General features: G+C 58.1%; 64 protein-coding genes and 2 pseudogenes (2 of these 66 running past the window's edge). 24 read left to right on the forward strand and 42 right to left on the reverse strand.

The window, feature by feature from the left end; translation table 11 throughout:
* The 23 genes and pseudogenes from AACV31_RS10990 to AACV31_RS11100 form a co-directional block, all read right to left on the reverse strand.
* Positions 1-385, reverse strand: the 5' portion of a protein-coding gene (locus AACV31_RS10990; RefSeq protein WP_165154118.1) for a hypothetical protein. The gene continues 53 nt to the left of window position 1, outside the view; the window shows 385 of its 438 coding nt (coding positions 1-385); its start codon is at positions 383-385; its stop codon lies off the left edge, out of view.
* Between the two features lie 10 nt (positions 386-395).
* Entirely contained in the window at positions 396-836 is a 441-nt protein-coding gene (locus AACV31_RS10995) for a Bbp16 family capsid cement protein (RefSeq protein ID WP_165154120.1), read from the reverse strand.
* A gap of 50 nt (positions 837-886) precedes the next feature.
* On the reverse strand, positions 887-1,873 hold the full coding sequence (locus AACV31_RS11000) for a major capsid protein (protein ID WP_165154122.1): 987 nt from the start codon (positions 1,871-1,873) through the stop codon (positions 887-889).
* Positions 1,874-1,886: 13 nt separating this feature from the next.
* Positions 1,887-2,609 (reverse strand): peptidase, encoded by a 723-nt coding sequence (locus tag AACV31_RS11005; protein ID WP_165154124.1) that lies wholly within the window; start codon positions 2,607-2,609, stop codon positions 1,887-1,889.
* Between the two features lie 2 nt (positions 2,610-2,611).
* Positions 2,612-2,911 (reverse strand): Bbp19 family protein, encoded by a 300-nt coding sequence (locus tag AACV31_RS11010; protein WP_110779089.1) that lies wholly within the window; start codon positions 2,909-2,911, stop codon positions 2,612-2,614.
* Positions 2,908-4,581 carry a portal protein gene (locus AACV31_RS11015; protein ID WP_165154341.1) on the reverse strand — a complete coding sequence of 558 codons (1,674 nt, stop codon included), beginning with the start codon at positions 4,579-4,581 and terminating at the stop codon, positions 2,908-2,910. The genes AACV31_RS11010 and AACV31_RS11015 overlap by 4 nt, the downstream gene beginning before the upstream one ends.
* Positions 4,582-4,601: 20 nt before the next feature.
* The gene (locus AACV31_RS11020) at positions 4,602-4,808 is read right to left on the reverse strand and encodes a hypothetical protein (RefSeq protein ID WP_032806541.1); all 207 of its coding nucleotides are present in this window, start codon (positions 4,806-4,808) and stop codon (positions 4,602-4,604) included.
* An 858-nt stretch (positions 4,809-5,666) separates the two neighbouring features.
* Positions 5,667-7,133 carry a terminase gene (locus AACV31_RS11025; RefSeq protein WP_165154126.1) on the reverse strand — a complete coding sequence of 489 codons (1,467 nt, stop codon included), beginning with the start codon at positions 7,131-7,133 and terminating at the stop codon, positions 5,667-5,669.
* Positions 7,126-7,731, reverse strand: coding sequence for a terminase small subunit (locus AACV31_RS11030; protein WP_165154128.1), 606 nt, complete (start codon positions 7,729-7,731; stop codon positions 7,126-7,128). The genes AACV31_RS11025 and AACV31_RS11030 overlap by 8 nt, the downstream gene beginning before the upstream one ends.
* Before the next feature lie 102 nt (positions 7,732-7,833).
* Positions 7,834-8,172 (reverse strand): hypothetical protein, encoded by a 339-nt coding sequence (locus AACV31_RS11035; RefSeq protein ID WP_165154130.1) that lies wholly within the window; start codon positions 8,170-8,172, stop codon positions 7,834-7,836.
* The gene (locus tag AACV31_RS11040; protein WP_165154132.1) at positions 8,165-8,449 is read right to left on the reverse strand and encodes a DUF4752 family protein; all 285 of its coding nucleotides are present in this window, start codon (positions 8,447-8,449) and stop codon (positions 8,165-8,167) included. Before AACV31_RS11040 ends, AACV31_RS11035 begins: the two co-directional genes overlap by 8 nt.
* Positions 8,449-8,721, reverse strand: a complete 273-nt coding sequence (locus tag AACV31_RS11045; RefSeq protein WP_165154134.1) for a hypothetical protein — start codon at positions 8,719-8,721, stop codon at positions 8,449-8,451. The genes AACV31_RS11040 and AACV31_RS11045 overlap by 1 nt, the downstream gene beginning before the upstream one ends.
* The gene (locus AACV31_RS11050) at positions 8,721-9,956 is read right to left on the reverse strand and encodes a DUF551 domain-containing protein (protein WP_165154136.1); all 1,236 of its coding nucleotides are present in this window, start codon (positions 9,954-9,956) and stop codon (positions 8,721-8,723) included. The genes AACV31_RS11045 and AACV31_RS11050 overlap by 1 nt, the downstream gene beginning before the upstream one ends.
* Positions 9,953-10,171, reverse strand: coding sequence for a hypothetical protein (locus AACV31_RS11055; protein ID WP_165154138.1), 219 nt, complete (start codon positions 10,169-10,171; stop codon positions 9,953-9,955). The genes AACV31_RS11050 and AACV31_RS11055 overlap by 4 nt, the downstream gene beginning before the upstream one ends.
* A complete protein-coding gene (locus tag AACV31_RS11060; protein ID WP_165154140.1) occupies positions 10,168-10,467 on the reverse strand; it encodes a hypothetical protein in 300 nt (99 codons plus the stop codon). Before AACV31_RS11060 ends, AACV31_RS11055 begins: the two co-directional genes overlap by 4 nt.
* Positions 10,468-10,791, reverse strand: coding sequence for a hypothetical protein (locus AACV31_RS11065; protein WP_165154142.1), 324 nt, complete (start codon positions 10,789-10,791; stop codon positions 10,468-10,470). It lies immediately after the preceding gene.
* A complete protein-coding gene (locus tag AACV31_RS11070; RefSeq protein WP_165154144.1) occupies positions 10,788-11,435 on the reverse strand; it encodes a hypothetical protein in 648 nt (215 codons plus the stop codon). The genes AACV31_RS11065 and AACV31_RS11070 overlap by 4 nt, the downstream gene beginning before the upstream one ends.
* Positions 11,432-11,860: a hypothetical protein gene (locus tag AACV31_RS11075; RefSeq protein ID WP_165154146.1), complete on the reverse strand. Its 429-nt coding sequence runs from the start codon at positions 11,858-11,860 to the stop codon at positions 11,432-11,434. Before AACV31_RS11075 ends, AACV31_RS11070 begins: the two co-directional genes overlap by 4 nt.
* 36 nt (positions 11,861-11,896) lie before the next feature.
* Positions 11,897-12,364 carry a crossover junction endodeoxyribonuclease RuvC gene (locus tag AACV31_RS11080; RefSeq protein ID WP_165154148.1) on the reverse strand — a complete coding sequence of 156 codons (468 nt, stop codon included), beginning with the start codon at positions 12,362-12,364 and terminating at the stop codon, positions 11,897-11,899.
* A gap of 115 nt (positions 12,365-12,479) precedes the next feature.
* Positions 12,480-12,767: pseudogene (locus tag AACV31_RS23185) on the reverse strand (DnaT-like ssDNA-binding domain-containing protein); the annotation flags it as partial.
* A gap of 517 nt (positions 12,768-13,284) precedes the next feature.
* Entirely contained in the window at positions 13,285-14,376 is a 1,092-nt protein-coding gene (locus AACV31_RS11090) for a DNA cytosine methyltransferase (RefSeq protein WP_165154152.1), read from the reverse strand.
* Positions 14,373-14,576, reverse strand: a complete 204-nt coding sequence (locus AACV31_RS11095; protein WP_007901938.1) for a hypothetical protein — start codon at positions 14,574-14,576, stop codon at positions 14,373-14,375. Before AACV31_RS11095 ends, AACV31_RS11090 begins: the two co-directional genes overlap by 4 nt.
* Positions 14,577-14,724: 148 nt before the next feature.
* Entirely contained in the window at positions 14,725-14,955 is a 231-nt protein-coding gene (locus AACV31_RS11100) for a hypothetical protein (RefSeq protein ID WP_007761568.1), read from the reverse strand.
* Positions 14,956-15,109: 154 nt separating this feature from the next.
* On the opposite strand from AACV31_RS11100, the gene AACV31_RS11105 reads away from it, so the two are divergent.
* The 11 genes from AACV31_RS11105 (at position 15,110) to AACV31_RS11155 (ending at position 20,756) form a co-directional block, all read left to right on the forward strand.
* Positions 15,110-15,700 (forward strand): helix-turn-helix transcriptional regulator, encoded by a 591-nt coding sequence (locus tag AACV31_RS11105; protein WP_165154154.1) that lies wholly within the window; start codon positions 15,110-15,112, stop codon positions 15,698-15,700.
* Positions 15,701-16,066: 366 nt separating this feature from the next.
* Entirely contained in the window at positions 16,067-16,255 is a 189-nt protein-coding gene (locus AACV31_RS11110) for a hypothetical protein (RefSeq protein ID WP_023898669.1), read from the forward strand.
* Positions 16,252-16,554, forward strand: a complete 303-nt coding sequence (locus tag AACV31_RS11115; RefSeq protein WP_165154156.1) for a hypothetical protein — start codon at positions 16,252-16,254, stop codon at positions 16,552-16,554. Before AACV31_RS11110 ends, AACV31_RS11115 begins: the two co-directional genes overlap by 4 nt.
* Positions 16,551-17,372, forward strand: coding sequence for a PD-(D/E)XK nuclease-like domain-containing protein (locus tag AACV31_RS11120; RefSeq protein ID WP_165154158.1), 822 nt, complete (start codon positions 16,551-16,553; stop codon positions 17,370-17,372). The genes AACV31_RS11115 and AACV31_RS11120 overlap by 4 nt, the downstream gene beginning before the upstream one ends.
* Positions 17,369-18,250 carry a RecT family recombinase gene (locus AACV31_RS11125; RefSeq protein WP_165154160.1) on the forward strand — a complete coding sequence of 294 codons (882 nt, stop codon included), beginning with the start codon at positions 17,369-17,371 and terminating at the stop codon, positions 18,248-18,250. The genes AACV31_RS11120 and AACV31_RS11125 overlap by 4 nt, the downstream gene beginning before the upstream one ends.
* Before the next feature lie 51 nt (positions 18,251-18,301).
* Complete coding sequence (locus tag AACV31_RS11130; RefSeq protein ID WP_007761581.1) at positions 18,302-18,550, forward strand: helix-turn-helix transcriptional regulator; 249 nt, start codon at positions 18,302-18,304, stop codon at positions 18,548-18,550.
* A gap of 112 nt (positions 18,551-18,662) precedes the next feature.
* Positions 18,663-18,968 carry a PerC family transcriptional regulator gene (locus tag AACV31_RS11135; RefSeq protein ID WP_165154162.1) on the forward strand — a complete coding sequence of 102 codons (306 nt, stop codon included), beginning with the start codon at positions 18,663-18,665 and terminating at the stop codon, positions 18,966-18,968.
* A complete protein-coding gene (locus AACV31_RS11140) occupies positions 18,965-19,129 on the forward strand; it encodes a DUF1317 family protein (protein ID WP_165154164.1) in 165 nt (54 codons plus the stop codon). The genes AACV31_RS11135 and AACV31_RS11140 overlap by 4 nt, the downstream gene beginning before the upstream one ends.
* Positions 19,126-19,722, forward strand: a complete 597-nt coding sequence (locus tag AACV31_RS11145; protein ID WP_165154165.1) for an MT-A70 family methyltransferase — start codon at positions 19,126-19,128, stop codon at positions 19,720-19,722. Before AACV31_RS11140 ends, AACV31_RS11145 begins: the two co-directional genes overlap by 4 nt.
* Before the next feature lie 154 nt (positions 19,723-19,876).
* Positions 19,877-20,185 (forward strand): DUF7740 domain-containing protein, encoded by a 309-nt coding sequence (locus AACV31_RS11150; protein WP_165154166.1) that lies wholly within the window; start codon positions 19,877-19,879, stop codon positions 20,183-20,185.
* 409 nt (positions 20,186-20,594) lie between these two features.
* Positions 20,595-20,756, forward strand: coding sequence for a hypothetical protein (locus AACV31_RS11155; RefSeq protein ID WP_165154168.1), 162 nt, complete (start codon positions 20,595-20,597; stop codon positions 20,754-20,756).
* A 21-nt stretch (positions 20,757-20,777) separates the two neighbouring features.
* On the opposite strand, the gene AACV31_RS11160 is transcribed toward AACV31_RS11155, so the two are convergent.
* From AACV31_RS11160 to tehB, 3 genes and pseudogenes are all read right to left on the reverse strand, one after another.
* Positions 20,778-22,028, reverse strand: a complete 1,251-nt coding sequence (locus AACV31_RS11160; RefSeq protein ID WP_165154169.1) for a tyrosine-type recombinase/integrase — start codon at positions 22,026-22,028, stop codon at positions 20,778-20,780.
* 194 nt (positions 22,029-22,222) lie between these two features.
* Positions 22,223-22,426 (reverse strand): annotated as a pseudogene (locus tag AACV31_RS11165) (DUF3313 family protein); the annotation flags it as partial.
* Positions 22,427-22,642: 216 nt separating this feature from the next.
* Positions 22,643-23,236, reverse strand: coding sequence for a tellurite resistance methyltransferase TehB (gene tehB / locus AACV31_RS11170; protein ID WP_105539340.1), 594 nt, complete (start codon positions 23,234-23,236; stop codon positions 22,643-22,645).
* A gap of 159 nt (positions 23,237-23,395) precedes the next feature.
* Between tehB and ydcK the strand changes: the two genes are divergently transcribed.
* A complete protein-coding gene (gene ydcK / locus AACV31_RS11175) occupies positions 23,396-24,376 on the forward strand; it encodes a YdcK family protein (protein WP_165154170.1) in 981 nt (326 codons plus the stop codon).
* Here ydcK and rimL read toward each other — a convergent pair.
* From rimL to hglS, 4 genes are all read right to left on the reverse strand, one after another.
* Complete coding sequence (gene rimL / locus AACV31_RS11180; RefSeq protein ID WP_165154171.1) at positions 24,373-24,942, reverse strand: 50S ribosomal protein L7/L12-serine acetyltransferase; 570 nt, start codon at positions 24,940-24,942, stop codon at positions 24,373-24,375. The two genes, ydcK and rimL, sit on opposite strands and share 4 nt — an antisense overlap.
* 164 nt (positions 24,943-25,106) lie before the next feature.
* Positions 25,107-26,762 carry a glucan biosynthesis protein D gene (locus tag AACV31_RS11185; protein WP_165154173.1) on the reverse strand — a complete coding sequence of 552 codons (1,656 nt, stop codon included), beginning with the start codon at positions 26,760-26,762 and terminating at the stop codon, positions 25,107-25,109.
* A 559-nt stretch (positions 26,763-27,321) separates the two neighbouring features.
* Entirely contained in the window at positions 27,322-28,833 is a 1,512-nt protein-coding gene (locus AACV31_RS11190) for a carboxylesterase/lipase family protein (RefSeq protein ID WP_165154175.1), read from the reverse strand.
* 43 nt (positions 28,834-28,876) lie between these two features.
* Entirely contained in the window at positions 28,877-30,220 is a 1,344-nt protein-coding gene (gene hglS, locus AACV31_RS11195; RefSeq protein WP_041923591.1) for a 2-oxoadipate dioxygenase/decarboxylase HglS, read from the reverse strand.
* Positions 30,221-30,574: 354 nt separating this feature from the next.
* Between hglS and AACV31_RS11200 the strand changes: the two genes are divergently transcribed.
* On the forward strand, positions 30,575-31,498 hold the full coding sequence (locus AACV31_RS11200) for a LysR substrate-binding domain-containing protein (RefSeq protein WP_007761614.1): 924 nt from the start codon (positions 30,575-30,577) through the stop codon (positions 31,496-31,498).
* 118 nt (positions 31,499-31,616) lie between these two features.
* A complete protein-coding gene (locus AACV31_RS11205; RefSeq protein WP_165154177.1) occupies positions 31,617-32,684 on the forward strand; it encodes an alkene reductase in 1,068 nt (355 codons plus the stop codon).
* Positions 32,685-32,806: 122 nt separating this feature from the next.
* On the opposite strand, the gene AACV31_RS11210 is transcribed toward AACV31_RS11205, so the two are convergent.
* From AACV31_RS11210 to AACV31_RS11225, 4 genes are all read right to left on the reverse strand, one after another.
* The gene (locus tag AACV31_RS11210; protein WP_007761620.1) at positions 32,807-33,307 is read right to left on the reverse strand and encodes a YciE/YciF ferroxidase family protein; all 501 of its coding nucleotides are present in this window, start codon (positions 33,305-33,307) and stop codon (positions 32,807-32,809) included.
* Between the two features lie 196 nt (positions 33,308-33,503).
* The gene (locus AACV31_RS11215) at positions 33,504-35,201 is read right to left on the reverse strand and encodes a methyl-accepting chemotaxis protein (protein ID WP_165154179.1); all 1,698 of its coding nucleotides are present in this window, start codon (positions 35,199-35,201) and stop codon (positions 33,504-33,506) included.
* Positions 35,202-35,374: 173 nt separating this feature from the next.
* Positions 35,375-36,493 (reverse strand): S-(hydroxymethyl)glutathione dehydrogenase/class III alcohol dehydrogenase, encoded by a 1,119-nt coding sequence (locus tag AACV31_RS11220; protein WP_015741362.1) that lies wholly within the window; start codon positions 36,491-36,493, stop codon positions 35,375-35,377.
* A gap of 31 nt (positions 36,494-36,524) precedes the next feature.
* Entirely contained in the window at positions 36,525-36,800 is a 276-nt protein-coding gene (locus AACV31_RS11225; protein WP_165154181.1) for a metal/formaldehyde-sensitive transcriptional repressor, read from the reverse strand.
* A 299-nt stretch (positions 36,801-37,099) separates the two neighbouring features.
* Here AACV31_RS11225 and AACV31_RS11230 point away from each other — a divergent pair, with 299 nt between their 5' ends.
* Positions 37,100-37,327: a hypothetical protein gene (locus AACV31_RS11230; protein WP_165154183.1), complete on the forward strand. Its 228-nt coding sequence runs from the start codon at positions 37,100-37,102 to the stop codon at positions 37,325-37,327.
* Between the two features lie 159 nt (positions 37,328-37,486).
* Positions 37,487-37,846: a hypothetical protein gene (locus tag AACV31_RS11235; RefSeq protein ID WP_165154185.1), complete on the forward strand. Its 360-nt coding sequence runs from the start codon at positions 37,487-37,489 to the stop codon at positions 37,844-37,846.
* 21 nt (positions 37,847-37,867) lie between these two features.
* Here AACV31_RS11235 and AACV31_RS11240 read toward each other — a convergent pair whose 3' ends face one another.
* Both AACV31_RS11240 and cybB read right to left on the reverse strand, forming a co-directional pair.
* The gene (locus AACV31_RS11240) at positions 37,868-39,193 is read right to left on the reverse strand and encodes an MFS transporter (protein ID WP_165154186.1); all 1,326 of its coding nucleotides are present in this window, start codon (positions 39,191-39,193) and stop codon (positions 37,868-37,870) included.
* A 164-nt stretch (positions 39,194-39,357) separates the two neighbouring features.
* Entirely contained in the window at positions 39,358-39,888 is a 531-nt protein-coding gene (gene cybB, locus AACV31_RS11245; protein WP_165154187.1) for a cytochrome b561, read from the reverse strand.
* A gap of 102 nt (positions 39,889-39,990) precedes the next feature.
* Here cybB and AACV31_RS11250 point away from each other — a divergent pair, with 102 nt between their 5' ends.
* Positions 39,991-40,911 carry an alpha/beta hydrolase gene (locus tag AACV31_RS11250; protein WP_165154188.1) on the forward strand — a complete coding sequence of 307 codons (921 nt, stop codon included), beginning with the start codon at positions 39,991-39,993 and terminating at the stop codon, positions 40,909-40,911.
* A gap of 33 nt (positions 40,912-40,944) precedes the next feature.
* On the opposite strand, the gene aldA is transcribed toward AACV31_RS11250, so the two are convergent.
* Both aldA and AACV31_RS11260 read right to left on the reverse strand, forming a co-directional pair.
* Positions 40,945-42,384, reverse strand: coding sequence for an aldehyde dehydrogenase (gene aldA / locus AACV31_RS11255; RefSeq protein ID WP_165154189.1), 1,440 nt, complete (start codon positions 42,382-42,384; stop codon positions 40,945-40,947).
* A gap of 205 nt (positions 42,385-42,589) precedes the next feature.
* A complete protein-coding gene (locus AACV31_RS11260) occupies positions 42,590-43,393 on the reverse strand; it encodes a YdcF family protein (protein ID WP_165154190.1) in 804 nt (267 codons plus the stop codon).
* Between the two features lie 376 nt (positions 43,394-43,769).
* Between AACV31_RS11260 and AACV31_RS11265 the strand changes: the two genes are divergently transcribed.
* Together AACV31_RS11265 and AACV31_RS11270 are read left to right on the forward strand one after the other, a co-directional pair.
* Complete coding sequence (locus AACV31_RS11265) at positions 43,770-44,705, forward strand: peptidoglycan-binding protein (protein WP_165154191.1); 936 nt, start codon at positions 43,770-43,772, stop codon at positions 44,703-44,705.
* Positions 44,702-45,157: a lysozyme inhibitor LprI family protein gene (locus AACV31_RS11270; RefSeq protein WP_165154192.1), complete on the forward strand. Its 456-nt coding sequence runs from the start codon at positions 44,702-44,704 to the stop codon at positions 45,155-45,157. Before AACV31_RS11265 ends, AACV31_RS11270 begins: the two co-directional genes overlap by 4 nt.
* Here the strand turns inward: AACV31_RS11270 and fos are convergent.
* Together fos and AACV31_RS11280 are read right to left on the reverse strand one after the other, a co-directional pair.
* Complete coding sequence (gene fos, locus AACV31_RS11275) at positions 45,154-45,564, reverse strand: FosA family fosfomycin resistance glutathione transferase (RefSeq protein WP_165154194.1); 411 nt, start codon at positions 45,562-45,564, stop codon at positions 45,154-45,156. The two genes, AACV31_RS11270 and fos, sit on opposite strands and share 4 nt — an antisense overlap.
* Positions 45,548-46,036 carry a GNAT family N-acetyltransferase gene (locus AACV31_RS11280; RefSeq protein WP_165154196.1) on the reverse strand — a complete coding sequence of 163 codons (489 nt, stop codon included), beginning with the start codon at positions 46,034-46,036 and terminating at the stop codon, positions 45,548-45,550. Before AACV31_RS11280 ends, fos begins: the two co-directional genes overlap by 17 nt.
* Before the next feature lie 188 nt (positions 46,037-46,224).
* Here AACV31_RS11280 and AACV31_RS11285 point away from each other — a divergent pair, with 188 nt between their 5' ends.
* The 5 genes from AACV31_RS11285 to AACV31_RS11305 are packed head-to-tail and all read left to right on the forward strand — an operon-like array spanning position 46,225 to position 51,554.
* Positions 46,225-46,656 carry a MarR family winged helix-turn-helix transcriptional regulator gene (locus tag AACV31_RS11285; protein ID WP_165154198.1) on the forward strand — a complete coding sequence of 144 codons (432 nt, stop codon included), beginning with the start codon at positions 46,225-46,227 and terminating at the stop codon, positions 46,654-46,656.
* Positions 46,656-48,311, forward strand: a complete 1,656-nt coding sequence (locus tag AACV31_RS11290; RefSeq protein WP_165154200.1) for an MFS transporter — start codon at positions 46,656-46,658, stop codon at positions 48,309-48,311. The genes AACV31_RS11285 and AACV31_RS11290 overlap by 1 nt, the downstream gene beginning before the upstream one ends.
* Positions 48,312-48,349: 38 nt before the next feature.
* Positions 48,350-49,432, forward strand: a complete 1,083-nt coding sequence (locus AACV31_RS11295; protein WP_007761666.1) for an HlyD family secretion protein — start codon at positions 48,350-48,352, stop codon at positions 49,430-49,432.
* The gene (locus AACV31_RS11300; protein WP_165154202.1) at positions 49,432-50,841 is read left to right on the forward strand and encodes an efflux transporter outer membrane subunit; all 1,410 of its coding nucleotides are present in this window, start codon (positions 49,432-49,434) and stop codon (positions 50,839-50,841) included. Before AACV31_RS11295 ends, AACV31_RS11300 begins: the two co-directional genes overlap by 1 nt.
* A 56-nt stretch (positions 50,842-50,897) precedes the next feature.
* Positions 50,898-51,554, forward strand: a complete 657-nt coding sequence (locus tag AACV31_RS11305) for an O-methyltransferase (protein WP_075198691.1) — start codon at positions 50,898-50,900, stop codon at positions 51,552-51,554.
* Between the two features lie 128 nt (positions 51,555-51,682).
* Here the strand turns inward: AACV31_RS11305 and AACV31_RS11310 are convergent, their stop codons facing one another.
* Both AACV31_RS11310 and hrpA read right to left on the reverse strand, forming a co-directional pair.
* On the reverse strand, positions 51,683-52,189 hold the full coding sequence (locus AACV31_RS11310) for an REP-associated tyrosine transposase (RefSeq protein ID WP_105539280.1): 507 nt from the start codon (positions 52,187-52,189) through the stop codon (positions 51,683-51,685).
* 297 nt (positions 52,190-52,486) lie between these two features.
* On the reverse strand, positions 52,487-54,064 hold the 3' end of the coding sequence (hrpA, locus tag AACV31_RS11315) for an ATP-dependent RNA helicase HrpA (RefSeq protein ID WP_165154204.1). 2,328 nt of this gene lie beyond the right edge of the window; 1,578 of the gene's 3,906 nt are visible here — the last part of the coding sequence; its start codon lies off the right edge, out of view; it ends in the stop codon at positions 52,487-52,489.

Below are 54,064 nucleotides of genomic sequence, written 5' to 3' on the forward strand. Positions count from 1 at the left end.
CCTTCATATTGCCGGGCTTCTCGTTGAACAGATCTTCGTATTGCTTGCGCAGCGCGGCGAGATCATCACTGATAGCACCAGTGCCATCACCAACTTCACCATCGTCGCCTTCGCCTTCACCACCTTCGCCCGGGCCTTCCGGGTTCTGCACAACAGGGTTCAGAACACTGGCGACCGGCGCCGGGCCGTCAGCAGCGGTGGATTTACCGCGTTTCTGTTCGGCCTTCTGCTCAGCTTTTTTCTTCGCAGATTTCGCCGCGTCGTTGAGCGGCTCCAGTGCGCTGCCCGGCTCGCCGTCATATTCAATTTCCGCGCCTTCATCCAGCAGCTGATTGCCGATAAAGGACAGACGCAGAATGCGGTACTTCGCTTTTTCCTGTGCCATCTTCTAACCCTTAACCAGTGATTCGTGAGCGGGTGGCGTAGTAGGTGTTGTTACCGTCTACGTCGAGGTTGATGCCGGAGGTGAACGCGCCAGCGGTAAGCGGCCCGGTCCCCACGGTGTAGTTAACGCGCAGGTAACGCTGCACGCCCTGCGGCACCTTCTGCGAAACGATGCGCTTGCCAGCGATCAAGGCGGAAAGCGCCAGATCGCCAGAGCTCGCGATGGTCGTCCAGGTGGAGTTATCCGTGCTGGTTTGCAGGTTGGCGTTGACCGTGGCAGCGCCTGCTGCGGTCGCCGTGGTGTTAACGTTAACGAACCACTCCAGCGGCTCACCGACGCCGATATCGCGGCGGGTGCCGTCAATCGGGCCGAGGTCGATAACATCAGTGGAAGCTGCCGACGCGGTAACCGCCTGCGCTTCGGAGAACATCAACAGTTTGTCGAGGATCATCTCTTTATCTCCTTCTGGCGGGCGCGCGGCCCGCCGGTTAATGACAGGCGTTAAACAACGCGGGATTCGGTTTCCAGAATCGCGTCGGTTTCACGAATCGGCACGCCGCGGAAAGCGGTCCACCACTCGCCTTCGGTCTCTTTGACGGTCAGAGCCAGAGAGGCTTTATCCAGAGACTGAGTATCGAGAGCCTGGGCAACGGTGCGGTTCATGTAGAACACAGGTTTACCCATGCCACGGTTCGGAATGCGGTGCAGCGCGCGGATCATCAGGCTGACGATATTGGCTGCAGAACCAGGCACGGACAGGTCGCTTACGTCGATGTTTGCGATGCGAACAACGTAGCGCCAGTCACGCAGCGTCAGGCCAGCATCCCATTTGTAATGGGTGCGATAGCCTTCATACGGGTTGCCGTTGGCATCAAGCAGCGTCTGCTGACCTTTGTTTTCCATCTGCAAGCCGGCTTTCTGACCTTTCGGGAAGATGCCATGAACGGTGTTTTCGCCCCACACCACCAGCCAGATAGAGGTGTTGTCGGTGCCGGTGCCGCCAGCATCGATAATGTTCTGACCGTTTCCTGCGGATTTGCTGGAATAACGCGGCGCCAGACCCATGAACTGCTGCGGGTTAACGCTGGTGTCGCCATAGAAAAGCGTCTGCGCCATTCGCTGGTTCATGCCTTCCAGGAATGCGCGGTCTTCCGACAAACGGAATTCAGCGGTGTTACCGTTCAGATCGGCCAGAGACTTGTCGATTTCGGCGTAGGTTTCGAGCATCCCCATGGTATCGGTGATCTGAACCGTAGTGGATTTACCCTTCGGCACACCGGAGTTGATCATGCGCCAGTAGGCATCCGGCAAACCGGTGCGAATAGTGGTGCGGTGACCGGTCGGAGAGTTACTCTCTACGAACGGCATATCTTCCAGGATGGGGTTGCTCTGGGAGAGAAGCTCGATAATTTTATCGGTCTTCCCGCCGTTATCTACGCGCTTACCCCAGTCCGCCAGCGTCAGCGCATTTAAGCCTTTAACAGCCATGGTTTATTTCCTCTTAGTTGCCATAGAGCACTTCGGCCGCACTACGCTGGCCTTGATTTCCGCCGGTCACCATGTTGTCTTCCGACATGGCTTTACCGACCTGTACGCAGAAACGCACCAGCGCGGGGTTATTCCCGAGCCCGGACGCTTCCAGGTATTCTTTCAGCTCGGGAGTTCCGAACTGATCGATCGCGCGCTGCGCAGCGCTGATGCTGGACGTCAGCTTGTCGCCGCCGATTTCTTTGTCGGCCTTGATGGCCGCCTGCCACTCTTCGCCCTGCTTCTGCCATGCAGCGAGCTGCTGCTGATTAACCAGCGGCAGGATTTTTGAGGCATAAACGTCCACCAGCTTCTGCGCCTGCTCGTTGCTGAGGTTCAGCTCACGCGCGATCGGCTCAAACTCTTTCACTGCCGCGGCATCCAGCTCGACGCCATCGCCCGCAGTCAGCTCATATTTCTCCGGCGCGCCTTCGGGCTTTTTGGTTTCGTCTTTCTTTTCGCCCGGCTTCTCTTCGTCCTTTTTCGGCTGCTCTGCGCCGTCATCGGTTTTCTGTTCTGCCGGATCCTGAGACTGGCCTTCTGCCTGCGCGCCAGGCTGCTGGTCTGCATTGCCCTGACTCTGATCGGTTGCAGTTGCGCCAGCGGCATCAGATGGTGCGCCACCGCCGCCAGCGCCGCCGTCGGCAGGCTGCTCATTGCAAAGGCGGCGAAATAAGAGACGTTGAAACAGATTCATGGTTACTCCTGTTTGGCGGCCTCATCGGCCATCGTCAGATACAGATCCGGGCAGCTGGTCATGACGCGCTGAAATAGCGCCAGCGCCATGTTTCTCTGCCCTTCGTTAAATGCAGTTACGTGCGGATCGCCAGCAAAGGTCGTGGCAAAGGTCTTGCCCTGCGAGAGCACGCGCCAGATGACACGGCGGCCGGCCTCTGTGCCCATCACGGCACGGATATCAGCGGCGTCTCGTTCCTCAAGGCGTTTCTGCTGGGCAATTTGTTCGGCTGTCGGCTGGTCTTCGTCGTAGATATCAGTCATTGCGGCTGGCCTCCGGCGGCACCGGCCAGAGCCGTGAGAAGATTCGGATCGGCGGTTTTGGCTTCGCTGAGGGTTTTAGCGACCTGCGCGGCAGCCAAGCCGGTTTGCAGGGCCATTGCCTGCTGTTGCTGCTGAGCACGGTCGCTGCGGGTTTGCTGCGCCTGCTCTTGCGGCACAACAACAGTCGGTGATACGCCAGACATGACGGCGTAGTTGTCGATGGCCTGGTCGACATCGAGCTTGTCCAGCGCTTCCTGTTTGGCGTTCGCAAGGTTGCCGACGAAACCAACGAAACGCTCAAGGCTGCTGAGCCCGATCGCTTTCTGCGCCTGCGCCATCACGGAGATATATTCGATACGCAGCGGCATACCCTGCATTTCTTCCGGCGGCTCCGGCAGCATGTTTTTGCGCGCCATCATGGAGAAAGCGCGATCGATGAGCGGGTCGAGAAACTCGTCGTTGAGGCGTTCGAGCACCGGCCCGAGCATCAGCAGCTTCTCTTCTTTCATCTCGATAACGGCTTCAACCGGCATAGAGCGGGTATTGACGTTCTGGAGCATCATGAAGAGATCGACGAAATAGGCGCTGTTGATGAGCTGGCGCGTGTCCTGAATGTCGCCCAGCAGATCGCCCAGGTTCGGGTTAACCACGTAAGCCGGGCGCAGACCTTCGGCACCCGTCACCTGGTCGACATAGGTGATATCGCCCGGAAGAAGGGAGACACGCTGCGTTTTCAGAGATGTCGGGCCAATCATCGGCGGGTTAGTCTGCTTGTCGATCTGCTGCGCCTTGCGGCGCTGTTCGAGCTGCAACGCTTTAACCTGGCCGAGCGCAATCATGCCCGGACAGGAGGCGCCGTAAACATCCTCGCCGTTGACTTCCCAGCGCGGCGCCATGATGGGGAATTCGTCATAGCCCGATTCACGCAGAACTTTGTCGTTATCGCCGCCAACTTCAAAATAGACAGAGCGGAACGCCTTGTTTTTGGCATTCATCTTGCCCGTTTCGCGGTTCATATTCGGGTAGACGGCATGCACCACATCCACCCACTTTTCATAGCTGCCGTTCTCAAACAAGCTTTTAGTACTGCTGCTGACGCTATTCAGCCCGAACTCGCGCACCAGCTGGCGCACGGTCATGGAGAATTTACGGAAGCAGGTATCGACGCTGAGGCGCGGGCTGTTCGCAATGTAGTAACTGCCGACCGGGAACGGCATCGTGCGAATAACGTCTTCGTCATCTTCAAGCACGGCGAGCGCGCCGGTGCCGAATGTTCCCAGGCTTGAGTAAATGATCGGCAATGACTGGTACAGGTTCGACTTATTGAACATGTCGTTCATGCGGTTCTGCACAGTCTCCAGCCACAGCTTGACCGGGCCGTAATCCATCATTTCGGGATCAGGTGTCGCCAGCTTGAACCACGGGCGGGCCGGGCTTGTGATGCCCGACATCATGCCGCTCGACAGCGTGCGGTTTGCCATCGTTGCGGTAGGGTCGACAATCTTGTTATTGCGGCGATCGCCGCGGTTAGCTTCGCTTGTCAGGAAGCGGGAGCCGCGCGGGATAATGAAATCGCTCAGTTCGCGCCAGTGAGGTTCGAAAGTCTCGCGCTCCTGCTCCAGCTGCGCCAGCTGCTTCGTCAGTTGCTCTTTCAGGGTTTCGTTCGTCATTGGCATCGACCAGCGCTCCGTTATTGACCGAGCAGCGTTTTGCCGCTGGTAGACGCGGCAGAGGTATCGCCCTGCGCGCCAGTCAGCATGGTTGAGCTGCGACCGGCGGCGGCGCGGCGGCGGCGGGTTTCTTCGTCGCGCGCGTCAATCACTGCCTGATCCTGCTCCTGCGGTGCCTGCACGACCGGCGCTGCTTTGGGTACTGACGGAGAGCTGCCCATGCACATTTTCACTACCTCGGAATGCCAGTTAAATTATTACCAATTTAACCACATAAGAATTATTTGCTGTAGTGTATTGACATTAAGCGCGTTAATTATTACCTTTTTGGTAAATATCATTGCCATGTACAACCCGGAGTCGGAGGTTTGTATGTAACGGTTAGCGGTGTTTTATTACGGCGTATGGCACATGCGTCGCAGCGGTCCGGGCGGTCCTTGATTTTGCGCCGTAGCGGGTAGCCGGAATGTGCAAGCCATCTGCACGGACAGGGGAATCACCATCCTGGCGATACGGTGTGACACCTCGGAAGAGACGAGGATGCAACGATGAGAGCATTAAATGTTGACCTTCCAGGAATAACGATGTGGTGCTGGGTAGTGCTCTCAATGTTGTGGCGATCAGGTGTTTGGCGGGCTCCCTACCCGCTATCCGGTTCGAATCCGGACGCCGCTACAGTCGTTGGTCGGTATCGCTAACGTTTTGAGCAGATACCCAGCCGGGGGAAGTGCCCGGCACCTAACCATACGTTGCCAGGTACATTCGGCCATTAATGTCGGACTCATCACCCGATACCACCTAAATAGCGGTCGAAAGACGCCGGACGCGTAACCGGCACAGCCCAGACGATATCTGAGTGGCTTTAAAAACTGATGGGAGCCGGTGGCACCCCGCCACCACAACCCAATCACGCCTCAGGACCGTGATATCCCGTAGCAAGCTGTGTGTAGTCGTTGGCGGTGGCAGTTGTGATAGTCCTTACTGACCACCGCCCTTTTTACACCAGGACGCCATCGCGATGGTTTCCCGCTGTAACAAGCCAACCCTCATTGCTTCCAGTTAGCCCGCCCCGTGCGGGCATTTTTTTATGCATATGGGTCATAGTCGCTGATCGTGCGACCCTGCTGCTGCCCTGGCAGGTTCATCCGCTTTGATACGGGGAATGCGAACGTCAGCGCCAGAGCATCGCCGCAGCCGGGCGAGCGCCCCAGGCGGTCTTTGATATCTTCTTTGGGCTCCAGCACTATTTTGCCGTCGACGCGCACCTTGTACTCTACCGCCGACAAATCCTCCGCCGTTTCGCGCTCATCCAGCGTGCCGCCCAGCTTGAGCCAGGTTTTCACGTTGTTGTACATCTCGCCGCGCTTATTCAGCATCTGCGGATCAGTCGACTTGCCGCCGAACGGGATCAGCGTCCACGCACGCCCCCAGCCGTCGCCAATGGATTTAAGGCCGGTGCCGTAGCCAAAGTCGATAAACACGGCGTCGGCGCGATACTGGTCCTCATAGTCGGCGATACGCTTCGCCATAATCAGGTCGTCGGTGGTCTTGCTGCCGCGCCAGAGCAGTTTGCTGTGCAGCCCCTGTCGAAGATAGATAACCGCGTCGTCAGCGCCGGAGTATGCCGGGTCGACACCGATAATAACCGGCGCGTGTGCCACCTGCGCCTCGGTGACGATGCGAGTCAGCGCCTCTTCGGTCATGCCGGTCGGGATGAACTGTGTTTCTGACGCGTCCGGGAAGATGCCACGCACGCGCACTTTGAAAAAGTCACTGTCTTCGCCGTAGTCGGCGGCCCACTTCTCGATCTGAGATTTGTTGGTGCCTTCGACGGTGCGGGAGTCGATCTGCTTGCACTTCCAGCGGTGCCGGTATTTGCGGAAACATTCGCGGAATCGCCCGGTGTTTCGCGTCGGGTTACCGAACGCCACCCAGATAATTTCGGTGTCTTCGTCCGTCAGCGCACCCTCGGCCACCTCCCACACCAGATCCGCGATATTGGACGCTTCATCGAATACCAGGATGATGCGCTTGCCCTTGTTGTGCAGGCCCGCGAAAGCCTCGGTGTTGTTCTCGCTCCACGGGATAGCGTCGGCGCGCCAGGCTTTGGTGTGGCTCGGGTCATTGGAGTAAATCGCGGTGGCGGTGGCGGTGAACCAGTCGCGGGTGATGCTGAGGCGCTGCCACTTTGCTATTTCCGGCCAGGTCTTCGTGCGCAGCTGATTCTCGGTGTTGGCCGTCACCACGATTTTACAGTCTTCGCAGGTGTCCATGCCCCACTTGATCAGCATTGAGATGAAAGCAGATTTGCCGATACCGTGGCCGGACGCGCGGGCAATCATGAGCGGCTCGAACCTCGTCGCCGGGTCGGATAGGTGCTGCCCTATTTCGTCGAACGCTTCCGCCTGCCAGTCGCGCGGCCCCTCTGAATCTTCCAGCTCGGAGCCGGTCTCGCCCCACGGAAACGCGTAGAGCGCATACCCTAGCGGATCGTGCGTGAAGCTGGCGATATCTTCCACCAGCTGCGACTGGATATCGACAGCATCACTCATCGCCTTTCACCTTCTTCGTGCCTTTCCCGCTGTTCGCGGCGCGCTGGCGGGCTTTAGCCATCTGGTCAGCCAGTGACAGGTTCACGTTGTGCTCATGAACCTCTTTGAACGCGTTGACGTCAACGTGCTTGCCGATGAGTTCGAGGTTCTTCACCTTGTCTGGCCACTTCACTTTCTGCAGGGTGGACTCGATATCGTCCTCTCCATCCTTGCCTGCCATGCGGAGCCGGTTGATATCCATCGCGCTGAGCGAGGTCCGCCATACCTTCGGCCAGTCGCGGATCGGCTTGAGGCTGCCGTCGTCATTCAGGATATCCAGCACGTCCATCTGGTCGATTTCCACCAGGCGAATCAGCACGTAATCAGCGCTGACGCGCAGGCGCTTGTTGCGCTCTTCCATCAGCTCGGCGATGCGGTCGCGAATACGGTCGTCTTTCATCATGCGCATTGCGGCGTTGTCATACGACGAAAACCCGGCGCGCTTTGCGGCCTGGCCCTGAGCGTCCGGTGTCTTCACGTATTCCTGGCAGTAACGCTCCTGCATATCCGTTAACGGTTTAAATTTGGTGGATTTTCGCTTTCCCGCGCCTTCGGCCATGGCTATAACCTCAAAACTATTACCATTTTGGTAATACTATCACACAAAAAGAAACCGCCGTAGAGGCGGTTAATTCGTTTGCGGATTGCACTTCGTGACATGTCACAACGCTAATTTAATCTCATGCCACCCGCCGGTAACCCAGCACTGCGAATCCCCCTGACACGGGCAGCTGTCGACCGGCAGCGCGTCGCCGCATTTACCGCACTGGCGGGCGCCGAGCTCGGCGATTTGCTCCTGCAATCGGGCGTCATCCTGGCGTATCAGCATCGCGATGTACTCGTTGAGCTCGTACGCCTCTTTGCCGGGGCGGCGGGCGGCGCAGTTACGCGCCACCATATCCAGTTCCTGCTGGTCGAGCACCAGCTCAAGTTTGCGGCCACCAGCGGCAGCCTGGCGGGCGCGCTGCGCTGCTTTGCGCTCTGCTGCGGATTTAGGCATCTTTAACCACCTTTGGCCTGTGAGCCTGGATTACCAGTCCGCTTTCCGTTTTAGCGGTCAGCGTCTCGCCTGGCTCAAGCTTATCGAGCCTGAAAGCTTCATAGAATGAGTCCATTGCCAGCGCTTTTTCATCCTTCCGTTTCCACCACCTCCAGCGCCGGCGAAGCATCGTACAGCCAATGGTGCGAAACACTTTCGTGATCACGTATAACCACGAAAGCATGATTGTTGCGAGAAGAAACCAGTCAGCGATGCTGAAATTTTTAAACGCTTCCATCACTCCCCCTTAACCTTGAGACCGGCGGCCTTTAGCGCTCGCCTCACCCATATAATTGCAAGGTTAAATCCCTGTTCAGGCCATATCTCCGCAGCAAGGCGGGAGTCTTTATCAACCGCTAAATCTGGTAACTCAATCCTCACCGCCGCGCGGGATGCCTGCCATGACGCCCACTGATTAGCTGACAAAAGCACCCTTTCAACCGGCTTCATAGAAATGCTGTCGTATCTATCGTGAAACCAAGCTTCAAACTGCTCTCTGCTCTTATCCATCACCCCTCCTTTCCCGGCGCTGCCGGTAGCGGCATCCAGTGGGTGACGCCATACACAATGCCCCTTAAGTCTTCAAATCTTGGAGCTCTACCTCTTTCCGTTTTCGCTCCATCCCATTGCGTATACGAAGCACAGCGGACGTATTTGCCCTCGATGGTCACAATGACTCGATTCCCAATTTCAGGCATCCTTTCGCTGCATGGTATCCAGCCGCTAATGACCGGCGCTGAGCTATCGCGCTTGCGCCCCTGACTATCCGAAGGCGCGAGCGGAGCGTTGCGTAGCGCGCCAGCAAGGGTCTCTAACGATAGCGGTTGCCTGCCCGGCGCCGCGGCGAGCATGGCTTCGTAAATTTTTTTCGCTCCATCACCATTAAAAGTGAAGCAGGCGCGGCCCAATACGGCATCGCACATCTCCTGCGTTGGCTCAATCGGCACAAGCTTCCAGCCTTCAGGTATTTCGCACTCATTCAGAGCATCCCGCTCTGCAATTATTTTCTCCGCATCGATTCCGCCAAGTTCACGAAGAGCATTAATACCTTCGCGCAGCGATGATGGTTTTGCCGGCGCTGCGAGCATGGCGGCGCGGCATTCTTCCGGGACATTGCGGTCGTAGTCCGTAGTTACCCAACCGTGATGCCACATAAAAGCGCAATATGCCGCTACGTCTCGTGGGTCGCCTTTTTCGATGTGCTCCCACAGTGATTGCAGGCATTCGTTATACCAGTCCGGGCTCATCCATCCGTTAGAGTAACCGTACTTCTGTTCGGCCTTATGAAGTTTTTCGGCCAGGGCGGATGCAAATCTTGTCACCAGGTCGGCGGTGTCAGGATGAATCCCTTCCGGCACCGCGACGGGCTGCGCTTGTTTAACAGCAAGCGCGATGCGTGCAAGCGCTCGAACTTCCGGGTTGCAGCGCGCATCTACATTGACAATCTCTTCCAGCCGCTCGACGCTAAATTCCACCGGCACCGCGACGGGCTGCGCGGGCGGGAGAGAGTAGAGGGCAACAACTTCATCACCCCACTGCTCACTTGCATAGTTCTCATCTGTTGTGAACCTCGACATGAACGATGTTGAGCTTGTGCTCCGCATCCACGCCACCGGCTCCGCCCGCTCCCTCAGCGCCAGCAGTGCAAGACCGGCCAGCGCTTTGACTTCACTCGGTTTTACGTCGTGACATTCGAGAATATTCGAGGCCAGTGCCTCTACTCGTTTTTCGCTTATTTCGCTCATAAGACCACCGCCTTTTCGATATCGTTCTGATGGACGTAAAGTTCGCAACCGACGCGCCGGCAGCGTATCCCAGCACTGCGCAGCTTTTCACTAACCAACTCTGCGTCACACGACGTGAAATGCTCGTAGAGTTGCCCGTTGAACGTGCGCCACGTATCGCACGACGATTTGACGCCATGCTGGTTGCGTCTCAAAGACTTTACAAATTCGCTCATGCTTCACCCCCTGCCTCATCAACCTCAACGCCACTTTTGAGCGTTATTCCGTGCCAGTCGTCGGCAAAACTGGTAAAGCCTGGCGCGTCTACGCTGGGCATAAATACGCTCTGCGTGTGATAACCAACGTCGTTATCAATACGTGCGACATGCTCGCCGTTATAGCCGCTGATAGTGTCGAGAACGCTGTAAAATTTGCCGCCAGAGGCGCGGAAATCTCTGACAGCACGCTCAAACCGCTTCCAGGCGCGCGCCTGTTCCGGGGTTAAATCAATTAATTCCTGAAGTGTTGCCACTCACTCACCCCCTGTCTCAACATTGATGCCTGCTGATTTCAGCAGGTCGATAACCTGTTTCTCGCTATACGCGGGATAGCTGTGGTCTGCGTAAGTGCACGCTGGCCGGGGCAGAGTGACGGCGCGCGCCTCAAGCTCGGCTACGCGCTTCTCTGCGGCTTCCAGCGCTGCTATCAGCTCCAAAATATTCGAGGGGCTAGAAAGGCTAATGAGGCATATCTTTGATTTGTGAACCGTGCAAATCTGACGGCCAGCCTCAAACCATTCATCGCCATACGCGTCAACAACGCGTTCAGCCGCCGCTTTCAGTTTTGCTGTGTTCATTGCGGTCTCCATCCTTCGCACGAATAGTCTCGGCAGCCGTCGAAATCATACGGATTGAACTGCCAACTGATTTTTCCGCAATGCGGGCAATTCCAGCGAACTTTTCCGCTGCGTGATTTCTTTCTACGATTTTGCTTTTTTAGCCAGTCAGGCATCACCAGACCAGCAGCCTGGACCATAGTGCGCCTATTGAAATGATCGATATTGAATGTACGGCGCTTTACCGCGTCAGCCATCGTAAACGGCAGCCAGACAATCCCCGGCTCATTGGTGTTTGCAGTTTCAAAGACGGCGGCCTTACTGAAATCATCAGTAGGCAGGCCAGCAGCCTGAAGCCAGTAAACATCATTTCCATTCCATGAGCCTTTCTTGTACGCAACGTAAGCCTCACATCCGGCCTTGATAACGTTTTCTGTAGGAATGTACTGGCAATCGACATGCCACACTGCCAAAGCATCAACGCTGTCAGCGCAGACGGGCTGGTCTATTTCTCGGCCAAGCTCCCAGCTATTCTGAGCCTCTGCCAGCGTGTATACGTGGGCGCGATCAATGTTGGAGCTGTAACCATTTCCGTTATGGCAATGGAAAGACGCGTTGTTACCGACGGTTTCTCGCAGGCAGAGCATGTAAAATCTGTTACTCATGCGGCACCGCCTTGACGCAGCTCTGCTGCGAACTCATGAGCGCCAGACTGGCTTTCCTCCTGGCAATATTTGCTGTCGGCAAACGCTTCAACCCCTTGAGCCCGCACTTCGCGCAGGAATGCGTCGGTGGCAGGAGCTTCATTCAGGGCACGACAGACATCATCATTCCCTGATACGTTTTCCTCTCCGCATGCTTCGCAGACGGTAAATCCAGCAGCGTGCTGGCTGATGGCACCTTTTAGCCCCGCGTTCTCCTCCGCCAACTGCTCGCACTGCTTCGTCTTTTCTCGCAGCGCCGCGGTGGTCACTTCGAGCTTATCCGACAGGCGGACAATCATCTTCGCGATATCCAGCAGCGGCTCGTTGTCGAGGCACTTCGCCAGCTCATGGCCTGCTCTCACTAACTCATTGTTTTCACTGTGCATAATTCACCCGTATTGATTTTTTAATCATCTGACAAATCAGGACTTAAGCATTAAGCCGTATCGTGCGATCAGCAGCGCGTCGGCTATGGCCTGCCCTTTGGCTTTTGCATCCAGCGCGCGGAGTGCCGGATAGAGCTGAATCGCCCGGCTCCGCGCCGCGTCTTTGTCGCTGCCGATGAGTCCGGCGGCCTTTTTCCATGCCTGCGGCGTCACAAGCGTGTAGGGGATGTGCGCCCCCTGCAGGATGCCTTCGGCGATACCTGCTGCATGCCCGAACGTGAACATGCTGGCCGTCCCTTGCCCTGGCATGGCGCCGACCTGCTCCAGATACGCATGACTGATCGCGTGCTGCTGAAGCCAGGCCGCCAGCTGCGCGCCGTTAACCCTCGCCTTACTGCCGACCTTCAACGTCGGCATGTTCAGGTGCGCCACGTATTCGCCGGTTTCGTCTACTGCCACCAGCGCCCCGCTACAGCCGGGGTCAATCCCGATAATCACGCCCATGTTGGTTTCCTTGAGCCTTTACCTTAAAGGTAATATTGATACTTTTACGAATAGATTTCAAGCGATACAGATAAATAAAATTACCATTTTGGTAAACATGTCACGTAACAAAAAATCATCCCCTGAATCCGGGAGGGATCTCGTCTTCCGGCTCTGGTATCGCGTTTACGTCTCGACCGGTCCTGCCGTTAACTCGGTTCCGGCTCTGCTGCACACTGCGCGCCAGCTTCTGCTGCCACTGGGTGTGGTGGAATGCCTTACCCTCTGCCTGCCAGTAGTCGATGAACGATGCCAGCTCCTGTGGGGTTACCTCTTTCGTCAGCGGGATGCCCCATATCGCGGCCTGCTTCCTGAAATCGGGATCGGGCTTCCAGTCCGGCGATATCGCGAATTTACCCATCGGCCCGGATCCGCCCGGTGGCACGTAGCCATCCATCACAAAGTTTCCGGAGCCGGGGTCAGGCTCTGGCGATGTGTTTTTGCCTTGAAAGTTATCCACAGCTGAAAATTCTTCGCGCGCTATATGGGGGTTTTCCTTTCCCTGTTCCTTTCCATTCCTTTCCATTCCAGGCGGTAGCTGTACCGTACAATTACCGTACTCATACGGTATCGTGCATAAGTCTTTGATTACACTCTTCTTTGCTTTGTTTATGACCTGATGCTTCAGAAAGTTATTCACAAGCCCGTAGATCTTGCCGTCGGCACCAGAAAAAAGGCTGATATACCCCACGCTGGAAAGCTCCTGTAGCAGTACCGGAATGCTACCGGACTGCTCCCGTATCGGGAAAACAGCAGCCTTAACCAGCTTCGGATTTGCGTTGAAATAGCCTTCATCGTCGGCGTAATTGAGAAGCCCGATAGCCAGCAGACAGGCTGCCTCTGACACCTCTGACAGATCTTCATCAGTCCAGAACTCTGGCTTAATTGTGCGGATGCGCGCCATTTGCTACCCCCATGTAAGCACGAATAAATTCAGCAGCGGCTTGCGCGTTTATGGCGTTACCGTAGCCCTTGAGACGACCTCTTCTATTGCGGCTAGCCATTCTTGCCAGTCCTGCCACGATGGGCTGTTTTCGCACCAGGCGGGAGGAAGTCCCATTAACCAGCGGGAATGTGCCGGGTTCAACTGGACGCCATTTTCCATCGCGACAAAAGAGCCAGTCCGCATCTCGCCAAAAACCGTTAACCTCAAGGGCCCGGTAATCCCCGCGAAGTCCTGCAGACGCTGCTGGGTCTTGCTCCCATCCTGTCGATACATATTCATTGCCGATTCCACTGATGGCGATCGAGTGTTGCTCGTTGTGGGCGTTGGCCATCCCGTCATGAATGCTTGCCTCGGCAGTTGGTCCAGTCTGTCCTTGCCATCCCGCTGCGCCGTCATCCCCAAAGTGTCTTTCCAGTCGCGTGACGTTGGAGTCACCCATCCCGCCAGCGTCACCGCAGTCTGGATGTTCAGGCCGCCTTGCCTGCCGGTCGCTCCAGCTCCGGCCACTGACGCCGCTGTCGGAGTTGGCCACCCAGTAGGCCCGCTCTCTGATGTGCGGCGCACCGACGCCCGCTGCCGCAAACGGCACAAGCCCGAAGGCGTAGCCCATTCCTTCCAGGTCAGCTTGTACAAGGTCGAACCATGTGTTTGCGTTACCGCTTGCAACCTGCTCGCCAAAGACGTGCTGAGGTCTGCACTCACTGATGAGGTGGAAGAAGGCCGGCCAAAGGTGCCGCTCGTCAGCAAACCCATCTCCTTTGCCTGCCGCGCTGAAAGGCTGGCACGGGCAGGAACCGGTCCAGACTGGTTTATCGTCAGGCCATCCGGCGAGGCGGAGTGAATGAGACCAGACGCCGATACCGGCGAAGAAATGGCACTGCGTGAATCCTCGCAGGTCGTCAGGTGTGACATCTTCAATGCTCCTTTCGTCAACTTCGCCCGGCGCGATATGGCCCGCGGCTATCAGGTTGCGCAGCCACTGAGCTGCATACGGATCAATTTCGTTGTAATACGCGGCGGGAATCATGCTGCCTCCCGTGCCTTTCGGGCGGCTTTAAGCTTCTGTGAGCGCGCCTGAGCTGCGCGTTTAGCCCGCTCGTTGTTGCACTGCACGCACTCGCCGCTGATGGTGTAGCGCTCGCTGTAATGGCCGTGGATGCATTTCCGGCCGGTGTAGAAGCGAGTAAGACCTTTATCCAGAGCTTCCGCCTGGGTGATACGCTCCATTTCGTCGCCCTCTTTGTTATTTATCTTTGGTAATTTTGCCTGAGCACACAAAAAGATCAACCATAAACGGATAAATATTACCTTTGTGGTATGTGGCGTATAAAAAAGGCCGCCATAAGGCAGCCTCTTTGCGTCTGTGGTGGATTTGTCAACTGTAGAAGAACTGCACCAGGTCGTTTTTACTGGTCAGCCAACCGCGCTGCTTGCACGCCTTAAAAAGCTTTTCCATCCGTGCCTTAGTCGGCGTCTTACGGCGCCCGCAGTAATGCGCAGCAATGTACCCGGCTGTCGTCCCGGCATCCAGAGCGAACGCCTCACGGCCCGCCTGGTCCAGGCTCAGCCAGTGTTTCTTGAAATCAAATTTCTGCTCGATTGCCATAAATTTTTTTCTCACAGTATCTATTTACCTCAAGATTATTACCTTTTGGGTGTAAAAATCAAACATTATTACCTTTTTGGTGCATTTACCTTTTTGGTAATATCTCTTTTAATTTAATAAGTTAACAATCCAAAAAAGAGATAATTTAATAGAAATGAAAAGTATTCATGAGATACGACGAGAAAATTTAAAGGAAATTCTGCGGCGTTATTTCGACGGCAAGCAGATTCGCCTGGCCGAACGGCTGGAGATTCAGCAGAACCTGGTATCTCGCTGGGAGAGCGGCGCGAAGAATATCGGCGATAAAGTAGCCCGGCGCATTGAAGAAGCCGCGCGCGTGGAATCGCACTGGCTGGACGTCGATCACCAGCTGGCTAATATGCTGGAAAACCAGGAAAGCGATACTGGCCCGACGAACACCAGCGAGCTGGCCGCGAGCATACTCAAAAAGTGGATGGACGCCGACGGGCTTTCTCAGCAGAAGGTGGCGGCTGCCTCCGGCGTCAGCCAGGCGACAATTAACCGCCTGCTGCGAAACGAGAGCAGCATCTCTGTTAATAACCTGGCATCCATAGCAGAGTCGTTTGGGCGCCAGGCGTATGAGATGATCCTGCCACCGGACGCGCCGGGACTTATCAGTTACGACCACAAACTGTACGCGGCGCTCCCGCAGCAGGAAAAAGACAAGATCCGCACGTTCATTGATTTCGTGATGTCTCAGAACCAGAACGATAAGCAGGCGTAAAACGCCGCGTTAGCACAACTACACACAGCCCAAATCCTCAAGAGCCGTTCAGGCCCAAAGAAAAATAGTTACCGTTTTGGTAATTTTTTCTCTCACTATCTATTGACTCTCTTTTAAAACCGGTTCAGTATTACCTTAAAGGTAAACATTGAGGCGGTAAAAACTCTCTGATTACCCATCGCCGGACGCGTTCCGGGTTACCTATAACCAAAAGTATTACCAAATTGGTAAACATTTGAGGTGCGGAAATGCAGTGGAGAATCATAAACGGTTGGCACTGCGTGACGATTTCCGGGCTGATGAGCTGGAAATTCAGAACGCTGCGCGAGGCGGTCGAGTGGGCATTCATAACCAGGGAGGCCCGCAGTGTTGAAAGAGAAATGCGCGCCTGAGGAAACGGTCGACGTGAACGGCAGGCCGTACCGGGTTTACCGCCAGGCAAATGGTTATGAATGGCGTTTCGTCTCTGTCGATAAGCCGCGTGAAGGCTTCACGATGAACTTTGAGCAGATGGTGAAAGCAGGGTTTGAACGATTAACGGGGTACTCACAATGAACCTTCAACAGATTGCAAAGATGGAAAAAATCATCGAGCAAATGTCCGCCGATTACTGCATCTGCAAGCAGGTGGAAGCGCGTCAGGAAGAACTGGACGTGGCGCTGAGCAACAGCTCGCTGAATAAGGTGATCCGCGAAGCCTGGCAGGTGGCCGGCATGCGCAACGAAATCATCACTCATGTGCTTGAAGACGTTGAAGCCACGGAAATTATCGGCGCGCTGCTGCGCGAGCTTTCCGGCGTCGCGGCGCGCTGGGATATGGCTGATCAAATCGACGGCGCGAGGGATGCAGCGTGAAACCGGGCATCTACCGCGACATCTCAAACGAGGCTTACCACGCCGGTGACGGCGTGAGTAAGTCGCAGCTCGACCTGGTGGCAATTAACCCGGCGCTGCTGACATGGCAGAAGAATGCGCCGGTCGATACCGAAAAGCTCCAGGCGCTCGATATGGGAACCGCCCTGCACTGCCTGCTGCTGGAGCCGGAAGAATTCGACAAGCGCTTCATTGTGGCGCCGCAGTTCAACCGTCGTAGCAATGCCGGAAAGGAAGAAGAGGCGGCATTCCTGAACAAGGTTGCCGGAATGGGCATGACGATAATGAGTGCCGAAGAAGGCCGGAAATTGCAGCTGATGCGCGACAGCGCGTTTGCTCACCCGGCGGCGCGCTGGCTGCTGGAGCAGGAAGGCGATTGCGAGGCATCGCACTACTGGATCGACAGCGAGACCGGCGAGCTGTGCCGCATCCGCCCTGATAAGCGCCTGGAGCAGTTCCCTGTCATGGCTGACGTGAAAAAGGTCAATGACATGTCACGGTTTGCTCGGCACATCGATGAATTCCGCTATCACGTTCAGGACGCGATGTACTGCGAAGGCGCAAAGCAAACCACCGGCGAGCCGCACAGTTTCTTTTTCATCGCCGTAAGCGAGTCGATCGACTGCGGCCGCTATCCGGTTCGCGTGTTTGAGCTGGACGCTTACGACAAAGACGAAGGTTTTCGCCTGTACCGGCGCGACCTGAACACTTATCACCAGTACCGCACCAGCGACGAAGTTGGCGGCATTGAAACCATTAAACGCCCTGAATGGGCCCGCAAACAGGACATGTACGCATGAGCAACGATCTCACTTTAACCGAGCAAGCTGGCGCTACCGTTGGCACCGCTGCGGCCATCTTCAATCCGGAAGGCCTGATGCGCCTGCAGCAGTTCGCGCAGGTCATGTCAGAAGGCGCTGTATCCATCCCCCAGCACCTGCGCGGCAAGCCTGCTGACTGCCTGGCAGTGACAATGCAGGCGGCGCAGTGGGGCATGAACCCGTTTGCTGTGGCGCAGAAAACACACGTAGTTAACGGCGCCCTGGGCTATGAGGCTCAGCTTGTCAACGCTGTTGTCTCTTCATCCAGCCTGCTTGCTACACGTTTGAATTACCGCTGGGATGGTGACTGGTCGAAAGTGAGCGGCAAGACGGATAAGTCACCCAACCTGACCGTAACCGTGTGGGCAACGCTCAAAGGCGAAAGCGAGCCTCGCGAGCTGACTATCAGCATGGCGCAGGCTGGCGTACGCAACTCGCCTAACTGGGAAGTAGATCCGCGCCAGCAGCTGGCATACCTCTGCACGAAGCGCTGGGCTCGTCTCCATGCGCCCGATGTGTTGCTGGGCGTCTACACCCCTGATGAGCTGGAAGAGCGCCCGCGAGTTGAGCGAGATATCACGCCGCCAGCGGCAGACGCCAAGAGCGTGAATAGCCTGATCCTCAAGAACACATCGCAAAACGACGCTCCTGCTGCGCAGCACCGCCCGCGCAATGAGCGCACACCTGACGAGCTGCTGGCTGGATTCACCGAATACGCCAGCAATGCCAGTGACTTGGCAGAGCTCGATTCCGCCTACGCGGCTGTAGCAAAGCGCCTGGCGAGCCATCAGGAGCAGCTCGATAAAGCCACCGACGTTTATTCCGTGCGCCGCGAAGAAATGACCGCAGCGCAGTAATTGAAATCAAAAGCGGCGCCCGGCGCGCCGCCACCTGCTAAGAGAGAAAAAATGAAACGAGCATACGGAAAGAAAGAGCTGTTAGAGGTTGTCCCGCTGTCGATCAGCACTATCGATGCGCTGGAGAAAAAAGGCGAGTTCCCGAAACGCTGGTACATCACGGACAAACGCTGCGCATGGGATGCTGACGAGATCAGCGAATGGCTCGAAGAGCGTAAGGCCAAAAGCCCGTCGGTGTTCGGGGGAAAAAAGCCTCCGGTTGAGCAGCGAGTTTTCCGCCCGGTGAGCAGCGCTGCATGACGGCCATCACCCGGCACTGGCAAAAATGGTCAGGTCTGTACTGGTACCTGGCCGGTATCGCTGCATGGATGTACCTCATCGCGGCAATTTTCACTCAGGATGGATGGCTCAAATGAAATCTAAAACCCGGCTTGAGCGTTACCACGAAAATTATGTTACCCGCCGCCTGGGCCCGCAGGTGGCAACCTCTCCAGCCGCGCAGGCCATTGAGCAGAGAGCGCTGGAGCTGGAGGCGAAAGGCCTGTTCCGTGTTGCAGCGGGACTCTGGCTGAAATGCCTGGATGCTGCCGTAGGCGACGTTGAGCGCCAGCGTATCGCAATGCGCCGCGAACGCTGCATCACTCGGGGCTGCGCACGCCGGGAGCATTACTGCGGCGTTAATGCGGGACAGATAAACGATATGTGGGGGCTCCTGTGACCTTTGCTCATGATGATATCCGGGTGGGCACTGCCCACCTGATGTACTCCCCGGTGCGCCGTGGCTGGATTACTCCCGACGGCAGCGTAATCACTAACCCGCTTAAGGCGCAGCGTGTTGCCGAAGCGATCCACAACCAGACCAAAAAGGCGGCAGCATGACCGGTAAATACACCCTCATCTACGCTGATCCGCCCTGGGCGTACCGCGACAAAGCCGCCGACGGCGACCGCGGCGCCGGGTTCAAATATCCGGTAATGGGCGTGCAGGATATTTGCCGCCTCCCGGTCTGGGAGTTGGCCGCCGAAGACTGCCTGCTGGCTATGTGGTGGGTGCCGACGCAGCCGGTCGAAGCATTGAAGGTTGTCGAGGCATGGGGCTTCAGACTGATGACCATGAAGGGCTTCACCTGGAATAAATGCGGCAGCCGGCAGGCCGACAAGCTCGTCATGGGGATGGGTCATATGACGCGCGCCAACAGCGAAGACTGCCTGTTTGCGGTGCGCGGCAAATTACCCGAGCGCATGAATGCCGGGATCATTCAGTCATTCACGGCGCCGCGCCTAGCGCACTCGCAGAAGCCGGACTGCGTGCGAGAAAAACTGGTGCACCTGCTGGGCGACGTGCCGCGTATTGAGCTCTTCGCCCGCCAGTCTTCCCACGGTTTTGACGTGTGGGGGAATCAGTGCGAAGGCCCAGCGGTTCAGTTGCTGCCGGGGTGCGCAATCCCCGTCGTTAAATCGGTGGCGGCATGACACGCGCTGATTGTGACCGCTATGAACGAGAAAGCGTAATTCGCGCGCTGGGTGACTCCCGGCGCGGCCCTGGCGAGGACGCAGCGCAGCGTTTAATTCGGGGAATCGAGCGCCGCCGCGCGGCAGTAGATAAGGCAAAACAGAAGGAAAAAGCATGAGCCAGAAGCACCATATCCATCAGATGCAACAGCGTATTGACCCGGAAGTTTTGAAGAAAGCTTCTGATGAGTATTCCGATCTTCTCATCACAATGTGCCTGTGCATGAAACTGGCGGGCCCGACGCGCGCAAATGTTACAGCATGCGCCAGGGCGCTTAAAACCCGCCTTACAACGTGGCACAGCCAGAAAGAGCTGGACGCCATTATCAAAGCGTGGGACCCGGTAGGCTACTTCCTGGGCTTGCGTCGTGAAGCAAACGAGGCTGCGGCCAGCTATGGGGAACCGGCGGACACGTTCATCTGACAAGTTGACAGGCCGATAGCATCAACTTACTGTATATGTATACAGTTATTTTTTTGTGATGGGCATGAGCAAGGATTCCGATTACCTGGTTATTTACCGCGGCGAGGAGCATCAAAGGATCACGCCGGGCCGATGGGTACTAATTCAGCGGGCTCGGGAGTACGGCGGCGGGTGGTGGCTTGGACGGGCATATGATGATGTGTTTATGCTTGAGTTTGAGCGCCCAAGCTCAATGTCTGACGGGATCTCCTACATCATTTCCCACGGGCGGATGCAAAACTACCCGCAGTGGGATGACGATTTTCAGCTCACGCCATGATTTATCTTTTCCGAAACAGTGATCTGCACAGGGAAGTTTCTGTAACCGGGGAGTATTATCGGCAGGTCATTGGACTAAAAGGAGAGCTATATGCAAAGTGAAGGCAAAAATATCATGGATGAAGTAAACGGCTTGACTAAACAGTTGCTGGAAGAGGTTATCAACGGAGATCCTCGAAAAACGGGGATAAATCCCGACAAGGCCAGAGAAAATCTCCAAAAGCTTGAAAAGATGATTGAAAAGAAAAAATGAAAATAAACCCGCTTCGGCGGGTTATTTTTCTTCCATCCACTTCTCAAATCGCGCCGGGGAGAACGGCACCAGATCGTAATGCGCCCCCGCTTTCCAAGCGTCCAGCATATCAGCCCACTGTTGAAGCATATACTCTCGCTGGCGCGCATACTCCGCCTTGTTGTAAACCGCCCTCACCCCGCGCTGCTCATGAGCCAGCGCCTTTTCTATCCAGTCGGATGGGTATCCGGCTTCGTGCAGCAGCGTGCTTCCTGTGCGGCGCAGATCGTGCACTGTGAAAGGAGAAATATCTTCGCCTGCTTCCTTTGCCCGGTTAACAATATTTGGAAGCATTACGTTTAGCGCAGATGGCGACAGTGTCCGGTCAAGGCTGTAGCGTCCAGGCAAAAGCAACTCACTCCCGCAGCTGTGCAACTTCATCTCCTCTATAAGAGAAACCGCCTGGCTGGAAAGATAAATCACGTGAGGGCGTGCTCCTTTCATTCTGGCCGCCGGGATTGTCCATGTTCTGGCTCTCACATTAACCTCACCCCACCGTGCAAGAAGAGCCTCGCTTTTCCGCACCAGCGTCAGAGCTATAAGACGAATAGCCAGCTTCATGGTTGCCATCGCGGTTGCTCTGTCAAGTTCGCGCAGAAATATCCCCATTTCCTGAGGCGATAAGCTGCGCTCGCGCGGCCTGAATGTCGCCAGCGATTTTGACTTTATGTCCTGAGCAGGGTTAATAAATCCATGCCCGCGATCGTTGGCAAATCGATATACACTATTAACGAGTTCCAGGGCCTGAATAGCGGTAGCATTTCCGCCGCGCGCAAGAATGCGGTCGCACATTGACCTGACCATTGATGGCGTTATTTCGGCCATAATTTTGCGACCAATAACCGGTACGATATCCCGATTGATAATCGCCTCTTTCATTGCTCTGGTGCTATCGGCCAGCGTCACGTGCCGCATATATTTTTCGATGAATGATGAAAATGTTTCAGCTTCTTTTACCAGCCGTTTACTGTCTCGTTTTTGAGAGGCTGGCGATATTCCGGCGCTAACCATTTTTTTAGCAGCTATAAGTTCATCACGCGCCTGAGCCAGTGATATACCGTCTGGCCCATATTTGCCGATAGTGAGGGTTTCACGGCGCCCGTTGATTCGGTAATCGTACCGGAAGGAGATGACGCCGGTTTTGGTGACGGCGACGTAAAGGCCGTCGCGATCGGCAACTTTGTAAAGCGCGTCGCGAGGCTTAAGGTTTTTGAGTTTGGTATCTGTGAGCACAGTATCCCTGCCATGATGACGGTATCGGAGAGAACCAGAGGGTATACCCTAAAGGTAATACCGGCAACAGTACCGTCAGAAATAACCGGGTAGCATAAATAGATATTGGGAGGTAATGAGAGATTGAGGCAGGTATGACAACGGCTTGCGGAGTAAAGTTAATAGATCCTGTGAGATTATGAAAGGCAGTTACCCATCGAGTCGTAGTTATTCAGGTTAAAGCCCGGCGCGACCCAGCGCATGACCGGTTTACCGGTGGCTGACGTGGTTTTCTCCAGCCCCGAATAGTCTTTCAGGAAGCCGGAATATTGTTCAGGTTTGGTAGTGCTGGAGGAACAGCCGGCCAGCAGCAATAGCGCCGCCACGCCGGAAGCTTTAAATACCGATGAGCTGTGCATAGAAGGTTACCTGTGATTGGGGGAGCACAGAATTTATAGCAAACGGGCGCACAAAAAGAGTCATAAAAACGACGACATGACAGGAAAAAGCGATCCGGGACATAAAATCGGATTAGAACAATAAATAAAGCTGATGTTAATTATGAAAATATATAAAAAACTTTATGGCATTAATCCGGAGCCGCGTTATGGGCGGCTCCGTAAAAGACAGTCACATTAACGTTTTTTCGCGAGCATGGTCGCAAAACGTAAACTAATGCGGTTGCCGCTGGCGTCGGTTTTATGGAGCTGACCGACATCTTCATTGTATTTAATCAGATCCCAGCCCTCATAATAGCGGCGCAGTTCCCCTTCACGGAACGCAAACGGAAACCCAACGGTGCACGGGTAATCGTCGGTATCCATCGCCGCGACAATCAGGTTATACCCGCCAGGCGTGGTGCAGCGCTGCATATTATCGATAAGCCCGGGAATAGTGTCGCGCTCAAGAAACATCATCACCACGGTGGAGAGAATAAAGTCATATTCCCCGTCAAAGCGCAGCGTATTTAAATCCTTGACCGCGATATGCAGGTTACTGAGCCCTTCCGCCGCCGCGATGCGCTCAAGGTTCGCGATACTCGCCGGGTTTTTATCCCACGCGGTGACGTCAAACCCACGGGCGGCGAGATACAGGCTGTTGCGCCCGTTGCCGCAGCCGAGATCCAGCGCGCGGCCCGGCTCGACATAATTAACGGCGTTTAACACGTCAGAGTGCGTGGCCGTCAGGCCATATTTTTCAGTGAAGTAATTTTCATCGCGAATGTTCATCGTGGTTCCTTAAAAGGCGTCTGCCGGTGCCGCCAGGCGGCGAGCAGCAAAGATATATTCTGCATGCATTTTATAAAACTTCCCTCGCGAACGCTATCACCTTCCCGGCGCGTAAAAATTTGCTACGGTTAATTTATCGTCTCTGACAAGGAAACCCTGATGAATAAATACCAGCTCAGCGAAGCTACGCGCGTCTTTCGCTACACCCGCCACGGCGAGCCATGCACCGTGACGCTGCGCCAGCTTATCGCGCTGCGCGATTTCGCCGACGTGAGCGCCGGAACGCCGGGCGGCTGGGTGGAGAGCGAGGAAAACCTCAGCCAGCAGGGCGCGTGCTGGGTGTATGACCACAACAGCGTGGTGTTCGCTGGCGCGAAAATTCGCGGCAACGCGCGCGTCAGCCAGACCTGCGAGATTCATCATGACGCGGTGATCAGCGACGATGCCTGGATTGACGTCGCGGAAATCAGCGACGGCGCGCACGTCAGCGGCCGCGCGATGGTGCAGTGCTCGGTGGTGCGCGGCGAATGCCATCTGTTCGGCGACGCGCGGGTGATGCAAAACAGCCTGGTGGTCGGCGCGAAAGGCTTAACGGCGGACAGCGACAGCGCGCTGCATATTTACGGCAGCGCCACGGTCAGCGCCTCGCGGGTGGTGCATCAGGCCCAGATTTACGGCCACGCGCTGGTGACGCACGCGTTTATCGAACATCGCGCCGAAGTGTTTGGACATGCGATCCTCGAAGGCAACGAAGAGAACGACGTCTGGGTGTGCGACTGCGCGAAAATCCACGGCAACGCCCGGCTGGTGGCGGGCGTTGAGGAGAATGCCTCGCCGACGGTGCGCTACAGTTCGGAGGTCTCCGGCCACGCGGTTATTGAGGGCAACTGCCTGCTGGGGCATCACGTGCGCGTGGGTGAACACGCAGTAATCACTGGCGGCCCGGTACGGCTCGATAACCATGTGACGGTCGCAGGGCGCGCGCGGATAAGCGGCGACGTCATCCTTGAAGACAGCGTGACGGTGACCGATGACGTCATCATCGACGCGCCGCCCGGCGAAACCATCCGGTTGTGCGGCTTTAAGACGCTGGGCGGTGACGAACACATTCAGCGCACGCCCCTTCCGGGCCTCGTTTAAGCATCCGCGTCGATAATGCGCCCGTAGATATGCTGGTCGTGGAACTGGCCGTTCAGGTATTCGGCCTCTTTTAACCGGCCTTCCAGCGTAAAGCCGTTGCGCTGCGCCACCCGGTTGCTCGCCTCGTTGGTGACGATGCATTTAATGACAAAACGCCGCACCTCGCCGGTCTGCGCGTAGTGCGCCATCATCGTTTGCAGCGCGCCGGAGATAATCCCCTGGCCCTGGTGCTGCTCATCCAGCCAGTAGCCGATATACCCCGTTTTGTTGGTCGGCTCAATCTGGTTAAACGACAGCACGCCCACCATTTCGCCATCCAGCAAAATCATAAACATTTTCGCGTAGCCGCGATGGTGCAACATCACGTTGCCCTGAATGGTTTGGCGCGTATCTTCGATTTTGTTGACGTACTGCGGCCAGTTCATCGCTTTTTGCAGCCAGTCTTTATTGCGCTGCACCAGTGAAAACAGCGGCCCGGCAAACCGTTCATGAACAGAATGCAGCTCAAGATTGTCGTTAACGATAAGCCTCTCGTCCTGAAAGGCAGCGCTGGTGGCGTTTTGCACGTGAGTCTCCTTCTGGTGTGTAAGTCTCTACAGGTATCACAGCGGGGCGCGTAAAAACACTGCCGGAATCGGCGGGGTTGTGCGCAAACACCAGCGTATCTCTCGTCTTTTGCGCATCGCGCCCATAAAAAAGCCCCGTCGAAACGGGGCTTGCGGAGAATAGCTTAGCGCATCTGCCGATCGTCGACATATTTGCGTTTATCCGGCGCGGGCGGGAAATATTGCCACAGCCAGGTTTCGCTGATGGCCTCGCCCTGACAGCGCAGGAACATGCGCATCTCGACCGGGTCTACGGAGTCGGACGTCGGATACCAGTCGAACTGGATGCGATAGCCGTCAAACGGCTCGACGTAGAGGATCTCTACCTGTTTCGCCTCGCCGCTGGAGAGCGTAATTACGGGCTCGATGCCGCGCGGCGCGGCGCCTTTAAGATCGCCGCCTACGAAATCCACGGCGACGCGGCGCGACCACTGCGCCGGGAAGTTCTCGCCCGGCGCCCAGCCTTCCGGGAAACTGCCCATCCCGGTGCGGGTGGCGTAAACGCGCGCCAGCGGCGTGCGTACCGGCGCGTCGGCGCTCCAGTAGAGACGATACTGGAAGTTAAGCTTATCCCCGGCGCGGATCGGTTTTTCCGGCTGCCAGAAGCAGACGATGTTATCCAGCGTTTCCCCGGTGGTCGGGATTTCCATCAGCGAGACGGTGCCTTTCCCCCAGCGGTTGCGCGGCTCCACCCACAGGCTCGGGCGCTTGTTATACCAGCCCATGACGTCCTGGTAGCTCTCGAATTTATGGTCGGTCTGCAACAGGCCAAACCCTTTCGGGTTTTCATCCGCGAACGCATTAAATTGCAGGCGCTGCGGGTTATTGAGCGGGCGGCATACCCACTCGCCGTTGCCGCGCCACATCGCCAGGCGGTCGGAGTCGTGGATTTGCGGGTGAATGGTGTCGCACATGCGGCGTTCGTTGTTGCCGCAGCTGAACATACTGGTCATCGGCGCGATGCCGAGCTGTTTGATATCTTTGCGCGCGAACAGGAAGTTTTCCACTTCCATGATCACCTGGCTCGATTCGCAGTGAATGATGAACTTATACGCGCCGGTCACGCTCGGGCTGTCCAGCAGCGCGTAAGCGATAAACGTGGTGTCCTGCGCTTTCGGGGTTTCAAACCAGAAGGCGGTGAAATCCGGGAACTCTTCCGGCGTATCGGTAAACGTATCGACCGCCAGCCCGCGGGCCGACAGCCCGTACTGGAAGGTGCTGTCTACCGCGCGGAAATAGCTCGCGCCGAGGAAGGAGACGATATCGCGACGCGCCAGCTCCGGCGCTTTGAACGCGCGAAAACCGGCGAAGCCGAGATCGGTCTGCCCTTCCAGCTGGCGGGTATCGACGCCCGCGTCATGGTAGTTAAAGAGCTCAGGGCGGAAATGCACTTCGCGGGCCTGGCGGGTCGCCGAATCGAGCGAGAACATCCGCACCCGGCGGCGAAAGCCCATGCCGACGTGGAAAAACTGCACATCGAGCTGGCGGCCCTCGATGTTATTCCACAGGGAATGTCCGGCGTCATACTGGATGCTGTTATAGGCCTGCGGGGTGAGCTTTGCGAGCGTATCGGGCAGCGGTCGCGGCGCGCCGCCCCACGGTTTTTGCGAGAGCTCGGCGGCCATAGCCTGTAACACGCTGAAATCAAAGGCGCGCGTCTGGCCGTCCGCGATATCGGACTCCTGCGCCCAGGCGTTGCGGGAGAAAAGCGTGGCGAGACCTGGAGTGCCGCATGCCGCGGCGAGGGCCAACGAGGCCTTGATAAAACGTCTGCGGTTCATGCCTGAAAACCGTCCTTTTTTGTCGAGGTATTTCGCAAGGCCGAAGCCTGGCGGCGGCAAATGTTACAAGCAATATGACCGCTCACTCTAGACAAAATTCAGGATGAAGCCAACAGGCGGCGGAAAAATTAAATAATTTCTTATTTTTCAAGTCAATAGATGACTAAAGATGGGTAAATTTATGTCAGGCGCGGTGGCGCGGGTGGCCGTAAAATCAACAGGTTACTTTATGCGCACCGGGTAAAGCCGCGCAGCGTAGCGGGTTTCAGAGGGATTCGCGAGAACCATCACAAAAAACGATGACGGCCCATCTTGCCAGCCGCACCGGGACAGGATAGTTTCTGGCATCGCAGAGACTGGCGGCGTCACGCCGTTCAGGCCCCTGTATATGCCTATATTCCTCCCTGTGGGAGGGGCCGACAACAGCACGATACAAAACCGTCGGTCGACACCCAAATTTTAATGATGATAGCTCATGGTGGCCCGGCTTCGCCGGGTTCTTTTCAGGAAACGCCACCATCACCCCACGCCGCCGCGCGGGGTTTTGTTTTTGACGCGCTTAGTCCAGCGTCACGTGATAGCGCATTACCCGCTTAAAAAGCGCCAGCCGCGCGCGCATAAAGCGGTTTTCCAGCCGCCACCCCGCTTTTTTGTTAAGCCCTATACGCAGCAGGCGGTCGCGTCCGCGTACGCAGGCGAGCCAGCGCACCGGGCCGTCAAGCGCCTGACTTTGCGCGCTGGCGTGTTTTGCAAAGCTGACCCAGTAGTCCGCCACCTGCCCGGCGAAGGCGTGATCCGCCGCCGTGGCGTAGTCTTTCAGCGGCTCGACCTGCCCCAGATTATCAAACACGTAAGGCACTTCATTGCCGTGCCAGGCGCCATTGGCGAACGTCTCCCGTTCGCCTTCAGCCACGTAATCAAACCAGTAACGCCAGCACGGCACGCCGCGTCGGCTTTGCGCCTGCATCACCACAAAGCCGAGCGTGGTAAACGCCATATCGCGGCAGACCTGGCGCCCCAGCTCCCGGTCGCCGCGCACGCCAGGGTACAACAGCCGGATAAGCCCGAGCCCGAAACGCCGTTCACGGCGCAGCTTGCGGATCTGCTCTTCCAGATTAACGCCGAAATACGCCAGCACGCTGGCTTCGTCGCTGTTACTGCCGACCATCACCGGCATCGGATGCTGGCGCGCGGCGAAAAAGGTCTCCAGCATCGGCTCCGGCAGCACAATATCGCCCGCAATCGGCGCAGGTCCGGTGACATAAGGCGTGGTGAGCTGCCAGAAGGTATCGGCGGGCAGCGCGCGCAGTTCGGCGGCGGTAGGCGCTTTAAGGCCTAAGTGACGGGTGAGCGCCGCGCCATTAAGCAGCGCTTTGCGGCGCGGGATATCGGGCAGCGTGTAGCCGCTCTGGATAATCGCTTTATGGAACAGCCCTTTTGCGAGCGGTGAGGCCATCAGCGACAGCACGCTGCGCGCCCCGGCGGATTCGCCAAATAGCGTGACGTTGTCACGATCGCCACCAAAGGCGGCAATATTGTCTTGCACCCAGCGCAGCGCGGCGATTTGATCGAGCAGCGCAAAGTTATAAACCGGCCCGGCGGCGTCTTCGTCTTCCAGCGCCGGATGGGCGAAAAAACCAAGATGCCCGAGCCGGTAGTTCACCGTCACCACCACCACGCCGCGACGCGCCAGCGCCTGGCCGTCATAGGGCGGCAGGCTGCCCGCGCCAAGCGTGAAGCCGCCGCCATGCAGCCAGACCATTACCGGCAGCGGCGTATCGCGCGCCACCGGCGCCCAGACGTTGAGATAAAGACAATCTTCGCTGAACGCGCCCGGATCGCCTCCGGCAAGCTCGCGGCAAAAGCCGGCGTTCTGCCAGCTGGCGGCGGAAAAGGCAGTCGCGTCGCGCACGCCCTGCCAGGCAGCCAGCGGCTGCGGCGCGCGCCAGCGACGCTCGTCGACCGGCGGCGCGGCATACGGGATGCCCCGCCACACGGCGATATCATTTTCTGTACACCCACGCACGTCGCCGTGCGTGGTGGTGGCTATCGGCATTTCCAGGTTGCACATACCTCTTCCTTTTTTAAACGGCAATCCTGGGAGCGTAGCCGTTTCAGAGCAGACCGCAACGTCGTTTGCTGCGATCTTCCGCCTCCTGATAGAGCGTGAACTCATCCAGCACCGGGCAACCGAGCGCCGCTTCAAAGGTATCGCGGCTGGCGTTGCCGTGGCGACGGGCCCGCGCGTCCTCGCCGAGATTGGACTGAAAAATCCCCGCCGCGCTGACCGGCAGAAAATCTTCATAGATAATCGGCTGCGCCACCAGCCAGCCGCGCTCAATGAGCGTCTGCGGATCGTCGCCGGGACGAATAGCCTGACGGTGCGTTTCGCCGACCGGCGTCAGACGGTAGCGGAAATAGGCCAGGCCCTGGCGGCGCAGCAGCGTATCGCTGTCCGGGAAGCGGCTGAACGCCTCCTGTAATTTCAGTTGATGCGTCAGGTTATCCTTGCCGCTCCCCGCCGTCGCCAGCAGTTCGTCGTAGAGCGCGCGACCTTTGGGCGTCAGCGCCATGCCGCGCTGTTCGATTTCACCGAAGCGCGCGGTGTGGGTGCCGGGGCTGTCGCCGCCAAAGCGAATCGGCTCCTCCAGCGCTTTAAAGCTGGTCTGGCGCAGCAGAATGGGAAATTCACGGCGCGGCGGCCCTTCGATAACGGCTTTCGGCTCAATGCCATATTCCGGCATCAGCGACTGCACGCGGTCGATATCCAGCGTGCGGGGCGTCAGGTGGTTGATGTGGCAGCCGCGAAAGCACACCACATCGGCAATCAGCCGGTGCTCGTCATGGAGCGCCTGATAGGTGGCGGCATCCACCGTCGCATGGCTGTGCCAGCGGAACGTTTCCAGCGCCTCGCGCACGAACTCCTCGGCCTGATCGGCGTTAAACGCGCCCTGCTCGTCGTAAATGTTCAGCAGCTCATAGCAGCGACGCGTAAAGATATCGCGTCGGGAGAGCACCGTGGCGGCGCGCTTGCGCAGCTTTTCGTCTTCGATAAGCTCAAGGCGCAGCAGCGAAGTAAAAATGCGAAACGGGTTACGTGCCAGCGCCACGTCGTCCACCGGGCGAAACGCCGTCGAGTGCACCGGCACGCCAGCCTGGGAGAGATCGTAATAGCTGACCGGGTGCATCCCCATAATGGCGAAAATCCGTCGAAGCGTCGCCAGCTCGCTGGCGGTGCCGACGCGAATCGCCCCGTGGCGCTCGACGTTAAGCCGCGCCAGCTCATCGGCGTTGGCAAGCTGCTCATGCAGTTGCGGGTGGCTTTCCAGTACGCCCAGGTTCACGTCGGCCACCAGTTCCAGCAATGTGCCGTACTGCGGCACTTCTTCCTGGTACATGGCCGACATGGCCTGCGAAAAATGTTCCCGAATCTCATCTGCCGTGATGCTGTTCGCCATGGTGTCGTGCCTCCAGTGAATATTGCTGAGATTGTAGAGAATCGCGGCACTATCAGCGGTGAAGAATTTACAATTTGTGATCCAAAACGTAACAAGCCATCCGGCGCCGCACGTCCGGCAAAACGCAGGGCAAAACAACCGGGAACCGCGCGTTTACTCCGGCCCCCGCCAGCCGTCTGGTTTACACCCTGTCACAGGAAAATCGTCTGGCCGATCCGCACGTTAAAATATTCGCAGTCCGCCGGAAGATGATGTTGCATATTTATCTGTTTTGTTAATATTATTTTGCTAGCAAGTTATCAAAATTAAACAAGTTATCTTGTCACGGCTCCCGCTCTGTTTTTAACATCAGCTATGGAAAAAAACGGTTTGTTCTCCCAGCGCATTCGCTTGCGCCATTTGCACACGTTCGTCGCCGTCGCTCAGCAGGGCACTCTCGGGCGCGCGGCGGAAACCCTTAATCTCAGCCAGCCTGCGCTCTCCAAAACGCTCAACGAGCTGGAGCAGCTCACCGGCGCGCGGCTGTTTGAACGCGGCCGCCTCGGCGCTCAGCTCACACTGCTTGGCGAGCAGTTTCTCACCCACGCGGTGAACGTGCTCGACGCGCTCAATCACGCCGGCCAGGCGCTGAACCGCAAGCCGGAAGAAGGCTGCGATGTCGTGCGTATCGGCGCGCTGCCCACGGCCGCGCTCGGCGTACTGCCTGCGGTCATTGGCCCTTTTCACAAGCAGCAAAGCGATATCACGCTGCAGGTGGCCATCATGAATAACACCATGCTGCTGGCGGGCCTGAAATCGGGCGAGCTGGATCTCGGCGTGGGCCGGATGTCCGATCCGGAGCTGATGAACGGGCTGAATTACGAACTGCTGTTTATGGAATCCCTGAAGCTGGTGGTGCGCCCCGGGCACCCGCTGTTGCAGGATAATGTCACCCTGAGCCGCGTCATGGAGTGGCCGGTGGTGGTATCGCCCAAAGGCACGGTGCCGCGCGATAACGCCGAAACGCTGCTGGCAAGCCAGGGGTGCCAGCTTCCCGCCACCTGTATTGAGACGCTCTCGGCGTCGCTCTCGCGCCAGTTAACGGTCGACTATAACTATGTCTGGTTTGTGCCCTCGGGCGCGGTTAAAGAAGATTTACGCCAGGGAACGCTGACGGCGCTGCCCATCGCTATCCCTGGCCCCGGCGAGCCTATCGGCATTCTGACCCGCGTCGACGCCCCGCTCTCACAGGGCGCGCGGGCGCTGCTGTCGTCGCTTCGCAAATCGATGCTCAACTGAGTGGAAAGCGCGTCGCGGCATTAGTTAGCGTGAAAAGTAATAAGCCTCCAGGCTTGCCATCCGGCGCGTGATATCGTTTAAATGACAGATACGCCTTCATCCTGACGGGAGTTCTGTTATGTCAACGCTGTTAGAACCGGTAAACATTGGCGCGCTGGAGTTAAAAAATCGCGTCGTGATGGCGCCGCTCACGCGCATGCGCGCGGTGGACGAGCGCACGCCGGGCGAAATAGTCAAAACGTACTACACGCAGCGCGCCAGCGCCGGGCTTATCTTCACCGAAGCCACCTCCGTAACGCCGCAGGGCGTCGGCTACCCGAATACGCCGGGGATCTGGTCGGAAAAACAGGTCGGCGCCTGGCGCGAGATCGTTGATGCGGTGCATCAGGCGGGCGGAAGAATGGTGCTGCAACTCTGGCACGTGGGCCGCGTCTCCGACCCGGTCTTTCTGAACGGCGAGAAGCCGGTCGCGCCGAGCGCTATCGCCCCGGAAGGCCACGTGACGACGGTGCGCCCGAAACGCCCTTATGGCACTCCGCGCGCGCTCGAAACTCATGAGATCCTGGGCATCGTGGAAGATTTCCGCCGCGCGGCGATTAACGCCAAACGCGCGGGCTTCGACGCCGTGGAGATCCACGCCGCGAACGGCTATCTGTTTGATCAGTTCCTGCATGACGGCTCCAACCAGCGCACCGATCAATACGGCGGCAGCATTGAGAACCGCGCGCGCTTCCTGCTGGAAACGGTGGACGCGCTGCTGACCGAGTGGCCTGCCGACCGCGTCGGGGTGCACCTCAACCTGATGTCTAACTCCTACTCGATGCACGACTCCAACCCAGTGGCGATGTTCGGCTACGTGCTGGAGCAGTTAAACCTGCGTCGCCTGGCGTTTATTTTCTCGCGTGAAGCGCTGGATACGCCCAACCGCGTCGGGCCGCAGATCCGCCATAAATTCACCGGCGCGTGGATTGCCAACGAAGGGCTGACCAAAGAGAGCGCCGAGGCCGTGATTGCCAGCGGCGAAGCGGACGCGGCGGCGTTCGGCAAGCTCTATATCGCGAACCCCGATCTGGTGGAGCGTTTTCGCAGAAACGGGCCTTACAACCCGCTGAATGACGCAACCATCTACGCCGAAGGCGCGACCGGTTATACCGACTATCCGTTCCTCGACGATAGCGCGCAGTAACAAACACGCCAGCACCAGGGCGCTGCGGCGCCCTTTTCTGTTGTTATGCCATAAAAAAACCCCCGGCAAGCCGGGGGTTGGGCGTGTCGCGCTTTGAGGGTAAAGCGCGGGTAAGCGGGGGGTTACGCCGCTTTGGATGCTTTCGCGTTGACCGCGGTTTCTGCGATAGTGGTCAGCTTGCCGTCGGTGGATTTCTCCTCCTCAAGCGTGGCTGCCAGCAGTTTCTTCGCGTCTTTGTAGCCTAACTGTTCTGCCAGGGTGCAGAGCGTGCCGTAAGCGGCGATTTCATAGTGCTCCACTTTCTGTGCGGCGGCGATAAGGCCAGCGTCGCGTACCGGGCCTTGCTCGATTTCGTCAATCACTTCCTGGCCTTCTTCAATCAGCCCTTCCATCGCCACGCATTTGATGCGGCGCAGTTTAAGCTCAGGCACGCTTTCCACCACCTGGTCGATGCGTTCAATCTGGCCCCGGGTTTCCTCGAGGTGAGCGCGGAATGCCGCGGCCAGCTTTTCATCGGAAGCGGCACGTGCAAGCTTCGGCAGAGCGCGGGTCAGCTGTTTCTCTGCGCTATAGGTGTCTGAAAGTAAATGTACAAAAAGATCCTGAGCGGTTTTGATCTGCATCTCTTGCCTCCATAAGGGTTGTCAAAAGTAAAGCCCTTTAAGTCTGGACAAGGAATGCGGAAATAAGCCAGGCGGCAAACGCGAAAAGTGATACAGCATAATCCGAAAACGATGCGCCAAAAAAAAGCCGCTCACGGGAGCGGCAAAGGTCGGGCTAAGAGTAGAGCGAGGGGCAGGCTGCGCTGCCCTTGATAGATCAGAAGGTTTCCCAGTGGTCGCTCTGTGCCAGCGCCGCGCGCGGCACGACGGGCGCCAGCGGCTGCGCGGCAGGCGGTTGCGGCTCGTTTTTACGCGCTGCGGAGGCGGCGCTTAAGCGGAAGGTGCCAACCGCCTGCGTCAGGCGGCCCGCCTGCTCTTCGAGCGAGACCGCCGCTGAGGACGCTTCTTCCACCAGCGAGGCGTTCTGCTGCGTCACGTTGTCCATTTCCGCGATGGCCTGCGCCACCTGCTCAATGCCCTGACGCTGTTCGTCAGACGCCGCCGCGATCTCCAGCATGATATCGGTCAGGCGTTTCACCGCCTCGACGATGCCTTTCATGGTATCGCCAGCATTGACGACTTCGCTGGAGCCGCGATCGATAAGCGCCACCGATTCGCTGATAAGCCCTTCAATCTCTTTCGCCGCCTGGGCGCTGCGGCTGGCGAGCGTGCGCACTTCGCTGGCGACGACCGCGAAGCCGCGGCCCTGTTCGCCTGCGCGAGCCGCTTCCACCGCGGCGTTAAGCGCGAGGATGTTGGTCTGGAAGGCGATGCTGTTAATCACCGCCGTGATTTCAGAGATTTTCTTCGAGCTGCTGGAGATGTTGCCCATTGTGGTCACCACGCCGGAGACAATCTGCCCGCCGGTGGTGGCTTTACCGGAAGCGTCCTGCGCCAGTTTGCTGGCGTGGTGGGCGTTGTCGGCGTTCTGTTTCACGGTGGCGGTCAGCTGTTCCATGCTGGCGGCGGTCTGCTCCAGCGCCGCGGCCTGCTGCTCGGTGCGCGAAGAGAGATCGGTGTTGCCTGCGGAGATTTCGCTGGTGCCCTGGTAGATAGCCTGCGCGCCTTCGCGCACGGCGCTGACGGTTTTCACCAGCGACCGCTGCATCATTTGCAGATGCTGGCTCAGGCGGCCGATTTCGCTGCGCCCTGTCGCCTCTTCCGGCAGTGTCAGATCGCCGCTGGCGATAGTTTCAATGCGCGTCGCCGCATGTTGCAGCGGAACGATAACCACGCGACGGAGCACCACGAAGGTCAGGAGCGTCATAACCAGCGCGACCGCGAACGCGGCGACCATCACCATCAGGCTGAAGTGAGTGCGGGTGCTGGCGTCGCTACGCAGTTGCTCAACACGCTCGGTGCGGCTCGCCAGCGCTTTCGCCAGTACCTGGTTGTAGTCGTCGTCAAGCTTGCGGGCCGTTTCGTTTTCATGCTCGATAATCGCTTCGAACATGCCGTTTTTGGCATATTTCAGCATCGGCGTCAGGCCGCTGATATAGGCGTCGTAACGGGCTTTGAGCTCGCTGTCGAGCGCCGCTTCTGAATCCGCATGCGACTCGCGATCCACATACTGTTTAAAACCGACATTGGCCTGCGCTATCGCTTTTTCCGCATCGGCGATGTTGCGCTTCATCGCGTCCATCTCCGCGACGCGGCTGGCCGCGCCTGCGTGGATCATATTGATACGCGCCGTGCGAAGCTGGTTGGCGCTATCCGCAAGCCCACTGCGGATCTGTATCTCTTGCGTTACGTTGTTAAGCGCGCTGTCGCCCTGCATAAGGAAGTATCCTGCCAGCCCGCCGCAAAGCGCGAACAACACCAGAATCCCTCCCAGGATGACGGAGAACAGCGGGACAAGCCGAATGTGATGCCAGAAGCTTAGCGCCCCGGAATCACGGGTTGTTGTTTTTTTCATGGCCACGATTTCCCTTTGGGTAAGATGCAAAAATAGTCTTGCCTTTAGGACATCGGCAGATTTGCGTAAACGCTTACCCTTAAAAGCGATACCTGGCTCACAGATTCGAAAAGAGGGGCTAAAGTCGGGGAAAGTGAAGGTGCCAGCAGCAGATAAGCCGCTGGCAGATAAGGTTATTTGTCGCCGAAATGGATAACGGTGCGGATCGATTTGCCTTCGTGCATCAGGTCAAACGCCTCGTTAATCTGCTCAAGCGGCAGGCGGTGCGTGATGAAAGGATCGAGGCGAATCTTGCCCGCCATCGCGTCTTCCACCATGCCCGGCAACTGGGTGCGCCCTTTCACGCCGCCGAACGCCGACCCGCGCCAGACGCGGCCTGTCACCAGCTGGAACGGACGCGTTTTGATCTCCTGGCCTGCGCCCGCCACGCCGATGATAACGCTTTCACCCCAGCCTTTATGGCAGCATTCCAGCGCCGCGCGCATCACGTTCACGTTGCCGATGCACTCGAAGCTGAAATCGACGCCGCCGTCGGTCATCTCAACGATAACGTCCTGAATCGGCTTGTCGTAATCTTTCGGGTTAACGAAATCGGTCGCGCCCATTTCACCCGCCAGCTTGAATTTTTCCGGGTTGGTGTCGACCGCCAGAATGCGTCCGGCTTTCGCCTGGACCGCGCCCTGAATGACCGCGAGGCCAATACCACCGAGGCCGAACACGGCAACGGTGTCGCCCTCTTTCACTTTGGCGGTGTTATGCACCGCGCCGATGCCGGTGGTGACGCCGCAGCCCAGCAGACAGACTTTATCGAGCGGCGCCTGCGGGTTCACTTTCGCCAGCGAAATTTCCGCGCAAACGGTGTATTCGCTGAACGTGCTGGTGCCCATGTAGTGATAAACCGGCTCGCCGTTGTAAGAGAAACGGGTGGTGCCGTCCGGCATCAGGCCTTTGCCCTGGGTGGCGCGCACGGCCTGGCAGAGGTTGGTTTTGCCGGATTTACAGAATTTGCACTCGCCGCACTCAGCGGTATAGAGCGGGATCACATGGTCGCCCGGCTTCAGGCTGGTGACGCCCTCGCCCACTTCCACGACCACGCCGCCGCCTTCATGGCCGAGCACCGCAGGGAATACGCCTTCCGGATCGTCGCCGGAGAGCGTGAACGCATCGGTGTGGCACACGCCGGTGTGGGTGATTTTGACCAGCACTTCGCCCTTTTTCGGCGGCGCGACGTCAATCTCTACGATTTCCAGCGGTTTGCCTGGGCCAAATGCGACTGCTGCACGTGATTTCATAATGTCCTTCCGTTGTAGTGAGTCGTCATAGTTATTTTAGATAAGCGCGCAAAAGCTGACCGATTTCCGTCATCCGTTGCGCGCGCTGCTCCGGCGTGGTGTCGCCGCTGACCAGCTCATCTTTCAAGTGAATTTCCACCATTTCGCCCATCAGGCCGTTGGCGGCGCCGCGTACGGCGGCGATTTGCTGGAGAATATGGAGACAGGGTTCGCCCGCCTCCAGCGCGCGCTCCAGCGCCTCCGTCTGGCCGCGAATGCGACGCACGCGGGTCAGAATGCGCTTTTTGTCCTCAGGAGAATGCGGCATGGTTTTGGCCTCATAGATACTATAGGGGGGTATGGTATAGAAACGTGTACGCCTCTGCAAACGGCATTTGCAGGCGGTATGTTTTTGCTGACAGATAACCTGAGCCAAACATATGCCCTGGCAGATAATTGAGCAGACGAATGAATACAATTAACATCATTCAACCCATTGATTTTAAGAAGAATAAGGCACAATAAATCAAAACAAAACATGGTATAAGCGCCATTTTATTGGCCCTTCTTAGCATTCTTAAACGCCGTGTAAACCACCTTCACATCCCACAAACCGCAGGAGCATTCATGAAGTCATTTTTCGTAGCGGTAGCCTGGCTGCTGACAGTCATACTCATGACGAAAAGCCTTTATGTGCTCATACCGCCCGCGGCGCAGTACGCTTTTGCAGAGCGCATGGGCTACTTTGGTGACGAAAGCGTCATGGACATTATCCTCTACGCCTTTACTGGCATTGCGGTGCTAACCAGTTCGTTGCTGTTTTTCTTTCTGTTACGTCTTCTCCGGAACGGATAAATCACGCCCGACACGGTCTCCTCCTGCACAGTTCACAACAACATTTTTCATTCACCAGTTGTATATATAGCCCTCACCTAAACCACCAGCATGATATATCTCAATGCGGTGCGCTTTGCAGAGTGTCATAACTGCCGCCCTGTAAAGGACAGGACTGGTATGAAAACGTTATTGTTAGTGGTTTTACTCGCGCTCTTCCCCCCCTTCGCTTTTGCCCTCGATGTTAACAACAGTGTGCTGATGCTGCGCTGCCCCGACAGAGAGACGATTGAAGTGATACTGCACCGCTATGAACACACGCAGGAGGCCTGGGGCCGGGATCATTTTGAAACCGGCGGCGGCCGCGCGCAGCGGGGAAGTTTAGTGGTTTTTCCGTTCGCAAATCTGGATCGGATGGTGTACGACCAGATGACGCAGTCGTTCGGTTTCTGGTATCAACGCGAAGCCAGGTTCGTCCACTGCCACCTTCTGAGCCTGCGCAATGCCTGGCCGGTGGATCTGCCGGTATTTCGGGAATAAAACCGGCCGAAGCGCTGGAGCTTAGCGGCGCAGCGGCAACCCGGCGGTTTCTTTCGCGCGCATCACGGTAATAAAGGTGATCAGAGCCGCGCCCATCACATAAAACGCGGGCGAGAAAAGATTGCCCGTGGAGGCGATAAGAAACGCCGAGAACCACGGCGTGATGCCGCCGAAAAAGGCGACCGAGAGGTTATAGGCGACCGACAGCCCGCCGTAGCGCACGCTCGTCGGAAACAGCTCCGCCATCGCCGCGCTGCACGCCCCGTCAAAGGCGGCGATAAACGCGCCCAGCAGCAGCATCGCCAGCACCGCGGAGAGCATATTGCCATTCGCCATTACCATCAGCGCCGGGTAGGTAAAGAGGATAAATCCGCCGCAGCCCGCGAGCATCAGCGGCCTGCGTCCATAGCGGTCGGAGAGCCAGCCCATAAACGGCACCAGTACCGCAATGCCGAACAACCCGATGGTGGTGATCGCGTAGGCATCAAGTTTGCTGAAGTGCATCTGCGTTATCAGATAGCCCGGCATAAAGGTTTGCAGCATCCAGTGCCCGACCGCTTTGATAACCACAAACCCGACGCAGAACAGCAGCGCGCCGCGGGCGCTTTTAAGCGTACTGCGCAGCGGCGCGGCCTGGGTCGTGCCCGCTTTCGCCGCCGCCTGGAATTCCGGCGTGTCTTCAAGGTGTGTTCGCAGGTAAAGCCCCACCCAGCCGAGCGGCCCGGCGATCAAAAACGGAATGCGCCAGCCCCAGTCGTTCATCGCGGTTTCGCCAAGACCGGCGGTCAGCAGAAACACCAGCCCGGAGCCCGCCACGAAAGCCATAAAGCCGAAGTTATCGATCCAGCAGGTAAAGTAACCGCGCTTATCTACCGGCGCGTATTCGGCGAGGAATGTGGTCGCGCCGGACGTCTCGCCGCCCGCCGCAAAGCCCTGCACCAGACGGGTGAGCACCAGCAGCGCAGGCGCCAGCAGGCCAATCTGATGATACGTCGGCAAAAGGCCCATGATGAAGGTGGCGCCGGAGGTGAGCAGAATGACCGTCGCCAGCACGCGCTTGCGGCCGATGCGGTCGCCAAGCGAGCCGAAATAGAGCCCGCCGAGCGGGCGCATAATAAAGCCCGCGCCGAACACCGCGAAGGACGAGAGCAGCGCCGCCGCCGGGTCGCCGGTCTGGAAAAACTGCATCCCGATAATGGCCGCCAGCGTGCCGTAGAGCCCGAAATCGAACCATTCGACAAAATGGCCGACGCCGGTCGCCAGCAGTACCTTGCGTAGTTTACGCGCCAGTTGCGCCTGGTCGTCCACGTCTGCCCTTGTCGCTTCACGTTGCACTGACTGCGTCATGCTGTCTCTCCCGGCTGGCGCGGTGACAATCGCGCGAGTGTTTCTATAATAGATATAGATCTATAAGCCGCCGTTGTCAGACCGCCCACGTTGCGCCGCTTAAAATGTGAGCTCCGCCACGCAGCGCCGCCTAAAAAGCCGGAAAGATCACATTTCGGCGCGCGTTAATCGCGCTTACCCGGCATCATGCGCAGCAGCGTGTTGTCTTTCCAGAAATAGTGATGCACGAGCGCCGCAGCCGCATGAAGCCCTATGACAAAGTAGCTGAGATTCGCGATAAAGGCGTGAATAGCGCGCAACTGCATTTCGCGGTCCTCATCCGGCTCGGCGGCGACCGGCATACTGATGCCAAAGGCATACCAGTCACTGCCGCCATAATATTTAGCAACGATGCCGAGCAGCGGCAGACCGATAAACATCAGATAGATGACCAGATGCACCAGATGGGAAAGCCCGATATACATCGCGCGCGGTTTCGGCACAATGGGCGGCGCGGGGTATTTCATGCGCACCAGCAGGCGTGTGACCATCAGCGCCAGAATCGCGATGCCGCAGCTAAAGTGCGTCCAGATAAACAGCCGCCCGAGAGGTCGCGGCACCAGCCCACGCAGCTCCATCGCCGCGTAAGCCATAACCACCAGAAGAAACACCAGCCAGTGAAGCGTGATTTGCAATGAGGTGTATTTACTGCGCATAAGACTATCCTGATTAAACGCAACGAAAACACCAGGATAACGGCTGAAGATGAAATATTCATTAGTTTTCATGCCACCGCAGAACAAATTAAAGGAGAGAGTATGAACGCCCACGACGCTCTGTTGACCCGTATGCGCGAGGCGGTTGCGCGCAGCCGCGAGCTCTCCGTCTGGCCGCAGGACGAGGCGCCGGGCGCACGTCAAAGCCCGGCGGTGTTTACCCTTGAGGAGCGCCTGACTGGCGCAAGCGAACTCGACCGATCCGTCACCGGCGTACGCGCGCCGCGTATTGTGGTTTACGCGCCGGAAAATCCTAACGGCATCGGCATTCTGGTGACGCCCGGCGGCTCGTACCGCCGCGTGGTGCTGGATAAAGAAGGCAGCGCGCTGGCCCCTGAGTTTAACGATCGCGGCTATACGCTGTTTGTGATGACCTATCGCCTGCCCGCCGACGGCCACGCCGAAGGCGCCGACGCCCCGCTCGCCGATCTCCAGCGCGCCATGCGGCTTATCCGCGCCCAGGCGACGCGCTGGCAGCTCGACCCGGATAAACTTGGCGTGCTGGGTTTTTCCGCAGGCGGTCACGCCGCCGCAAGCCTCGGCACGCGCTGGAACGATGCGGTGTACGCGCCGCTGGATGAAACCGACGCCTTCAGCGCCCGCCCGGCGTTTATGGCGCTGGTCTACCCGGTGATGACGATGGAGGAGCCGGTGGCGCACCCCGGCTCGCGGGAGGCGCTGACAGGCGCCGCGCCGGATGACGCCGCTATCTGCCGCTACTCGCCGCAAAGGGCGGTCAATGCCAGCACCCCGCCCACGTTTCTTCTGCACGCGGTGGACGACCCAGCCGTGAAAGTGGAAAACAGTCTACTGATGTTTAACGCGCTGCACGCGCAGGGCGTGCCGGTAGAGATGCATCTTTTTGAACAGGGGCAACACGGGTTCGGCATTCGCGATGCGCTGGGGCTGCCCGCGCACGTCTGGCCGACGCTGCTGATGAACTGGATTGAGAGCAAACGGTAACGCAGCGGGCCGCCCGTAAGCGGCCCTGCATTTTTAGCTTTGCAGATAAACGACCTGGGTTTGCAGATATTCATGCAGACCGTGTTTGCCATCCGCCCCGCCAATGCCGGATTTGCGCCAGCCCGCGTGGAATCCCTGCATCGCTTCGAAGTTTTCCCGGTTGATATAGGTTTCGCCGAACTTCAGCCCTTTAATCGCTTTCATGGCGGTGGCGAGCGACTGCGTATAAATCGACGACGTCAGGCCGTATTCACTGTCATTCGCCATCGCCAGGGCGTCTTCCAGCGTATCGAACGTGACGACCGGCAGCACCGGGCCGAACGTCTCTTCGTGCATGATGCTCATCTCCTGGCGCACATCCACCAGCAGCGTCGGCGGATAAAAATACCCTTTGCCCTCCACCGCCTTGCCGCCGAGCGCTACCGTCGCGCCTTCGCTGACCGCTCGCGCCACTTTCTCTTTCACGCGCGCCAGCGCAGCCGCGTTAATCAGCGGGCCCATGGCGATATCATCGTGTGCCCCCGGATCGCCGAATTTCACGGCGCTCAGCGCCTCGCTAAGCGCGCTCACAAAGCGATCGTAAATGCCCTTCTGCACATAGACGCGCTCGGCGCAGTTACAGACCTGCCCGGTGTTAATGACGCGCGAATCAACAATTGCTTTTACCGCAAGCGGCACATCGGCATCGTCCATCACGATGGCGGGCGCTTTGCCGCCAAGCTCCAGACAGACTTTGGTGATGTTTTTCGCCGCCGCCGCCATGATTTTCTCGCCCGCGCCGACGCTGCCGGTCATGCTCACCAGCGCCACCTTCGGGTTACCCGCCAGCGCCTGGCCGACGGTTTCGCCGCGCCCGAGCACCAGGTTAAAGACGCCCGCCGGCAGCCCCACCTCGTGTACGATCTGCGCAAACGCGATGGCGTTATTCGGCGTGAATTCGCTCGGTTTAATCACAATGGTGTTGCCGGTGATAAGCGCAGGGGCCAGCTTGCGGGCAATCAGGAAGAACGGGAAATTCCACGGCAGAATGCCGGTGGTGACGCCAAGCGAGCGTTTAAAGACGAGAATATTCTCGCCTGGCCGGTCGCTTTGCAGGATTTCGCCTTCATAGCGACGCGCCCACTCGGCCATATAGTCGATGTAATCCGCCGTGAAGTTGACTTCAACGCTCGCAAGCTGCTGCGTTTTACCGCCTTCCGCCACGATAAGCGCGCCGATCTCCGCCGCTTTTTCGCGAATGCCCGCGGCAATTTTACGCAGCCACCCGGCGCGCTCGATGGCGGGCAGCGCTTCCCAGTTTTCCTGCGCGCGGGCGGCGGCATCAATGGCGCGGCACGCATCCTCTGCCGTTCCGTCCGGGATACGGGAGAGCACCGCCTCCGTGGCGGGGTTGACCACGTCGATCCACGTCTCGCCCTGCCACTGAACGAACTGACCGTCGATATACATCGGATGTTGTATGGGTGCTGTCATTGCGTGCTCCTGCTGTCGTATGGTTTTTTAACAGGTGAATGAATTGTTAAAAAACTACGAGCGGCGAGCAGGCCAGCGAAGCGTTTTGGCTGAAAATGTGAAACAGGTCGGAAAAAACGGCGAAGAATCCCGCCGGGAGGTAACAATTATTCAACACGCCGCTGCCCGTTTGCGCCGCAAACCGCGCAAACGGGCAGCCGGGCCGTCAGGCGAGCGAACGGTGACGTAAAAAGCTGGTGAGCTGCGGTTCATCGTGCAGCGCCTGCCAGGCGTTCAGCACCTCCGGCGGGATCGCTACTTCATCAATGAAATCGCGGCCCGCCGGGCCGTAGCCGCCAGCGTCGTTGCGCAGGCGCGGGATCTCGCCCAGCACCAGCGACAGATACCGCTCCACCGGCCAGAGCCCTTCGGACGGCTCACGGAACTGCACTGCCCTGGCGCCGTTTTCCAGCACCGGCTGTACGCCAGGGAAACTCCGCCATTCGGTCGGGGACGGCGCGTCGCGCCAGGCGCGGGTAAACGTGGCGTGGGTGCGCCGCTGCATCGTAGGGTCCTGAATCAGGATGGCGCGCGCGGGCCATTCACCGCGTTGCTCCAGCAGCTCGCGGGTGAAACGGGCATTCTCGCCGCAGTTAGTGGATTTCTCTTCAACGATAATCTGCTCATCAGGCACTTCATGAAAATCGCGGGCGATACGGGCCAGGATCCCCGCCTCGGTAAGCCCGGTGGTGCGCAGATGGTTGTAACGGGGATGCTGCGCCACGGCGGCATAGAGGAACGTGGTCGAGTGACCCAACCCGCCGGTTATCAGCAGCGGCAGCCCGCTCTCTTTAGCAAGATGCGCGGCGGCGTCCACGGTCGGCAGCACCGCGTTGCCCGCGAGCACAATCAGCTGCGCATCCCCGGCGGCGGGCGCTGCGGCAAAATCGTTACGGGCGAGCCACGCGCCGATGAGGTTAACACGCTGCAGCGTGCCTTCCGAAAGCAGAGGAAAAGGCATCATGTTCATCGTCACCTCCATAGTCAAAGCCAGCATCCAGCGTACCCACTGGCGCGCCTCGCCCCTACCGGAGAGCTCCTAATCTGAGAACTGCCCCGCAATCACCGTCCCGCTTATCGAGAGCATTATATAATGCATGCGGTAATGAATTATAGAACCACCCTCCTAAATATGTCGCGGCAGGCCGCGAACCGCGCACGTTATATCATTTTTAATTTTATACAATCTGAAATAAAAGCAATTTGCTTCTTTACTACACGAATGAAAAGTAAACTTCTTGCCATTAACAAATCATCGCCCGTCGCCCCCTAAGAAAGTTATTTTTAACTGAAAAGCATTCATTCCACTTATGGAAAGTTATTTATAAAAGCAAAGGAAGGTTTAAATGACACAAAAACATTATTCATCGCCACGAATATTTCGCCTGAACGGTACGGTGGGAGCCTGCGGCACAAATAATCCCAATGAAGTAAAAACCATTCAGACCATGATCGGTGATGCGGGCTATAAAACGATTACAGGCCGGACGGTGCTCCCCAATGGCATATGTAATGGCGATACCATCGAGGCTATCCGTTGGTATCAACGTCTCTTAAACTTGTCACCGACGGGATTAGTACAGCCTATGGATCACTGGATTATGGAAGCATTAGCCGCTTCAGGCGGCATGTTCTGGCGGCCACAGCATGTCGGCGGTTCGCTCACAGTCAGGCAAGGGCAGTTTACGTTCGATAACGAAGGGATTGATTACATTACGGCGGTTGAACCTTTTCGTCAGACACAGCGTATGCCCTCCTTCTCGCGTATCCTACACTGGCCCGGAACCTATGCATCGGGCGTTACACTGGGACGAGGATATGATATGGGTAACCGAAGCGCAGGAGACATTCTGTTTCACCTGCGGCAAGCGGGTATTGAAGAATATAAAGCTCAGATTTGCGCAAGAGCGTCTGGGTTGAAAGGCAGAACTGCAGCCCGTTTCGTGCAAGACTATGGCCGTTTCACAGGAGAAATTACGCATTTACAGCAAATAAAATTATTCGAGACCGTTTACCCGGACTATGTTAACTTAGCAAAGAATTATTATATAAAATACACCCAAGGAAAATTTATTATAAGCGATGCGCCGGCATGGTCAGCACTCAATAAAAGGATAAAGGATGTGTATGTAGATATTATTTTTCAGGGTGTAACTGATATAAAAATTCTCGTTGCATGCGTGGCAAGAAATGATTGCGCGCAACTCATCACGTTAATCCGCAACACGCGCTCTTATATGGATTATGAAAATAATCGTCATCGCATCGGATATTTACAGTGAAAATTAAATATTATTTCTTCGGACTGTTAATACTTTACGCTCATGCGCAAGCCGTTCCCTTTTTCAACGGTGATGAAATCCCACACTGTCTTGCCCTGCCGCATGTTGAGGATGCCGAGGCTGCACAGCAGAAGTGCAAGGAGGATGCGTTAAAGGCATCAGAGCAAGCGCTATCAAAAACCGTTGAGCAATTACAGGCGATGATTAATGAAAACTACGACGATCCCTTTACGTTAAACGCCGATCCACCCGTGAAAATCAAAGATGTCTTCGAAGAACGCTTCAGCCAGTCACAAAAATTGTGGCTGGCCTCGCGTGATCAATTCTGCTCAGCGAAGGCCGCGCTGGTCGGCGAATGGGCGCAGAGCCAGTCGGATATTACACTCCAGTGCCTTATCGATCTTAATCACATCCGGGTTCAGGAGATCAAAACCGCCTGGGCGCTTCGCTAATCGTCATAAAACCGCATTCCCTTATAGGGCGCGGCACGGCAGGCGGCCAGCCGGGTGGCGAGACTGCCGACATGCAGCTCAAGCTGATGCCCGTCCGGGTCGAGAAAATACCAGGAATCGCCCTCGCTGCGGTTGGTTTTCCAGATTTTCACGCCCGCGGCGGTCAGGGTGTCCACCACCTGCGGGAAATCCGCCTCGCTCACGGTAAAGGCATAATGGGTGTAGTCACGGGCAGGCTGCCCGGCGTTGTCATCCAGCGACAGACAGAGCCAGAGATCGCCGCACGAAAGATACGCTCCGCCGTCCCAGCGCGCATGCAGCCGCAGCCCTGGCAGCGTCTGGTAAAACGCGAGGCTTCGCGCCACATCGCGCACCGCCAGCGTCAGGTGGTTAAGCCCGCTGAGCATCTGACGCGCTCCCGTCCTGCAGCGGTCTGGCGAAGCAGACCGCATCCTCCTGCCCCACATAGCGCCCGTAATTGTCGATGATTTCATAACCGCGGCGCAGGTAAAATTCCACCGCGCGCTGATTAGTGCGGCGGGTCTCCAGCCATGCCTGCTGATAGCCGAAGTCACGCGCGAAGCGCTCCGCCGCGCTTAATAACTGGCTGCCCGCGCCGGGGTTATCCGGCAGCGCGAACAGACGTTTGATTTCGGCGACGCCAGGCTGAAGCGGACGACAGGCCACGCAGCCGATGGCCGCGCCGCTGGCGTTACGCGCCAGTAAAAAGATCGCGCCCTTAACGCGCACATCGTCATTATCAAACGACTGCCTGCCCGAGCTGCCGGTGAGCGCCGCCAGCGTCTCGGAGAGCGCGGCCAGCAAAACGATAGCGTCAGGGTGCGTCGGGTCGCTCGGTTCAATCAGGTAATCAGGCATCTTTCTCTCTCATTCACGCGGCATCAGGCCGCATCACAGCATAGCGCAGCGGCAACCAGTTCCGCTGTAATTCAGACAACGCGCCGCCATACATTCACAATATTTTTTAAAGATTAATTTACATTCACTTGAATTATTAAAATAGCGCGCCCTAGAATAGTTAGAGCACTAACGAATGGATAACCGCCGTGGATACGCGTGACCTGACTTTCTCACATTTGCTGTGGATGACCGCCCACCACTGGCGGCTCGCGATGGACCGGCGGCTGAAAGGGCTTGGCATGAGCCAGGCGAGCTGGGTGGCCGTCGCCGCCATCGCGCGCAATGCAACGCCGCTGTCGCAGGGCGAGCTGGCGCAGCAGCTGGGCGTGGAGAGCGCGACGCTGGTGCCGCTGCTGAACCGTCTGGTGGAGCAGCATCTTGTAGAGCGCGTCACGCCGCCTGGCGATCGCCGCAAGCGGCTGCTGGTCGCCACTGACCAGGGCCAGGCGCTGTTTGAAAAGGTGAAAGTCGAGGCGGACAGCCTCAGGGAGACTATCCTTTCCACCATTCCCCCGGAAGAACTGGCCGTCACGCGTCGCGTACTGGACCGTTTGTTGCAGGAAATTGAAAAACAGTAATGCGATCGGTGAAACACGACCCTTATGCGCCGCGCGAATGGGCGCCCCATGAAAAACCGATGCTGCTCGGCTCACCGTCGACGCCGCACCATGCGCCCTGGAAGCGCATCGCCTATGGCATCGTCGGGCTGCTGGTGTGTCTGACCGGCGCGCTCGGCAACGCGATGGTCACGGCAAACCTGCAAAATTTGCAGGGCACGTTCGCGGCCTGGTCGACGGAAATCGCCTGGTTGCCCGCGGTCTACGTGATGACCAACGTCTCCATCAACCTGCTGCTGGTGAAATTTCGCCAGCAGTACGGGCTGCGCGCCTTTACCGAAGGGTTCCTGGTGCTCTACGTGCTGGTGACGTTTTTCCACCTGTTCGTTAACGATCTCAACACCGCGATTATGGTGCGCGCCGCGCACGGCATGGTGGGCGCGGCGCTCAGCTCGCTCGGCATCTATTACCAGATCCAGGCCTGGCCCGCGAAGCATCGCCTGAAGGCGCTGACCATCGGCATTACCGGTTCGCAGCTGGCGATCCCCATCGCCCGCCTCTTCTCCACCGAGCTGCTGCAACTGGAGGAGTGGCGCGGCCTCTATCTGTTTGAGCTGGGGCTGGCGCTGATTTCACTCGCCTGCGTGATTGCGCTGAAATTACCGCCGGGCGATCGCCGTAAAGTGTTTGAGAAAAAAGATTTTATTACGTTCTTACTGATGGCGCCTGGCATGGCGCTGCTCTGCGGCGCGCTGTCGCTCGGACGGCTCGACTGGTGGTTTGAAGCGCCGTGGATAGGCTGGGCCCTCGGCGCGTCGCTGGTGCTTATCATTACCGCTATCGCGTTTGAACATAACCGCGCTAACCCGCTACTGAACACCCGCTGGCTCTCCAGCGGCAGTATCGTGCGCCTCGGGCTGATTATGGTGCTGATCCGCATTGTCCTGGCGGAGCAGAACACGGGCGCTATCGGCTGGTTGCAGTATATCGGTTTACAGAATGAGCAGATGACGCACCTGGCGCTGGCGATTCTGGCGGGCGTGATTTGCGGCATCGTCACCAGCGCGCTCACTATCAACCCGCAAAAAACCGTCTGGCCGATTATGGTCTCGCTGGCGCTGATGATTATCGCCTCGCTGATGGACAGCCAGGCCACCAGCCAGACCCGCGCCGATCAGATGCTGATAAGCCAGTTTCTGCTCGGCTTCGGCAGCGCCTTTTTCCTGGCGCCCGCGATGCTGGCGGGCATCGGCGGCGTTATCGCCGATCCACGCAACCTGGTGAGCTTCTCAGTGCTGTTCGGCATGAGCCAGAACCTGGGCGGGCTAATCGGCTCGGCGTTACTCGGCACCTTTCAGACCTGGCGGGAGAAATATCACTCCAGCCTGCTCGCCGACCAGCTCTCCTCGCTCAACCCGCTGGTGAATGAACGGCTCGCGCAATACAGCCAGATCTGGAGCAACCAGCTTACGGACCCGACGCTGTTAAACACCCAGGCGGTGCAGCAGTTGCAAACTGTAGCGACCACCGAGGCCAATATTCTGGCCTATAACGATACCTGTCTGCTGACGGCGGCTATCGCCGCCTCGACGCTCTTGTGGATTTTCTGGCGGCTTATCCGCCTGCGGCTTGCCGCGCGCCGTGCCCTGAAGCAGGCGATGCAAAGCGGCCAGTAACCTGACGATTTTTTGACTGAAATGATTCTGGAGTAGTGATGAGCCAACAAGGCGCCCCCACCCCCGCGTCGCCGGAAAAAAACAACCTGCGCGTGGTGTCCTTTTTCGCCGCCGGCGCCATCGGGCTGGTCGGCCTGCTGGTGATTATGTACGCCTGGCAGCTTCCGCCGTTTACCCGCCACGCGGCTTCCACGGATAACGCCTACGTGCGCGGCATGACGACGTTTATCAGCCCGCAGGTGAACGGCTATATCACCGCCGTCAACGTGCAGGATTTCGCGCATGTGAAACAGGGCGACGTGCTGATGACCATCGATGACCGCATCTACAAACAGCGGGTGCATCAGGCGCAGGCCACGCTTGCGATGCGCGAGGCGGCGCTTGCCAACAATCTGCAACAGCGCCGCAGCGCCGAGGCGACCATCGCCCAGAATAAAGCGGCGCTCGCCAGCGCCCGCGCCCAGAGCCTGCATAATCAGGCCGATTTACGCCGTGTGAAGGAACTGGCCCAGGACGGCTCGCTGTCGGTGCGCGAGCGCGACGCCGCCATCGCCAGCGCCGCGCAGGGCAGCGCAAGCGTAGAGCAGGCCGCCGCCCAGCTTGAGGTGTCGCGTCAGAACCTGCAAAGCGTGATTGTGAACCGCGCGTCGCTGGAAGCAGATGTCGAAAATGCCCGCGCGGCGCTGGAGCTTGCTGAAATCGACCTGCAAAACACCCGTATCATCGCCCCACGCGACGGTCAGCTTGGACAAATTACCGTGCGCCAGGGCGGCTACGTGACCGCCGGAACGCGGCTGACGTCGCTGGTGCCGCCGCAGAACTGGATCATCGCCAACCTGAAAGAAACCCAGCTTGCCGATGTGAAAACCGGTCAGTCGGTCACGTTCACCGTAGACGCGCTGAACGATGAGAAATTCGAGGGCCGCGTGCAGAGCATCTCTCCGGCGACAGGCGTGGAGTTCAGCGCCATTACGCCCGATAACGCGACCGGCAACTTTGTGAAAATCGCCCAGCGTATTCCGGTACGCATCGAGGTGCTGGGTGACGCCGAAAAACGCGCCCGCCTGCGCCCCGGCATGTCGGTACAGGTCACGATCAACACCCGCAGCGAGGCGAAATAATGCGCCGCTCTCTGACTCTGCTGACCGCCGCGCTCCTGCTCGCGGGCTGTCATTCAGGCAGCGTAGAGCAGGCCCGCCCGTCGCTGGTTATTCCGCCTGCCTGGCGCGCCGCCGTCGGCCCGTCCTCGCCCACGGAAGGATTCTGGTGGCGCAATTTTCACGATGCCGCGCTTAACCGCTATGTGGACCAGGCGCTACGTTACAACAGCGACGTGCTGCTGGCCCGCGAACGCATTAACCAATATCAGGCGCAGGTACAGGCGGCGCTCGGCGATCGCTTCCCGACGCTCGACGCCGGTTTCAGCGCCGGTCGCAGCCGTTCGCAATCCGCCGCGACGGGGCTGCCGGTGTATGGCGATCTCTACAAAGGCAGCCTGAACGCCAGTTATAACGTCGATATCTGGGGCCAGTACGCCAGCGCCGCCGACGCCGCCCGGGCGAGCCTGGAGGCGCAGAAAGCGGCGGCCGCCGCCGCGAACCTCACCGTGGCGTCGCAGGTCGCGAGCGGTTATATCACGCTGCTGGCGCTGGATGAGCAGCTTCGGGTGACGCAATCAACGCTTGCCGCGCGCGAAGACGCCCTGAAGCTGGCGAAACGCCAGTATGAAACCGGCTACAGCTCACGGCTGGAGCTGATGCAGTCGGAATCCGAAGTGCGCGCCACGCGCGCGCAAATCCCGCAGATCCAGCACCAGATCACGCAGCAGGAAAACGCGCTGAGCATTCTCATCGGCCAGAACCCCGGCCCGGTCGCGCGCGGCGGCGAGTTCGACGCCTTAAGCCCGCTTACGATCCCCTCCCAGTTGCCGTCATCATTGCTGAACCGCCGCCCGGATATCGTCCAGGCCGAACAGACGCTGGTGGCGAGCGATGCGCAGCTGCAAGTGGCCCGCGCGCGTCTGCTGCCGGGCATTAACCTTACCGCGTCGGGATCGCTTCAGGAGAATACCCTGCCGGAACTGCTCGCCAATCCGTTGCGGCTCTGGAGCGTGGGCGCCAGCGTACTGGCGCCGCTGCTCAACCGCGAGGCGCTGAATGCGCAGGTTGACGTGACAACGTCACAAAAAAATCAGGCGTTGTACAGCTATGAGAGCACGGTACGCAACGCCTTTAAGGAAGTGAACGACAGTCTTGACGCGGTGCAACGTCTTGGCGAACAGCTCGTTGAACTACAGGCGCAGGCGCAGGCTGCCCAGGAGACGCTGCGTATCGCCCATAACCGTTACCAGAACGGGTACGCCTCGTATCTTGATGAGCTGGATGCCCGCCGCACGCTCTTTACGGCGCAGCTTAACGTGGTGCAGGTGAAAAATAATCTGCTGCTGGCGCAGGTGGATCTCTACCGGTCGCTCGGCGGCGGGTGGCCGGGAGGCGCAGCGCAAAGCGGGAAACCCGGCTATGCTCCATAGGTGGCCCACCCGTAGCATAACGCGCCCGCGCGGCGCGCTTTCAGGAGAGCGGTTCGATGCAGCAAGAATGGAGCGAAGTGGACGAGTATCTCGCGCAGGCGCTAATTCCCGCCGATCCGCTGATGGCGCAGGTGCTGGAGAACAACCGTCTGGCGGGTCTGCCGCCGCATGATGTATCACCCTTGCAGGGGCAGTTTCTGGGGCTTTTAGTGATGATGACCGGCGCGAAACGGGTGCTGGAAATCGGCACCCTCGGCGGTTACAGCACGCTGTGGCTGGCGCGCGCGCTGCCGGAGGATGGCGTGGTGGTGACGCTTGAGGCGAATGCGGAACACGCCGCTGTGGCGGCCGCCAACCTGGCGCTGGCGAGCGTGACGCCGAAAGTGCAGCTGCGCGTGGGGCCTGCGGCGGAAAGCCTGCCGCTGTACGCCGACGAGCCGCCCTTCGATCTGATTTTTATTGATGCCGATAAACCGAATAACCCGCTGTACCTGGAATGGGCGTTGACGCTCTCACGCACCGGCACGGTAATTGTCGGCGATAACGTAGTACGCGACGGCGCCGTAACCGACCCGCAGAGCGACGATTTACGCGTCCAGGGCGTGCGAACCTTCATTGAGATGCTGGGCAACCACCCGCGCCTGCGCGCCACCGCGCTGCAAACCGTCGGCAGCAAGGGCTGGGACGGATTTACGCTGGCGGTGGTGAAGTAATTACGGCGTGGCGGGTGCGCTTCGCTTACCCGCCCTACGTACAGATTAGCGTGGGTGTTGTAGGGTGGGTAAGCGCAGCGCACCCACCATTACCCAATTCAACAACAACTCACAACTCTAAACCGCGACTACCGGCGCCGCTCACCAACGTTAAACTCCCCGCTATCCCCCGCCCAGGTTTTTGGGTACAACCCGCGCGCCACATCACGGTGAAACGACGAAAACGGCCATTCGCACACCTGGCGCACCCAACCATGTTTAACCGGGTTGAAATAGACGTAATCCCTATGCCGCCGAAAATCCTTTTCATCACGAATGCCATGCTCCCAGAAGCGCCGCTGCCAGACCGTATCTGCCGCTCGTCGCGGCGTCAACGCGCGGGTAAACCCCTTTTTGATCTCCTGCCAGCGGAGGGAATAATCGTTGTCACCCTCCGGCAGCGTCCAGATACAGTGCATATGTTCGGGCAGCACCACCCAGGCGTCGATCGTAAAGGGATAGCGGCGTTTCACGCGAGCAACCTGCGCGCGCAGCAGGTCAATGGCGCGGCATAACAGCAGGCTGCGACGGTCGCGTAAATTGACGGTAAAAAACCAGGTGTTGCCGGGAATATAAAGCCTGCGATAGCGGGACATACGATTCGCCTCCATCCATGAGACAGGTTGCCGTTTTCATGGTGGGTGCGCTTACGCTTACCCACCCTACGGGAGTTGTCGCGGGTTTATAACATGTACGATGGGCATTCGCTTTTTGGGGATGTCAGGTTTGCGAGAGAGATTCCGGAACGGCGGGTGCGCTTCGCTTACCCGCCCTACGCACTACGCCCTGCGCAAAGGTTAACGGGGGTGTTGTAGGGTGGGTAAGCGCAGCGCACCCACCGTCGCCACATTACGCACCTACCCATGCCACACGAACACCCACCGCCCTCACCCTTACGCCCCGCCCACCTGCTCCATCGCCTGCAACACGCGCTTATCGGAGACCGGATATGGCGTGCCGAGCTGCTGGGCGAAATAACTCACGCGCAGCTCCTCGATCATCCAGCGGATCTCCTGTACGTCGTCGTCGTCGCGACGCGCGGGCGGCAGCTTGTTGAGCCACTGCTGCCACGCCTGCTGTACGGCTTCCACCTTCAGCATCTGCGCGCGGTCGCGGTGCGGGTCGACGGCCATTTTCTCAAGCCGTTTTTCAATGGCGTTGAGATAACGCAGCGTGTCGCCGAGGCGCTTATAACCGTTGCCGGTGACAAACCCGCGATACACCAGCCCGCTCATCTGGGCTTTAACATCCGACAGGCCGAGCGCCATCGTCATATCCACACGCCCTTTCAGGCGCTTATTGATACTAAAGACCGCCGTCAGGATCTGTTCGACCTGCTTTGCGATATCCACCACGGTATCGTTGAGCTGCGCGCGCACGTTATCGTGAAGCTGCGCAAAGCCCGTCTCGCTCCATACCGGCCCGCCGTTCTCGGCGATAAGCTTATCGACGCCGCAGGAGATGCAGTCGTCAATCAGATCCAGCACCTTGCCGTACGGGTTGAAATAGAGCCCCAGCTTCGCTTTGTTCGGCAGTTTCTCGTGCAGATATTTAATCGGCGACGGAATGTTCAGCAGCAACAGGCGGCGCAGGCCGCGCCACATGGCGTGCTGCTGCTCCTGCGGGTTGTCGAACAACCGGATGCCGACGCTCTCTTTCTCATCCACCAGCGCCGGGAACGCTTTCACCTGGTAGCCGCCGCGCTTCTGCTCATAGCGCTCGGGCAGCGTGCCGAAGCTCCAGATATGCAGCCCGCTCTGCTCAATGCCGTCATCCGCCACCGCGGAAAGCGTCTCCTGCACTTTATCCTTGAGCCCCTCTTTCAGCGCATGGAGATCTTTGCCCTCGCGCAGCTTGCGGCCTTTCTCATCCACCACGCGGAAGGTCATTTTAAGATGATCGGGCACCTGTTCGGCCTGCCACGCCTCGCGGTCAATCGTCACGCCGGTCATACGGCGCAACTCGCGCTCCAGCGCGTCCAGCAGCGGCAGCTCCAGCGGCGTAACGCGGCCTAAAAACGCCTCGGCGTAGTTGGGCGCCGGAACGAAATTGCGGCGCACCGGTTTCGGCAGCGATTTAATCAGCGCGATGATGAGCTCGCGGCGCATTCCCGGCACCTGCCACTCAAAGCCCACGTCTTCGACCTGGTTTAACAGCGGCAGCGGGATGTGTACCGTCACGCCGTCGGCGTCGCCGCCCGGCTCAAACTGGTAGGACAGGCGCAGCTTCAGGTTGCCCTGATGCCAGAAGTTCGGGTAATCGAGCTTGCTGACTTTCTCCGCGCCCTCTTTAATCAACATGCTCTTTTCAAAATTGAGCAGATCCGGCGTCTCGCGGCTCGCCTGCTTCCACCAGCTGTCGAAGTGGCGGGCGGAAATCGCATCAACGCTGATGCGCTGATCGTAAAACTCAAACAGCGTGTCGTCGTCCACCAGAATGTCGCGGCGACGCGATTTATGCTCCAGCTCTTC

The organism is Cronobacter sp. EKM101R, assembly GCF_963888145.1.
GTDB classification, from domain to species: domain Bacteria; phylum Pseudomonadota; class Gammaproteobacteria; order Enterobacterales; family Enterobacteriaceae; genus Cronobacter; species Cronobacter turicensis.

What these genes read in the sequence shown, in the direction of transcription:
- AACV31_RS10995 (WP_165154120.1), bottom strand. Translation starts at nt 836, where the DNA reads ATGATCCTCGACAAACTGTTGATGTTCTCCGAAGCGCAGGCGGTTACC.
- AACV31_RS11000 (WP_165154122.1), bottom strand. Translation starts at nt 1,873, where the DNA reads ATGGCTGTTAAAGGCTTAAATGCGCTGACGCTGGCGGACTGGGGTAAG.
- AACV31_RS11005 (WP_165154124.1), bottom strand. Translation starts at nt 2,609, where the DNA reads ATGAATCTGTTTCAACGTCTCTTATTTCGCCGCCTTTGCAATGAGCAG.
- AACV31_RS11010 (WP_110779089.1), bottom strand. Translation starts at nt 2,911, where the DNA reads ATGACTGATATCTACGACGAAGACCAGCCGACAGCCGAACAAATTGCC.
- AACV31_RS11015 (WP_165154341.1), bottom strand. Translation starts at nt 4,581, where the DNA reads ATGACGAACGAAACCCTGAAAGAGCAACTGACGAAGCAGCTGGCGCAG.
- AACV31_RS11020 (WP_032806541.1), bottom strand. Translation starts at nt 4,808, where the DNA reads ATGTGCATGGGCAGCTCTCCGTCAGTACCCAAAGCAGCGCCGGTCGTG.
- AACV31_RS11025 (WP_165154126.1), bottom strand. Translation starts at nt 7,133, where the DNA reads ATGAGTGATGCTGTCGATATCCAGTCGCAGCTGGTGGAAGATATCGCC.
- AACV31_RS11030 (WP_165154128.1), bottom strand. Translation starts at nt 7,731, where the DNA reads ATGGCCGAAGGCGCGGGAAAGCGAAAATCCACCAAATTTAAACCGTTA.
- AACV31_RS11035 (WP_165154130.1), bottom strand. Translation starts at nt 8,172, where the DNA reads ATGCCTAAATCCGCAGCAGAGCGCAAAGCAGCGCAGCGCGCCCGCCAG.
- AACV31_RS11040 (WP_165154132.1), bottom strand. Translation starts at nt 8,449, where the DNA reads ATGGAAGCGTTTAAAAATTTCAGCATCGCTGACTGGTTTCTTCTCGCA.
- AACV31_RS11045 (WP_165154134.1), bottom strand. Translation starts at nt 8,721, where the DNA reads ATGGATAAGAGCAGAGAGCAGTTTGAAGCTTGGTTTCACGATAGATAC.
- AACV31_RS11050 (WP_165154136.1), bottom strand. Translation starts at nt 9,956, where the DNA reads ATGAGCGAAATAAGCGAAAAACGAGTAGAGGCACTGGCCTCGAATATT.
- AACV31_RS11055 (WP_165154138.1), bottom strand. Translation starts at nt 10,171, where the DNA reads ATGAGCGAATTTGTAAAGTCTTTGAGACGCAACCAGCATGGCGTCAAA.
- AACV31_RS11065 (WP_165154142.1), bottom strand. Translation starts at nt 10,791, where the DNA reads ATGAACACAGCAAAACTGAAAGCGGCGGCTGAACGCGTTGTTGACGCG.
- AACV31_RS11070 (WP_165154144.1), bottom strand. Translation starts at nt 11,435, where the DNA reads ATGAGTAACAGATTTTACATGCTCTGCCTGCGAGAAACCGTCGGTAAC.
- AACV31_RS11075 (WP_165154146.1), bottom strand. Translation starts at nt 11,860, where the DNA reads ATGCACAGTGAAAACAATGAGTTAGTGAGAGCAGGCCATGAGCTGGCG.
- AACV31_RS11080 (WP_165154148.1), bottom strand. Translation starts at nt 12,364, where the DNA reads ATGGGCGTGATTATCGGGATTGACCCCGGCTGTAGCGGGGCGCTGGTG.
- AACV31_RS11090 (WP_165154152.1), bottom strand. Translation starts at nt 14,376, where the DNA reads ATGATTCCCGCCGCGTATTACAACGAAATTGATCCGTATGCAGCTCAG.
- AACV31_RS11095 (WP_007901938.1), bottom strand. Translation starts at nt 14,576, where the DNA reads ATGGAGCGTATCACCCAGGCGGAAGCTCTGGATAAAGGTCTTACTCGC.
- AACV31_RS11100 (WP_007761568.1), bottom strand. Translation starts at nt 14,955, where the DNA reads ATGGCAATCGAGCAGAAATTTGATTTCAAGAAACACTGGCTGAGCCTG.
- AACV31_RS11105 (WP_165154154.1), top strand. Translation starts at nt 15,110, where the DNA reads ATGAAAAGTATTCATGAGATACGACGAGAAAATTTAAAGGAAATTCTG.
- AACV31_RS11115 (WP_165154156.1), top strand. Translation starts at nt 16,252, where the DNA reads ATGAACCTTCAACAGATTGCAAAGATGGAAAAAATCATCGAGCAAATG.
- AACV31_RS11125 (WP_165154160.1), top strand. Translation starts at nt 17,369, where the DNA reads ATGAGCAACGATCTCACTTTAACCGAGCAAGCTGGCGCTACCGTTGGC.
- AACV31_RS11130 (WP_007761581.1), top strand. Translation starts at nt 18,302, where the DNA reads ATGAAACGAGCATACGGAAAGAAAGAGCTGTTAGAGGTTGTCCCGCTG.
- AACV31_RS11135 (WP_165154162.1), top strand. Translation starts at nt 18,663, where the DNA reads ATGAAATCTAAAACCCGGCTTGAGCGTTACCACGAAAATTATGTTACC.
- AACV31_RS11145 (WP_165154165.1), top strand. Translation starts at nt 19,126, where the DNA reads ATGACCGGTAAATACACCCTCATCTACGCTGATCCGCCCTGGGCGTAC.
- AACV31_RS11150 (WP_165154166.1), top strand. Translation starts at nt 19,877, where the DNA reads ATGAGCCAGAAGCACCATATCCATCAGATGCAACAGCGTATTGACCCG.
- AACV31_RS11155 (WP_165154168.1), top strand. Translation starts at nt 20,595, where the DNA reads ATGCAAAGTGAAGGCAAAAATATCATGGATGAAGTAAACGGCTTGACT.
- tehB (WP_105539340.1), bottom strand. Translation starts at nt 23,236, where the DNA reads ATGAACATTCGCGATGAAAATTACTTCACTGAAAAATATGGCCTGACG.
- ydcK (WP_165154170.1), top strand. Translation starts at nt 23,396, where the DNA reads ATGAATAAATACCAGCTCAGCGAAGCTACGCGCGTCTTTCGCTACACC.
- AACV31_RS11185 (WP_165154173.1), bottom strand. Translation starts at nt 26,762, where the DNA reads ATGAACCGCAGACGTTTTATCAAGGCCTCGTTGGCCCTCGCCGCGGCA.
- AACV31_RS11190 (WP_165154175.1), bottom strand. Translation starts at nt 28,833, where the DNA reads ATGTGCAACCTGGAAATGCCGATAGCCACCACCACGCACGGCGACGTG.
- hglS (WP_041923591.1), bottom strand. Translation starts at nt 30,220, where the DNA reads ATGGCGAACAGCATCACGGCAGATGAGATTCGGGAACATTTTTCGCAG.
- AACV31_RS11200 (WP_007761614.1), top strand. Translation starts at nt 30,575, where the DNA reads ATGGAAAAAAACGGTTTGTTCTCCCAGCGCATTCGCTTGCGCCATTTG.
- AACV31_RS11205 (WP_165154177.1), top strand. Translation starts at nt 31,617, where the DNA reads ATGTCAACGCTGTTAGAACCGGTAAACATTGGCGCGCTGGAGTTAAAA.
- AACV31_RS11210 (WP_007761620.1), bottom strand. Translation starts at nt 33,307, where the DNA reads ATGCAGATCAAAACCGCTCAGGATCTTTTTGTACATTTACTTTCAGAC.
- AACV31_RS11215 (WP_165154179.1), bottom strand. Translation starts at nt 35,201, where the DNA reads ATGAAAAAAACAACAACCCGTGATTCCGGGGCGCTAAGCTTCTGGCAT.
- AACV31_RS11220 (WP_015741362.1), bottom strand. Translation starts at nt 36,493, where the DNA reads ATGAAATCACGTGCAGCAGTCGCATTTGGCCCAGGCAAACCGCTGGAA.
- AACV31_RS11225 (WP_165154181.1), bottom strand. Translation starts at nt 36,800, where the DNA reads ATGCCGCATTCTCCTGAGGACAAAAAGCGCATTCTGACCCGCGTGCGT.
- AACV31_RS11230 (WP_165154183.1), top strand. Translation starts at nt 37,100, where the DNA reads ATGAAGTCATTTTTCGTAGCGGTAGCCTGGCTGCTGACAGTCATACTC.
- AACV31_RS11235 (WP_165154185.1), top strand. Translation starts at nt 37,487, where the DNA reads ATGAAAACGTTATTGTTAGTGGTTTTACTCGCGCTCTTCCCCCCCTTC.
- AACV31_RS11240 (WP_165154186.1), bottom strand. Translation starts at nt 39,193, where the DNA reads ATGACGCAGTCAGTGCAACGTGAAGCGACAAGGGCAGACGTGGACGAC.
- cybB (WP_165154187.1), bottom strand. Translation starts at nt 39,888, where the DNA reads ATGCGCAGTAAATACACCTCATTGCAAATCACGCTTCACTGGCTGGTG.
- AACV31_RS11250 (WP_165154188.1), top strand. Translation starts at nt 39,991, where the DNA reads ATGAACGCCCACGACGCTCTGTTGACCCGTATGCGCGAGGCGGTTGCG.
- aldA (WP_165154189.1), bottom strand. Translation starts at nt 42,384, where the DNA reads ATGACAGCACCCATACAACATCCGATGTATATCGACGGTCAGTTCGTT.
- AACV31_RS11260 (WP_165154190.1), bottom strand. Translation starts at nt 43,393, where the DNA reads ATGAACATGATGCCTTTTCCTCTGCTTTCGGAAGGCACGCTGCAGCGT.
- AACV31_RS11265 (WP_165154191.1), top strand. Translation starts at nt 43,770, where the DNA reads ATGACACAAAAACATTATTCATCGCCACGAATATTTCGCCTGAACGGT.
- fos (WP_165154194.1), bottom strand. Translation starts at nt 45,564, where the DNA reads ATGCTCAGCGGGCTTAACCACCTGACGCTGGCGGTGCGCGATGTGGCG.
- AACV31_RS11280 (WP_165154196.1), bottom strand. Translation starts at nt 46,036, where the DNA reads ATGCCTGATTACCTGATTGAACCGAGCGACCCGACGCACCCTGACGCT.
- AACV31_RS11290 (WP_165154200.1), top strand. Translation starts at nt 46,656, where the DNA reads ATGCGATCGGTGAAACACGACCCTTATGCGCCGCGCGAATGGGCGCCC.
- AACV31_RS11295 (WP_007761666.1), top strand. Translation starts at nt 48,350, where the DNA reads ATGAGCCAACAAGGCGCCCCCACCCCCGCGTCGCCGGAAAAAAACAAC.
- AACV31_RS11300 (WP_165154202.1), top strand. Translation starts at nt 49,432, where the DNA reads ATGCGCCGCTCTCTGACTCTGCTGACCGCCGCGCTCCTGCTCGCGGGC.
- AACV31_RS11305 (WP_075198691.1), top strand. Translation starts at nt 50,898, where the DNA reads ATGCAGCAAGAATGGAGCGAAGTGGACGAGTATCTCGCGCAGGCGCTA.
- AACV31_RS11310 (WP_105539280.1), bottom strand. Translation starts at nt 52,189, where the DNA reads ATGTCCCGCTATCGCAGGCTTTATATTCCCGGCAACACCTGGTTTTTT.